Here is a 57,671-nt window from a genome sequence, read left to right on the forward strand (position 1 = left end):
GACGACGCGGCCGCTGTGAAATTGGCCCGCGAAGGGCTGAATATCAGTGTGGGGTATACCACCTTGTATAGAATTTTGGCTGCAGCCCATGCCCAGTTGGGACAGGATGACGCTGCAACCAAAGCAGTGGCCGACGCCTTGCGATTGCAACCCGATGATAGCATCGCCTCGATTCAGGCGCGAAATGTGTTTGCTGTGACCGGCGCGGCGAACCGTTATATCTCTGGGTTGCGCAAAGCCGGCATGCCCGAATAGGCGGGGTCTTCAGGATCCGAATCCGATGCCAAGCCGGTCCAGCGCTTTTAGAAGAAGCGACCGCTGCCCGGTTTGGTCTTCGCGGGCCAGATCGGCCTGGGCCCAGGATACAGCCAGTGAACGGAACGGTTCGGGGGGGAACGGGGGTGCCCAACTGCGCGCCATGCGCAATTGTGTGCGCTCCGTTTGTTTCCCTTGCAGCAGGTCCAGCATGGTCAATGCTGCAAATCGGGTTGCAGAAACGCCCTGACCGGTGAACCCCAAGGCATAGGCCAGCCGCCCCTTCATGGCGGTGCCTACAAAGAAGGTCAGCCGGGCCGACGTATCGATGATCCCGCCCCAGGCGTGTGAAAAGGCCACTTCGCCCAGTGCCGGAAAGGTCGCGCGGAAATTTGCCTCCAAACGGGCATAGCTTTCCGGTCGGTCGAGCAGAGCGGCGTCGCGACGGTTGCCCCTGTGATAGATTGCGTCATACCCACCCCACAAAATGCGGCTGTCAGCCGTTTTGCGCGAATAGTGAAACTGGTTGCCGCTGTCTGCGATACCATAGCGCCCGGTCCACCCGATCGCATGGAGCTGAGCATCGCTGAGCGGTTCAGTCATCAGAGTATAGTCGAAAACCGGAATGATCCGGGATTGCAGGCGCTTGAGCAGGGGAACAGACGCGTTGGTGGCAAGAATGACCTGACGGGCGATGACCCGGCCGGCGCGGGTGTTCAGCGTGATACCGTCGGAGTGCGAGGACAAGGCTGTTACGGCGCTGTGTTCGTGGATCTCTACACCCTGATCTGACGCAGACCGGGCCAGCCCGTGTACTGTTTTTGTCGGGTTCAAGAGGGCGTAATCTGTCTCGTAGAGGCCAGCAATGTATTTGGGGCTGTTCAGTCGCGCCCTCAGGGCCGCGCCTTCCAGGTATTCGGTTCCTATTCCGAACCGGGTCAGGGCAGTCTGCATGGTTTTCAACCCCTCGGCTTCCCATGGGGTGGCGGCCAGGTTCAATTTGCCGGGTCTCTCGAATTCGGCGTCGATATCGAACCGGCCCAGGTCAGCCTCCAGTTCGTTCATGTTCTGGCGGCCCATTCGGATCAATGTTTCCGCCTCATCGGGCCAGCGCGACAGGGCATTGGATACCCCGTGCGATATGCTGGGGGCACAAAACCCGCCGTTGCGACCGCTCGCTGCATTGCCCAAATGGTCTGCCTCCAGCAGGACGATCCGCGCATCAGGAAACCGGTCACGCGCCATGAGCGCGGACCAAAGACCCGAGAAACCTCCGCCCACGATTGCCAGGTCACAAGTGATATCGCCGTGCAGCGCCGGATGCGTCGGTGTCGTTGCAACGGTTTCGGCCCAATAGGGTGTCTTGTGGGCGTTCTGAAAGCTGGTGTCCTGTCTCATCGTGGGCTTTCGGGATACCAAAGGCAAACGGGCCAAAGGTCAGACATGCTTGCGCCCGCCCGACTCCAGAAACCAGTCGTCCGGATAGGGGTACCACCAGTCGGCTTCTTTGGCGACGGGGTCCAGGATGACCATCTTGGGTTGGCGGAATGCGTCCAACCCATGGCGCCCCAACGCCCGCCCCATGCCGGATTTCTTGACCCCGCCAAAGGGCAGGGCGTCGTTGTCCACCAGCGGGTTGTTGACCCAGACCATGCCCGCCTCGAGCCGGTTGATCGCGTCATGGGCCTCACCTAGATCATTGGTGAATATACAGGCCCCCAGCCCCAGGTCAGAGGCATTTGCCAACCTTATGGATTCGTCGAATGACGCGGTGCGCACGACCGACACAACAGGGCCAAAGATCTCTTCGTTCAGCAGATCCATGTCCGGCGTCACACCGGTAACGACAGTGGGTTCCAGAAACCAGCCGATGGGCTGCTCTGCCGGAACGCCACCGCCCAATGCGATGGTGGCCCCCTGGGCGCGGGCCCGGTCGATCCAGCCCAGCACCTTGTCACGCGCAGCCTGTGAGACCAGCGGGCCGATCTCGGCCACGCCCATCCCGTTGCCGACCCGCAGTTGCCGGGCCCGCTCGATCAAGAGCGCGACAAATTCATCATGCACTGCGTCATCCACGTAAATCCGCTCGGTTGAGGTGCAGACCTGTCCAGATTGCAGATAGGCCCCGGTCACAGCCCCGGCGGCGGCCACTGCAATATTGGCATTTCGGGTGACGATCATCGGATCATTGCCGCCGCCTTCGATAACGCAAGGTTTCATGTGCCCGGCCGATTGCACCGCGACCTGCCGCCCGACATCTGCGGAGCCGGTAAAGGCGATGGCATGGGTGTTGGGGCTGGCGATCAGCTGTTGCGCAACCTCTGCGCCGCCGGTGACACAAGCCACCAGATCCGCGGGCAGCCCGTCAAAAAACCGCATGAAGGACAGCGTGCACAGCGATCCTGCGGGAGCGGCCTTGAGCACGATTCCATTTCCCGCCGCCAAAGACGCGGCAATGGTCCAGCATCCCAGGATGAGAGGGAAGTTGTAGGGCACAATATGCACCGACACACCGTAGGGCGCATAGGTTTGGAACTGAAAAGAACCCGGTTGCATGGTACCTGCGATCTTGCCCGCATCGTCGCGGGCCAACTCGGCGAAATAGCGAAACACAGGCGCGATATTGGCGATCTCTCCAATCGCTTCAGGATAGGGCTTGCCGATCTCTCGGGTCATCATGATCGCGATGTCGGTCATGTCGGCCCGCTCCATGGCGTCGGCGATCCCATGCAGTAAACCAGCGCGCGACTTGCAATCCATTGCGGCCCATTTCTTTTGCGCGGCATTCACCCGATCCAGAATGTGATCCAGCTGGCTTTGGGACGGGGTGCCGACAGGTTCGATGTCCTTCAGGGTTGCCGGATCAACCGCCATCTGGGTTGGCCCTTCGGTTGGGACATAGGTCGGCGACAGGTAATAGCAGGGGGCGAGCGCGTCACGCATGGGACACTCCTTGATTGGTTGCCAGGGTGTGCTCAAGATCGAGCGCCTTTGTGGTCCAGTCTGGCAATTCGGTGTCCAAAAAGGCTTCGATCTCGCCAAGCCCGGCGTTGCTCAGAGCTGTACGGAACTGGGCCAACACCCGAGGCAGAAACCGCAGATATCGCGGCTTGCCGTCCCGCAGGCACAGGCGAACAAAGACCCCCAGAATACGGGCGTGGCGCTGGGCACCCAACAGGGTATAGCGGTGGCGGATGTCGTCCGGCCCCCCCAAATGGTGTGGCGCATGAGCCAGATAGCGCACCAACATCGCCTCTTCGAGCCCATCGGACAGATCCCGTCGGGCGTCCTGAAGCAGCGACACCAGATCATATTCACAGGGCCCCAGAACACCATCCTGAAAATCCAGCACGCCGCAGCGCGCGATACCGGTGCGCCCGTCCAGGCGCATCAGATTGTCGACATGGAAATCCCGCATCACCAGCGTGTCCCACCGTGTCGCCACAGTGATCAGCACCTGATGCCAGAGCGACAGAAACCGGTCGGTAAACTGATCGACCTGAAGATGCGGCACCACTGCGGGAGCAAACCAGCGCGCAAAAATTCCCAATTCGTCCAGCAGCATGGGCATATCGAATTGCGATTGGGCCACCATCTTGCCGCGGGGCGCGTGGTGCAGGTGCAGCAGCGTATCAATCGCCAATGCATAGAGCTCTGTTTCGTCGTCTCCACGGGCCAGACAGGTCGTATAGGTTCCATCGCCGAAATCCTCGACCAACGCCAACCCATGCACCGGATCGGCTCCGAACACCTTAGGGGCCGACAGCCCCAAAAGGTTCAGGTGATGGGACAGGCGCAGATAGGCTGCAAAGCCTGTTGGATCCCGACGTTCCTCCATCAACAGCACGCCTTCGCCCACCACCCTGAAATAGCGCCGGGGCGACGCGTCGGCCTCGAACCGTTCGAGCACACGCCCGCCCATCCCCTGCCGGGTCAGAAAGACCCGCGCCGGGGTCGGCAGGTCGATAGAGGACAGCGGAGCATTGGAGGATGTCGGACGGTTCATCGGATCATATAGACCTTTTTGACCGTTTCATGGACGGTACAGACACCCTTCCAATCCTGGGGGAAAAAGGCAGCCGTGTCTGGCGTGACTTCGATCACGTCGCCGGAGTCGTGGACGTAGGTACAGCGCCCTTCGAGAAAGTGGCAGAATTCGTCTCTGGTGACGTGGCATTCCCATTTGCCGGGCGTGCAGATCCAAAGACCACATTCGCTTTCACCGTTGGGACCTTTGTAAAGAACCTGACCCGAGGTGTGGCTTTGCCCTTCGATCATCGTGGGAATAATGCCCCAGTCTACCGTGTCGGTGATCTCCAGAGGCTTGCGCATTAGGGGGGCTTTCATGGTCATTGAGTCCTCTTCAGACGAGCATGTAGATATTGCGAAGGGTTTCGGTGATTTCAGCTGTGCCTTCCCAACCGGCGGGGAACAGCACGCAGGTGCCCGGCCCGGCCTCGATCACCTCGTCCGACCCATCGCGGCGATAGATCACATGGCCGGCGACGAAATGGCAGAATTCGTCGCGCGGCACGGAAATCCGCCAGGTGCCCGGCGTGCAGACCCAGACACCGGTCTCTGGTGAATTGTCCGGCCCCTTGTGCAACAAACGCCCGGTTGAATGGGATTGTCCGGCGATCATGTCCGGCTGCGGTCCCCAATCGACCAGAGCGTCATAGGTGGTGGCTCCATGGATATGGGGTGCCGAAGAGGACAGATTGGTCACGCGCTTTTCTCCGCCAATTGGACCAGCAGTTTGGCGGCCTTTTCCTGCCCGTTCTGCGATTGCATGTGTTGCGATGTCGATGTGAGTTTGGCGGCCATGCGCGTGTCACTCAGGCAGGCTTCGATCTTTTCGATCATCTCGGCGTCGGTCCAGTCATAGCGATCTGACCGGAACCCGTGACCGGTTTCCTGCACCCGCATGGCATTGTCGTGCCCATCCCAGACATAGGCCATGATGATCGCGGGCTTGCCGAAGTACAGGCATTCGGTGAACGAATTGTTGCCTCCGTGGTGGATCACCAAATCGACCTGTGGGATGACCGAGGGCTGCGGGAACCAGCTGTCGATGATCACATTATCGGGGATGTCGGAATAGTCGTCCTTGTAGTCCCCAACATTCACCAACGCACGGTAGCGACTGTTACCGATCAATGTGATCAGCCGTTTCAGAAGATCGGTGTCACCGGCACCAAGCGATCCGAAGGAGACGTAAAGCAGAGGGCCATCATTGTTCTTTTTGAACGTCGGCACCTCATAGGGGTCGTCCTGACGCACACACCCTTCGAGGTACTGGAACTGCGCCGGATCCAGCGGTACCGGGCGGTTATAACGCGCCTGTTCCGGGTACAGCAGCAGGTTCAGATACGGCGAGGCCTCAAAGAATTGGCCGACCGGATAGGCGTCTTCGTTGTTTGCGGCGAGAAACGCGTTGAAGTCGTCATGGATCGGCTTGATGACTTCGTGGAATTTGGCGCGAAAGGCGGCATGTCCTTCGGTATCGTTCTCGGACATACCGGACAGATGCGGTGGGATGGCGTCATCTTCGATTTCGTTTTCCGAACAGGAGATAATGCGAACCCAGGGCACACCGTGTTGTTTGATGGCCGGGAACAGGATCACATTGTCCACGGAAATAACGTCAGGTTTGATTTCGGCCAATATGCCGGGCAAATCCTTTTGCGCCCATTTTGCGCTGTCTACGATCGCCTCCCAGCATTCCTTGACATAATTGTCGATCTGATCGATCGGGGCCTTGCGGAAATTGGGGATGTGACCGTTGATGAAGTCCTCCCAGAATTTGGCCATTTGTTCAGCGGGCATGGGTTCGGACAGGTTCACCGGGTGGGCCTCGAAGCCATATCCCTTGTAAACATCGACAAAACCGGGATCGGACAGGAACACGGCCTTGTGGCCTTTGCGTTCGACCGCCTGCGCGATTCCAACTGAATTCAGGGCTGGACCAAAGGCTGCCTCGGGGAAGAAGGCAAAGGTTTTCTGTTCCATGAATTTCTCCTCTGTTGTGTGCTCCGGCTGTTGCGGCCGGTTGGGTCGGGGCCGTGCTCAGACGGCAAAAACGCGGGTATCCTTGGCCGTCCAACTGACAGTGATCTGTTCGCCGATGGTCAGCGGCTGGCCTTCGGCGGCATCTGCGGTCAGGCGCACCATGACCGGATCCGGGGATAGGGCGGTGTTCAGATGTACCTGCAGATCCAGCCCGTGATAGGCCACGGCACTGACACGGCCGGTCAGGGTATTGTCGCCATCGCGCTGTCCCAGTCGCAGTCGTTCGGGGCGCACAGCGGCGACGGCCCGTTCCCCGTCGACGGTGTCATGATCCAGAGGTGCGGAAATTCGGGTGCCGTCCTGGGCCACCAACGCATCGCCCACCCGCTGGACCGGCAGGAAATTCATCACACCGATAAAGTCGGCGGCAAAGCGGCTTTTGGGGTGTTCATAGATTTCGTGCGGTGTGCCGCATTGCAGAAGTTTACCGTCCTTTAGAATGGCAATCCGATCTGCCATCACCAGGGCTTCTTCCTGATCGTGGGTGACGATGATGAATGTAATGCCGAATTCATGCTGAATGCGTTTCAGTTCAAGCTGCATGTCACCCCGCAGCTTCTTGTCCAATGCGCCCAGCGGTTCATCCAACAGCAGCAGCCGGGGCCGTTTGACCAACGCACGGGCCAGGGCGACCCGTTGACGTTGCCCCCCCGACAGTTGGTCGGGTTTGCGGTTGGCGAGCGGCGACAGCTGAATAACTCCCAGGATCTCATCGACCCGCTGTTTGATCTCGGGTTTGGGCAGCTTTTCCATCTCCAGCCCATAGGCGATGTTCTGGAACACCGTCATATGCGGAAACAGGGCATAGGACTGAAACATCAGGTTTACCGGGCGGTGGTTGGGGAGAATGTCGGAAATGTCCTGCCCATCCAGCAGAATGGACCCGGCGTTGGGTGTTTCAAATCCGGCCAGCATCCGCAGCAGGGTGGTCTTGCCGCTGCCCGAAGCCCCCAGCAGGGCAAAGAATTCGTTTTCGCGGATGTCCAGATCGATCCCGGCCACGGCCTTGATCGCGCCAAACCGCTTTTCTATGTTTCTGAGCGACAGCAAGGTCTGGGTCATTGTCCCGGAAGCCCTCCGCGGTTGAGACGTTGCGACAGGGCGAGCGCGATGACGGAAAATGTCATCACAAGAGTCGCCAATGCGTTGATTTCCGGTGTGACGCCAAAGCGGATCATGGCAAAGATCTGCATTGGCAAGGTGATTGAATCCCGACCGGCACCTGCGGTGAAAAAGGCGATGATGAATTCATCCACAGACAAGGTGAACGCCAGCAGCGCCCCAGCGATCACCGCGGGCAGCATCACCGGCAAAACCACCCGCCACAGGGTGATCGGGGTCGAAGCTCCCAGATCGACCGAGGCCTCGACAATCGACCAGTCGAACGTCTTGAGCCGTGCGCGGACGACGGAACAGACAAAGGCAAGGTTGAACACAACGTGGCTGACAATCACTGTGTGCAGACCCATGGTCAAATTCAGCAAGGAAAAGAAACTGAGCAGTGCAATCGCCAGCACGATGTCGGGAATGATCATCGGGGCAAAGATGATGGTTTCGATGAAACGCCCCTTGCGGCGGCGGATTTCAACGCCGATGGCCAACAGGGTGCCCAGGATAGTGGCCAGAACAGTTGATACGACGGCTACAAAGAGCGTGTTCAACGCTGCACCGATGATTTCGTCGTTGGCAAAGAGCGCGCCATACCATTTGGTCGAAAATCCGGTCCATGCCGTCGGCAGGCCACCGTCATTGAACGACAGGGCAAACAGCACCGAAATCGGGATATAGAGAAAGGCAAAAACGGCCGAAAGGATCATCAGCATCAGGCGGCGATTGGCTTGACCGTGCATCTCAGCTGCCCTCCCCACGTGCGCCCGAGGCGCGTTCCGTGGCAAACGTCTGAAGCGTCAGCAACCCCATCATGATCGCGATCAGAAACATCGACAGTGCCGCGCCAAACGGCCAGTCGTTGGCAGTCAGAAATTGGGCATAGACCAGGTTGCCGATCATCTGGAATTGACCACCTCCCAACAAGGCGGGGGTTACGAAATTTCCGATCGACAAAACAAAAACAAAGACAAATCCGGTGGCGATCCCTGGAACAGTCATGGGCAGGGTCACCCGGCGAAACGTTGTCCACCCCGACCCGCCCAGATCGCGCGAGGCTTCGGTGATTTCGGGATTCAGCCGGGACAGCGGCGCATAACAGGCCAGAATGACAAACGGCAAATAGTTGTACACGAGCCCGATCACCACCGCGCTTTCGGTATACAGCATCTTGGGCAGTTCGCCTTCATAGCCAAATGTCTGAACCAGCGAAGCAATCAGCCCCTCGCGGTTCAGCAGCACGATCCAGGCATAGGTTCGCACCAGATAGTTTGACCAGAACGGCAGAACCGCAAAGAACAGCAGGATTGGTTGGCGCCTGGCGGGCGCAGCAGCTATCGCATAGGCCGCAGCATACCCGACAACAACCGCGATCCCGGCTGACAGCCCGGCGATCCAGGCGGATTTCAGGAATATCCCGGCATAGAGCGGATCAAAAACCAGCCAGATATTTTCCAGCGTAAACGTGTATTCGATGCCGCCATAAATGCCCCGCCGAAAGAACGCCAAGGCCAGAATCAGCAGGCAGGGGATCACCATCAGGCCGGTCAGCCATGCCAGGGCCGGGGACATCAGGTACAGGGACTTGCGGTCAGTCATCAGGGGCTCGTCACACGGACGCAGGCGATCAGATCACCCGGTCAACTTGATTGGAAAAGGCGGCCCGACGCCATTCAAGCACCGGGCCAAGTATCCCACTGGGATCGGGATCAGTTGGCGGCCTTGATTTCAGACACGGCGCGGGAATAGGCCCGGGTTGCCTCGCCCACATCGCGCAGCTGTTCGTACCCGACCAGCGTATCCGGGGTCAGACCCATATTCGGAAAGCTGGCAATGAAATCGGCGGACAGGGCTGACATGGCCGGCTCGTTTGGCACCTTGTACAGGATGTTTTCCGCTGCCCAACCGTGGTTCTTGGCATCCAGGATAAAGTCCACGAACGCATAGGCCGCATCCTTGTTTTCCGAATTCTTAAGGATCACCATGGTGTCGACCCACAGATCCGAACCCTCATTCGGGATCACATATTTGATGTCGGCGTTTTCCCCGATGCCATAGTTGCACCAGCCATCCCAAGCGTGGACCAATTCCGCCTCGCCCGACACCAGTTTGGCGTAAAAGGTGGTATCGTCATAGGCCAGCAACGTCTTCTTGGCTTGGATCAGCAGGTCGCGGACTTCGTTCAGCTTGTCGCCATCGGTTTCATTCACCGAATACCCTTTGGCCAACTGACCGGCAGCCAGCAGCCAGCGGTCGGTGGCGAGCATGGTTGTCTTGCCGTTCAGGTCGTCGCTGGGATCCAGCAAGTCCATCCAGCTGTCGGGGGTATCGGCCACCAGGTCGGACCGATAGCACAATCCGGTCGTCCCCCAGGCATAGGGAACCGAAAACATGTTGCCGGGATCATGCTCCAGTTTGGTCGCCTGATCATAAAGGTTCGCCATGTTGGGAATCTTGGCGTGGTCCAGGTCCTCGGCCAGTCCCAGATTATGGAGCACTTCGGCAAAAGGGGACGACACAAAGACGACGTCATATCCCTTGCCCTTGGAGGCAATCAGCTTGCCCATGATCTCTTCGTTGGTGCCATGCAGAACCAATTCGGCACTGTTGCCGCTAGCCGCGTTAAAGCTGTCGATGGCATCGGGGGCCATATAGCCATCCCAGTTGGACACCACCAACCCGTCGGCGGCCAAGGTGCTGGCGCTGAACGTCAGGCACAGACCCACTGCGGTGAGCGTTTTCGGGACCTTTCGAAACATTCCAATTCTCCTCGTTTCCTGTTGGATGCCGCATGTCCACGGGACCTGCGGTTTTTGGTTTTGTTCCAAGCGGCTGTTGTTCGCCGCACTGCAATCTAGTATTAATGAAAGAAAAAGTACGTCAAACTGTATTCATTGTTCTTTTTTGACTTGGTCACTTTGCGGGCCTTGTTGTGCCTGAAGGGAGTCGGGAGATGTCAGAGATTAGGCGCAATGCTCGGCAAAGCCATATCGCTCTCGCCAAGCAGGTTTTGAGTATCGCGCTGGAGCGGGGCATGAGGCGGGGGGATCACCTACCGGAACAGGCGTTTTCCGAGGCCTGTGGTGTGTCGCGAACGCCAATTCGATCTGCATTTAAGATGCTGGAAAGAAATAGTGTTTTGGAATGGCGTCAGGAGGAGGGGTTTTTCCTGGCGGTGGATTCGGCGGATCAGGCCTCCAAGGCCTTGGAGGCCTTTGAGGAAGCGGAGGATTCGTTGGCGCGACGGATCCTTTCGGATCGGGCGGATCGGCGCATTGAGGATGTGCAATCTGTGAGCGCCTTGGTGCGGCGGTATGGAGTGTCGCGCAATTCGGTACTACTTGCGCTAAAAATACTATCTCAGGACGGAATTGTCACGCAATTGCCGGGGCGGGCCTGGGCCTTTCAGCCCATGATCGATTCGCCTAAATCTGTCGATGAAAGCTTTGACTTCCGTCTGTCCATGGAGCCACAGGCCATCATGGCACCGGGATTTTCGCTGGATATCAAACGGGCCGGGTTGCTGAGAACACAGATTGACGATTTCCTGCGTGCTGGCGAAGAGCGTCTGACTACGGGCGGATTTCGCCGTATCGACACTGAATTTCACAGCCTCATTGCGCAAAGTTCAGGGAATCGGTTTGTGCGCGGCGCTCTGTTGGCGCATCACCGATTGCGCAAGGCATCCCGACGCAGTACGTCGATGCCGAGTTTTCGCATGAGACAGGCCATGATCGAACACCTGGAAATTCTGGACAGCCTGGAACGCAACCAATTCGACCTGGCTGCTGACCAAATGGTGGTGCATCTGCGCCGCTCGCGCATTCGACGGCCCGAGGCAGCGAACCGGGGTATCCCGCCTTTGACAAGAGGGCCACGCGCGTGACTGTTTCGCCCACCATTGCCCTTTTCCCCGAAGCCGGTTTCGGTGCGGGGCTGAACTGTGTTGGCATTGCCCAGGAGCTGCGGCACCAGGGGGCCAATCCCGTGTTCATCTGCCACCCGGGGTTTACCGGTGTCTTTGCCGAATACGGGTTCAAGGAATACCACCTGCCGCAAAGGCTCAAGAATAGCGCCGAGGCGGTAGAAGACTATTGGCAAGGCTTTATCACGACGCATCTGCCGCATTTCAACCTGACACCGTTGGAACAATTGCCGACCTATGTTGCCCCCACATGGGAGGCTATCGTCGATACGGCGATTGCGGTCGAAGACGATCTGGGCGCGCTTCTGGACCGGATCAAACCCGATGCCGTCCTGCTGGACAATGTCATCATGTTCCCAGCCATCGCCAAGGCGGGGTGCCCCTGGGTGCGGATCGTCTCCTGTGCGGAAACCGAGATCCCCGATCCAGCTGTGCCACCCTATTTATCTGGGCTGGATGGTGACGACGCCACAGGTCGCGTGGCGTTCAAGAAAGCCTATGATCGGCACACCCGCACGTCGCATGCACGCTATAACGAATTTCGCAAGAAACGTGGCGCGGCGGCGCTGCCCCCTGGTCTGTTTCTGGAGCCGTCACCGTCGCTGAACCTGTTGCTGGCACCCACCGTGGTGCGCCATGACAGGGAAAACCAGTTGTCCGCAGAGCAATTCGTTTTCCTGGAAGGATGTGTCCGGCAAGAGGCCCCCTTCGAAATTCCCGACTTTCCGGTCAATGATGGTCCGATGATTTACATCAGCTTCGGGTCCCTTGGTGCCATTGATACCGATTTGATCCGTCGTATGATTGATGTCTTTGCCACAATTCCAGCGCGCTTTCTGGTCAATGTTGGCGGGTTCGAAGATTCGTATGAGCATATCCCCGACAACGTCCATCTGGGTAATTGGTTTCCGCAACCATCTGTCGTCGCCCAATCCGCGCTTTTTATCCACCATGGCGGCAACAACAGCTTTTGCGAGGCGTTGTTTCATGGGGTGCCCTCGCTGGTCATGCCGTATTGTTGGGATGGCCATGACAACGCGCGCCGCGCCGAAGTCAAAGGGGTTGGTCGCCGGGTTGATCGAGCCAATTGGACGGCGCGGTCCCTGCGGTCCGAAATTTTGTCTCTTTTGAATGATGACGACATGCGTGTGCGCCTCAAAGCCGTCTCACATCAGATGCAGCGCCATTCTGGGACGCAACGGGCCGCGCAATCGGTGTTGGATCTGGTCGCCAAAAACCGATAGCCACCCAGTTTCAGGTGTCGAATGCGCGGCGGAGCCCGGCCGCAATCAGGGCTGGAATTTCGGGCAATAGGCCAACAACAGGCAGCAGATCTCCGGCAAACCCCGCGTCCTGCAAAGCCTTGGTGATATCATTGCGAACGTGGTCGCCCTGTTGAGCAAAAAAGGGGAGACACATGGTTTGGGTTCCGCATTTTCCTGCAGCATCTGTCACAAAGGGGCGTTGTTCGACAAATCCGACGGTTATTCGTGTGGTGTCGGCGACAGCGGACAGGGCCTCGGCAAAGCCATAGGCGGCTTCGGCGGCCGAATTTCCGCGCGCCGATCCATGTGCAGCCAGCAACAGGTCTGTGTCCGGCAGAGCCCAGCCCCGCTTTTCGACCTCAGCTTGGAGAAAGCGGGCCACCATCGCCGGCAGGTCCGGATCCGACCCCAGCGGGTCGGTTGTTCTGGTGGACCGTCCGGCCAGTCTTTTGGGCAGAACCTGATTTGTGAACCAACCTCGCGCCATAAAACAAGGATATACAAGCGCATCAGCGCCCGCCTGTTCACAGACCTGTTCCAGCCTCCCCGGCATCGCCAGTGTGGCAGACAGAACCCTTGTGTGCGGCAATTCCGCCTGAACCTGTTGGGTCAATTGGCTCAGCGCTGCTTCGGCGGGGGCCGGGGCCGAGGGCTGACCATGTGCGACCAGGATCGCTGCGGGGCGTGTATCTGTAGGCGGGGGCAATTGGGTCTCCACGGGTTCGGATGCCTGGTGCAAATCGCAACCTAGGGCGCAGGGTGGGGGTTGGCAATCTTGTGCCAGAAAAGAATGCTCAGGGTGACGGGCAAAAATAAAAGACCCCCGTACCCAATCGGGCTACAGGGGTCTTTGGGGTCGCGTGAGGGGGTTGGACGGCTGGCTTCAGGTCCAGTTCTCTGGTCCCTTGTGAGAAAACTCCTGAACCAGAAAGTCGATAAACGCCCGTACCTTGGGCTGCAAAAAGCGTCCGGGCGGGTACACAGCATAAATCCCCTGCTTGGTTGGGGGCAGATCCGGCAACACCTTGACGACCTGTCCGCTCTTTAACGCATCCGAGTAAAGATAGCTGGGTAGATAAGCCAAGCCCAGGCCAGAGATGGCAGCATTCAACAAGGATTGCCCGTCGTTGATGCTAAGCGAGCCGGCGGTCCGGACCTGTCGGAACTCTCCCGAGGGAGAATTCAGCTTCCAGACACTGCCGCTAGATCCCTGTGAATAATGCAGCAATCGGTGGTTGTTTAGGTCTTCGATCCGCTGTGGTTGACCGTGTTGCTCCAGATACCTGGGGCTGGCCACAATCCGCCGGTTGGTTTCGGCCAGCTTGCGGGCTTGCATGGTGCTGTCTTCCAGCGCACCGATGCGAATGGCCAGATCGAAATTCTCTGAAATCAATTCGACAAAGCGGTTATTCAGGACCATGTCGACTTTGATGTCTGGGTAATTCTGCATGAAGTCACCAAGCGTTGGTGACAGATGTGAGACGCCGAAGTCCGTTGCGACACTGACCCGCAGCAACCCCGTCGGGCTGCGCTGCATGGCTGTGACCAAAGCATCTGCCTCGCCAGCGTCATTCAGCACACGTCGCGCCCGATCATAATAGGCCAATCCGATGTCGGTGGGGTTGACCCTGCGAGTGGTGCGGTTCAACAGCCGCGCGCCCAACCGATCTTCGAGGTTGGACACATGTTTGGACACCGCCGATTTCGACAGGCCCATCTTCTTGGCTGCATAGGTGAAACACCCCTGGTCAACCACATTGGCAAAAGCTTCCATTTCAGTCAGTCGGTCCATGTCATCCCCCCGAAATAAACCACAGAGCCGCTGTGCCGCTGGCATCGGTCTGTATCGGTCGTTACTCATGAACGTGAGATGGTCGGTTGAGGACCAAATGACATGTGATTTCCTGCCAAACACTTGGTATTTGCAGCCAAGCGCAGATCACCTGTGTCTTCACGAGGGGGGGGGCAAAGCCGCCAACGGGGCTTTTGGGTTCAGATCATGCAAAGCTGCTGGGGCTGGCTCCGGTCCAACGTTTGAAGGCCGTGGAGAAGGCAGCCTGATCCGAATAGTCCAGGAAAAAGGCCACCTCGGCAATGCTGAAGCCTCCTTTGAGATAGGTTTTGGCCAGGTCGCAGCGCAAGTCATCGACAATCCTGCGGAAGCTGAGCCCATTGTCCTTGAGCCGTCGGGCAAAGGTGCGTCGGCTCATCCCGACACTTGCGGCAACTTCGTCGGCGGGCGCGATCCTCCCTGGAAGGCTGGCAGCCAGAACGCCTTCGATCGAGGCGCGCAGCGACGGAGGTGCAGAAGCGTGTTCCGCCAACAGCCGGTCCCCATATTGTAACAGATGCTCCCGAAGGCTGGGTTCATAGGTGGGAATAGGCAACGCCAATGTCGAAAGCGGAAGAATGATTTCGGGGGTTTCAGCTCCAAAAACGACAGGGAAGCCCGCCAGCTTCCTGATCTGATCGGCTTCGGCCTTTACGACGTGGTCAAACCGAATTTCGATCGGATAGAACGTGACCTGCGTGGTTGCCCGCATCCGGCAAAGGGCGGCGAACATCAGGTATTCCATGTATCTATGATAGCGGTAAAACGAAGGGTTGGCCCGCTGAACCTTGAAGGACGCTGAATTTCCACCAATGTCCAAAGTAAAGGAATGACCGGAATCGATGATATGGTGATAGCGTTGTGAATTCTCGATCGCGTTGCCCAGCGTTTGTGAATACTTGTTGATATAGCTGGTCAGCGTGCCGGTTTCCCCCAGGTTCAATCCTGCCCGCACCCCAAAAACCGGATCGCCCAGAATATCACAGGCGTTGCGAATAAAGAGGGCTTCGCCTTCGGGGTTTATCTTGTTGTCGTTGCCTCGGTATTTTTCTGGCAACCCGGCGCGGCGCAGGACTTCTTCAAGCGCGTTGCGATCGCTTGTTTGTTCTTGGAAAAACGCGATCAACTGCCCAAACCGTCCGGTACCTTGTGTCATGCTTTATCTCTCCCCCAACCCGCGCGCGTGGTATAACCCGCATAAACGATGCAATTTGAATGTTAGCGCGGTAGCGGGATGATTTCCAAGAATGCATTGAATATCGCGGGGAGAGCAGCAGAGAGGTTTGGCTGGTGCCTTGATGACAGGCCGGTTCACGAACACAGGATCGTCAGCATTCAGATTGGCCTGATCGTGTCACCAACACAGACACACAGAGCATCCAGCGCAATCTAAGGCATTCAATTTTAAAGGGAAAATTTTTGGAGCGGGCGGCGGGAATCGAACCCGCGTCATTAGCTTGGAAGGCTAAGGTCTTACCACTACACAACGCCCGCTCATCTTTGCTCTTCCTATTCCAGCGTTTTTTTGAGGTCAAGGTCTCTCCTCAAATTGTTTTGCAGAAAGGTAGGGTCGGGGTCGGGTGTACCCAAAACGCGCGGATATTGGGGCATTTGGAGGATATCCAACCTGCATCCCAAGCCCGAAACCATGCGTCCCGTTACTGTTCGTCTTTCCTTCATCGGTTTCGGATGCCAAAACAGGGAATGTCGAAAAAGACCTTGAACCCATCCAACCTCGAAGCCCTCGGCGCAGAACGGCTGGCTGCACTGCTGATGGAAGTCAGCGCAGGCAGCGCCGACATCAAACGCCGCTTGCGGTTGGAGTTGAGCCATAATCTGGGTGCGACAGAGTTGGCCAGAGATGTGGCCAAACGGCTTGTGTCCATTCGGAAATCGACCAGCAGGATCAGTTGGCGAAAACGCAAGGCGTTGATCAAGGACCTGGAGACCCAAGTGGCGATGATCGTTGAAAAGATCGGGCCAGAGGATCCATCTGCCGCATTTGATCTATTGTGGCAGTTCCTGGAAATCGCGCCATCTGTCCATGAGCGTGTGGATGACAGCCGGGGCGAAGTCGGCGATGTGTTTCGGGCAGCCATTCAGCAATTCGCGGATCTGGCACCGCGCGCGCTTCTTGAACCCGATGCCTTGGCGGATCGTGTATGGACGGTGGTTCAAGACAACGGTTATGGCGAATGGGATGGCATCATTCCCCTTATGGCTCCGGTGCTCGGGTCCTCTGGTTTGGCCCGGCTGAAGGCGCATGTCGAAGCATATGCGTCAAGCGCCGAGGATGACGGGGCCGAAGATCACGCTGCCATACAGTTCTTGCGTCAATTGCGCGGTGGGACCAGCTATGTGGCTGACCGCAAAGCCCGTTTCGTCAAATGGTGCCTGCAAGAGATCGCAACCGTCGCTGGGGATACGGATGCCTATATTGCCCAGTTTTCGGAGGCGGAGCTGGAACGCAAGGGCGTCGCAGCCGAGGTTGCCGTCTTATTGGTTGCACAGGGCAAAGCGAGCGACGCTTTGCAAGTATTGTTGAATGCGGATCAAGAGGGGCGGACGCAGGAACATGACGCCTGGGATGAGGCCTATATCGAATGCCTGATGGCGTTGGGGCGGGATGAGGACGCGCAGGAACATCGCTGGTCTTGCTTTGGTGCGTCTCTGAACCAGAAACATCTGCGCGCCTATCTCAGACGTCTGCCGGATTTTGATGATGTCGAAGCCGAAGAACAGGCCAAACAGATTGTTCTGGCGTTTCACAGCTTCTCCACTGCGCTCGACTTTTTCCTCAAATGGCCGGACTTGCTGAGCGCGGCACAATTGGTTGATCAGCGTGCCGATGAAATCAACGGGGACCACTATGCGCTAATGGCACCTGCGGCCGAGTCCCTGCGGGCCAGACATCCGCTTGCAGCTGTCCTGCTTTGGCGGGCCATGATCACCAATGCGCTCGAACTGGGTCGTGCATCCAGATACGGTCATGCAGTGGATCATTTGCAGGATTGCGCCGCTCTTGACGGCGAGATCGAGGACTATGGCCGGTTCCCGACCCACGCGGACTTTCTGCAAGGGTTGCGAGACAGGCATGCACATAAATCATCCTTCTGGTCAAAGATGTATTGACGTTCTTGGGGCGTGTCATTTGTCGTCAAACCTGAATGTTGCCCCCAGCAGGTAGCTGTTCATCACACGCCTTGCGGGAGGCGATGCCTGTCGGTCGTGCAGCTGCCCACATTGGCCATGACAGGATTGAAAGAGCCGTCCAGAGAATCGCGAAGATTGCCAAATTCAAGTTGCCCTGTCAGTGTGTCGTGACATTTCACAGATCATTCACACATGCCAAGAGACAAAGGATACAATTATGGCTTTTCCCGATTTCGTCACAGCATTGCCCAGTATTGATGTGCCATTTCCTGAGGATGTCGTGCAAACAGCGGTTGTACAGTCGGACGCCGGTCTTGTGGCCTTCTTTACCTTCCTGAAGGATATGGAGCTGCCTATGCATTCTCATGGCGCGCAATGGGGCACCGTGGTCGAGGGAGAAATCGAGTTAACCATTGGCGGCGAGACAAAGATCTATAGACCCGGTGATAGTTACTCGATTCCATCAGGAGTCGAACACGGCGCAAAGATCAAGGCGGGGGCCCGCGTTATCGACGTTTTTGAAGAAGCAGACCGATATCCGATCAAAGGGTGAGGACGACGGCAAACTCATGGCGTGCCAGGGGTTTGTGTTGACCTTGGGCAGTTCTGGATTGTTCAGTGTATCAAACGGTTGGATGAACGATGTCGTGGGTTGCTGTCCGCGATGACCCAGCATGAGCACGCCGTTCTCTGACCGCCTGCAAGGCGAGGCTCTGATCGATCTGGGCAATGTTCCCGAATTCGTATCAGGGAGACTGCCCCGCAGGTTCTACACCTGTTTATGCAACGCCATGTGCCTATACGTGGCTTGCACCCAGTTGAACGGGTGACAAAGCGTTGTGAGTTGACCCGGTGTTGACGCACCCGGGGCGTTACATGCATTTGGACGATAGTCCGCGGCATGTATTTTCAGACCGATTTTGTCACTGCCAATCGCCGCTCAGGGATGAGAGGCGCGTCTGACCTTGGTCCTCGTACAGCCACAGATCCTGTCGGCGCATTTTCTGCTGCTGATCGGTGTTGGAGCGGCGATGGGAAATACCTGGAAAAAGTCGCTCCACGCCCGGTCTTTACGCATCTATCACTCTTTTCGAAGTCCTTGCAGTCGATCTATGATTTGCCGTCGGGATGCGCTGTCTTGAGCTTCATTCCAAAGCGCCGAAATCAAAACACAGGCTTGCCAAGGGGAAACAAATGACAACGAACGGGCAGGCTTCTTTTGGTCAAATTGCGATTTGGGGCGATGTTCAGGTTCTCACGGATGCGCCGGTTCATAATCTTGTTTGGGAAGTTGAAATTCAGGCGCACATCAGCGCTGCGGCGATGGCCGAGAAATTGTCCAAGGCCTTGTCGCGGGTTGTGCGTCGCCAACAGGGTTTGCAGTCGGTCTTTGCAGCCATACCAGGTGGTGTGTCCAGCATCCGCAGCGGGACCGAAACTGTGAGGATCGAGGTTGTGGACGCGACCGCGCAATCCCGGGAATGCGACCGTAAACGGGATCTGGAATTTGGGATGGCCGCTTTTGATCTTGGGGCCGGACCGCTCTATCGGTTTCGTCTCGAACACAGGCGCGATGCTACGTTCAGGCTGGTGTGCGCCTTCCACCACATGATTATTGATGGGCTGACCTGGACCGTTTTTCTGGAGGACCTTCGGGACGCTTTGACCCAAACTCCCTCCGAGCCTTTGAGCGTGTCGTATCAGGATTTTTGCGAGGCACAGCAAAAGGATGCACAAAGCGAAGCCTTTGCCCCATCAATCGCCTACTGGCAGGAGAAAACCGCGTCACCAGGAGCAACATGGGATTTGCCTGGGGACAGGTCCGCGAACAGTGCACACAGCGCAGCAGGAGGCGTTTTGCAGGCCGCTGTGCCGCGCCGTGTCTGTCAATTGTTGGTCAAAAGATCTGCGGAACTGGGCCTAAGCCCATTTCGGCTTGCCTTTGCAGCGTTCTCCGAATGGGCATCCCGGATATCACGACAACAGGACGTCATGATTGCCACAACGCTGGGGCCTTTGCCAACGAGCGGTTTCAAGGGTGTCATTGGGTTGTTTGGTACTGTGCATCATATCGAATCTGTTCGGACATCTGAGACCACCTTTTGTGATCTGGCCTATGGCGTCAGTCGCCAGATCAAGCTCTCTCAACGGCATCAGGCGGTTGCGCTGAGAACCGCATTCGAAGCCGCCAACGGGTCCATGAACCGCCGGTCTGCCTATGTGGCGCCACCGGCCGCTTTCACCCGGCTCCCTTCGCGTCGAACTTTTGAAACACAGGATATGATTTTTGGCGAAAAACGGGTTTTTCTGCCGGTCGCGAACCGGGATCTGGGAGTCTATTTTCAGGACGTGGGGGAAAGCTTTGAACTGACGTGGGTCTATCGGGAGGCCCGCTTTGATCGGTTCTGGATTGAAAGAGCCGCGCGTCAGTTTGAACATATTCTGGAACAAGGTTTGAGTGACCCGGACCAGAAACTGTCTGCCCTGGCGACCACGCCCCCCGCAGAGCGCGCCGAGATATTGCGCCATGCCATTGGCGAACCGGCCGATGCGCCGACGGACACGCCGTTACATCGGCTGATCGAACGCCAGGCACAGAAAACCCCCAAGGCAACAGCGGTCGTCTGTGAGGCTGAACGGCTCACTTATTCCGAAGTTGACACCAAGGCGAATTACATCGCGCATCGTCTGACGGCATCCGGTGTCAAACGCGGAGATCTGGTGCCGATGGTGATGGCATCGTCGCCCGAGATGCTATTGACCGAACTTGCCGTTCTCAAGATTGGCGGGGTGTTCGTTCCCTTGGATTCGGGGTGGCCCAAATCCAGGGTGCTGGCAGTTGTGAACCAGATCCAGGCCAACGTCATTGTGACACGGATCCAGGATCGCGCCGCGTTGGCGTATCTGGATGTCCCGACCGTCGAATTGCCTGCGCCGTCCGAAATCTTGCAGCTTGACCAGTGTTCCGACGGTGTGGACATCGGGGCGGACGACCCGGTGTATTGCCTGTTCACCTCTGGATCGACCGGTCGGCCCAAGGGAGCAATCAATACCAACCAGGGTGTTGTGAACCGGATTCAATTCATGCTCGACCGGTTTTGCTCGGGCTTTGACCCCAAGGTTCTGGCAACCTCCGGGACAACAGCCGATACCTTGGTCTGGCAGTATTTCTTTCCTCTGTGCTGTGGCGGTACATGCGTCATCGCACAACCCGAAGTGTTGATTTCACCAGACCAAACAGCCGAAATTTGCCGGAAAGAGCAGGTGACGTTGCTGGATTATGTGCCGTCTGTGTTCAACGAGATTGCAAATCGGGCCGACAATGACCCCGGTTTTGGCGACGCTCTGGCATCGGTCCGCACGATCCTGATTGGCGGCGAGGCCATGCAACCGGAACCCGTAAACCGATTTCGCGCGCGGTTCCCAGGAGTTTCTGTTTACAATTCTTACGGTCCAACCGAGGCGGCCATCAGCGCCGTCGTACATCGCATAGATGAGAACATCACCGCGCCTGTGCCGATCGGCCGCCCGATTCCCAACGTGACAGCAGTTGTTTTGGATGACTTTGGCGATATCGCGCCCTTTGATCACATCGGAGAATTGTACCTGGGAGGCGTATGTGCCGGTTTGGGGTATCTGGGAGACCCTTGGAAAACGGCTCACAGCTTTGTACAGCTTCCAAAGGTTGGCCCGGGTCGTTTCTATCGGACCGGGGATACGGCCTGGATGCGTGGGGATGGTCTCCTGATGACGACGGGTCGGTTCGATAATCAGATCGCGCTCAACGGAACACGCATAGAGCCGGGCGAGATTGAAGCCGCCCTGATGACCCATCCTGATATCGTTGAGGCGGTTGCCGTGCTGCAAAACAATCCCGAAAGGCCGCACCCGTATCTGGCGGTTCTGGTGGTGGCGGAGCCGGACGTGACAGTGACGGCGACGCAATTGCGGGATTTTCTGGCGGATCGCGTTCCTCGCAACATGCTCCCGGGTGCCTATTATTCGGTTGGTGCCCTGCCGCGTGGTGCATCCGGGAAAATCGACCGATCAGCGGCGACCAATTGTCCAGACGCCGTGCAGCTGCACATACGATGCACGAACCAGAGGCCGCTGAATGAACTGGAAACCACGATCGTCGATATCTGGAAAACGGTTCTGGCGTTTGACAGTATTGGGGGGGAGGACAATTTCTTTCTCGATCTTGCCGGCGATTCACTGACTGCATTGAAATGCCATATGCTGTTGGAAGAGGCGCTGAACAGGAAGCTGAGCCTGCAGGATTTTTTCCGACATGCGACTCCGATTTCGTTGGCGCAGGCAGTGTCGAACCTGCAAACGCCCGCTGAAACACCCCCCGAGCTGCCCCGATTCCAAGCCATTCAATCCAAATTGCAGCCATTTCTGAAAACGTGGCAGGGTGAACAAAGCCGCGCGGACTCGCTTTTGTACACCTTGAACGCTGCCGGGCGCGGAAAACATCTGTTCTGGTGCTTCCAGGGGTTCAACGAACTAAAGCAGCTGGCCGATCATCTGGGTCCGGAGCATCCGGTCACTGGTATGCGATCAGGGCATCTTGTGTTTGATTACGCTCAACCTGATGTTCAGGCGCTGTCTGCGCATTATGCCTATGAAATCGATGCTCTCAAACCTGAGGGCTGTCTGACGATCGGGGGCAATTGCCAGGCAACAGTCATCGTCCGCGAGGTGGTGCGCCAACTCAGGGCAAAAGGTCGTGTGGTTGATTTGACCATTTTTATGGAGGACACGGATTTTTCCCGCCATCTCGGTTCAGCCGCGTTATTATATGGACGTGACAGTCATCTTAACCCCTTTTCTCATGGGGCGGACCCGTCTGCCTGGTTCAACAACCTTTATCCAGATGGCTTTACGTCTCATACAATTCCAGGCGGGCATGCACAGTTCTTTACAGATCAGAACATTGTCGGTTTGTCGTCAGTGATCAGGGGGTTGCTGAAAAGAGAGGTTTCGGCGGCAGACCCGTGAGACAGGGGCGGGATTGCTGAATAGCAGTCACAACAACGGTGCCGCTGCAAACCTCCAGGACCGGTCAAACAAGAATGCGGTCGGCAGCGCAATTGCTCTGTTGTGGGTGTTCGGGCCAGATTGGCGCTCGAGCGATAACTGGCTGTGTGACCTGTTTCTATCGAACGCAAGCGGCCCGCCCGCGGGTTGGTGATTGCCATGTGGCAGGTCGCGAGCGCCGTGTTGTATTTTGAATTCAAAAGGAAATTTATCTACTAATTTTATAGTTTGACAGGGTGCCATTTCTGGGACTACCGTCTAGGTGGCCGACAATTGTCGGTACAAATAATAATCTTTGGGAGGAGACATGATGCGTAAGTATCTGCTCTCCGCGACTGCGGCCGTTGCCGTCATCGCGGGGTCGGGGACTGCTTTTGCCGATACGGCAGCAGCCCAGAAATGGATTGACCAAGAATTTCAACCATCCACGCTCAACAAAGACGAACAGATGTCTGAGATGGAATGGTTCATCCAGGCGGCCGCACCGTTTGCAGGCATGGAGATCAACGTCCTGTCGGAAGGCATCCCGACCCATGGGTATGAGTCGGAAGTCCTGACCAAGGCGTTCGAGGAAATCACCGGGATCAAGGTGAACCATCAGATCCTTGGCGAAGGCGAAGTGGTGCAGGCTGTGCAAACACAGATGCAGACCCAGCGCAATCTCTATGACGGCTACGTCAATGACAGCGATCTGATCGGCACCCATTCGCGGTTGCAACTGGCCTATAACCTGACCGAACAGATGGCGGGCGAATGGTCTGGCACCACATCTCCGACACTGGATCTGGATGACTTTATGGGTATCCAGTTCACCACGGGCCCGGATGGCAATCTGTACCAGCTGCCTGACCAGCAGTTTGCGAACCTCTACTGGTTCCGCAAGGACTGGTTCGACAATGAGGACAACAAAGCTGCGTTCAAGGCCAAATATGGCTATGAGCTGGGTGTTCCGGTCAACTGGTCGGCCTACGAAGACATTGCTGATTTCTTCAGCAACGACGTGAAAGAAGTTGATGGCGTCGCGATTTATGGCCACATGGATTACGGCAAACGCGCCCCGGATCTGGGCTGGCGGATGACCGATGCCTGGCTGTCGATGGCGGGCACCGGGTCCAAAGGGGAACCAAACGGTGTTCCGATCGACGAATGGGGCATCCGAATGGAAGCTGGGTCGTGCAACCCGGCTGGTGCGTCCGTGTCACGCGGTGGTGCTGCAAATGGCCCGGCTGCGGTTTATGCGATCCGCAAATGGGATGAATGGCTGCGCGCCTATGCACCTCCCGGGGCTGCGTCCTATGACTTTTACCAGTCGTTGCCCGCATTGGCGCAGGGCAATGTGGCCCAGCAGATCTTCTGGTACACGGCCTTTACTGCAGACATGGTCAAGCCACAGTCCGAAGGCAACAACACGGTCGACGGTGACGGCAACCCGCTGTGGCGGATGGCACCCAGCCCGCATGGACCTTATTGGGAAGAAGGTCAGAAGGTTGGTTATCAGGACGTTGGATCCTGGACATTCCTCAAATCCACCCCGACCGATCGCGCTCAGGCGGCTTGGCTTTACGCGCAATTCGTAACGTCCAAGACAGTCGATGTGAAGAAAAGCCACGTTGGCCTGACCTTCATGCGTGACAGCACCGTCAACCACGCCAGCTTTACCGAGCGCGCTCCAAAGCTGGGTGGCCTGGTTGAATTCTATCGCTCGCCGGACCGTGTGGCATGGTCGCCAACCGGCATCAACGTGCCCGACTATCCCAAGCTGGCACAGATCTGGTGGCAACAGATTGGCGATGTGAACTCTGGTGCCTTTACCCCCCAAGAAGCGATGGATCGTCTCGCCGGTGAAATGGACATCACCATGGCCCGTATGCAGGCCGCCGATGAGGCCGCCAATGTTTATGGTGGCTGCGGACCCCGTCTGAACGAGGAAAAAGACCCCTCGGAATGGTTGGGCAAAGGTGGTGCCAAGGCAAAGCTGGAAAACGAAAAACCGCAGGGCGAGACCGTCAACTATGATGATCTGGTCGCGCGCTGGAACCAGTAACAAGACCGTTGCACTGGCCCTTTTGCTGGGGGGCCAGTGTTTGGCCGAAACCGTCTTCCTGGGTTTCGGCCAGCCTTACCGGGGCAAGGGAATACGATGACAATTGAGTTAAGAAACGCCACCAAGGTGGTGCGTGGGATCACCCATATCAAGCCAACATCGCTGGTTTTGGAGACGGGGCATTTCAATGTCCTGCTTGGTCAGACCGGCGCGGGCAAGACATCCTTGATCAAACTGATGGCCGGGCTGGATCCGCTGGCCTCGGGGCAGATCCTGATGGCAGGACAGGATGTTTCAAAGCTGTCGACACAAAAGCGCAATATCAGCCTCGTGCACCAGTTCTTTGTCAACTACCCGCATATGACCGTGTTTGAAAACATCGCCTCCCCTTTGCGGGTTGCAGGTATGGCAAAATCCGAAATTTCCGACCGTGTGCAGGAAGCTGCGGATATCCTGCAACTGGGACCGATGCTCAAACGGCGCCCCCAGGAGTTGTCTGGCGGACAGCAACAGCGGTGCGCGTTGGCGCGTGCCATTGCCAAGGAAAGCCAGGCGGTTTTCCTGGACGAACCGCTTGCCAATCTGGACTACAAGCTGCGCGAAGAGCTGCGCGAACAATTGCCCGAGCTGTTTGCAGGGCGCGGGGCAGTGGTGGTCTATGCCACGTCCGAGCCGGAAGAAGCGTTGCTTTTGGGCGGCCGGACCGCGTTGATGCACGACGGAGCCGTGACCCAGTTTGGCGCTACAACGGACATTTATCGCAACCCCGAAAACCTCACTGCGGCGCGCGTCTTTTCCGATCCACCCATCAATGCCGCCGAAATTACCAAGACCGGAACACAGGCGCGCCTGAGGACGGGGGTGACCTGGACGTTGACCGGGGCTGCCGCGGCGCTGACAGATGGCCAATACACCGTTGCCATCCGTCCGCACCACGTCACACCGGTCGCGGCGTCCGCCAGTGACGTGGCCTTGAACGGCATTGTGCAGGTGACAGAATTGTCGGGGTCGGACTCCAGCGCTCATTTTCAGATGGGCAGCGACGGTTGGGTATCCTTGGCCCACGGCGTCCACCCGTATCAGGTCGGTGAAGACCACCGGTTTTACATGGACGCCAGCAAGGCCTTTTTCTTTGCCCCGGATGGGAGCCTGGCAGCATGAGCCGTTTGACCAATAGAGCCCGGATATCGCGGGTCGAAGATCGCGAACAGCGACGTTTAGATTTGAGGCTGCTGTGATGGCGAAGATAACTCTTTCGAACCTGCGCCATTCCTACATGCCCAACCCAATGGGTCCCGAAGATTATGCGCTGAAAGAAATAGATCTCGATTGGACCGACGGTGGTGCCTACGCGTTGCTTGGTCCATCGGGATGCGGGAAATCGACCTTGTTGAACATCATCTCCGGGCTGCTGACGCCGTCCGAGGGGCGAATTCTGTTTGACGATCGTGATGTCACCGACCTGCCGCCGGACAAACGTAACATTGCGCAGGTGTTTCAGTTCCCCGTGATCTACGACACGATGACCGTCCGGGAGAATCTGGCCTTTCCGCTGCGCAATCGCGGGCTGGACGAGGCCAAAATCACCGAGCGCGTGGCCGAAATCGCCTCCATGTTGGAAGTCGAGGAGATGCTCGATACCCGAGCGGCGCATTTGTCATCGGACAACAAGCAAAAGATTTCGATGGGGCGCGGTTTGGTGCGTGACGAGGTGAATGTGGTGATGTTTGACGAACCGCTCACCGTGATTGACCCGCACCTGAAATGGAAGCTGCGCTCAAAGCTGAAAGAACTGCACCAGCGTGTGCGCGCTACGATGATCTACGTCACCCATGATCAGACCGAGGCACTGACATTTGCCGATCAGGTCGTCGTGATGCAGGATGGAGAGGTGGTACAAATCGGATCGCCCGTGGATCTGTTTGAACGTCCCCAGCATACTTTCGTCGGCCATTTTATCGGCTCTCCGGGGATGAATGTACTGCCGGTTTCCGAAAACGCAGGCGTGGTAACATTGGAGGGTCACCCAGTGACATTGGAGGGCGCAATTTCCGGCCAGGGTGGCAAGATCGAATTGGGTATTCGCCCTGAATTCGTGTCGCTGGGCGACAGCGGCATTGCGGCCCGTATTCGCAAGGTGTCGGACGTCGGGCGCCATTCGGTTGTCGAGGCAATGGTTGGCGACATACCCGTAAAGGCCGTGGTCGAAGGTGCGGTGCCGGAACAGGGCGAAGCCGTACATCTGGTCCTCCGCCCAGATCAGACACGCCTGTACCGGGATGGATGGATTGCGACGGAGGCACGCACATGAAAACCGAAAATCAAAAGGCGTGGTTCTTTGTCCTACCGGTATTGCTGTTGGTCGCCTTCAATGCGCTAGTGCCGATCATGACAGTGGTCAATTACTCCGTCCAGGAGACATTCGGGAACAATGTCTTCTTCTGGCAAGGGCTAGATTGGTTCGAACAGATCTTGCGGTCGGACCGGTTTCACGCGGCTCTTGGGCGACAGTTCCTGTTCACCTTTCTCATCCTGATCATCGAGGTGCCCCTGGGGATCATCATTGCGCTGTCGATGCCGAAACAGGGGTTCTGGGTGCCCGTGTGTCTGGTCACCATGGCGCTGCCGATGCTGATCCCGTGGAATGTGGTCGGGTCGATGTGGAACATCTTTACCCTGCCGGGCATTGGTCTGTTGGGCTACTTCATGAACGATGTTCTGGGCGTGAACTATGACATGACCCAGCAACCGATTTCGGCTTGGGTAACAATCATCGTCATGGACGTGTGGCATTGGACGTCGCTGGTGGTATTGCTCAGTTATGCGGGTTTGGTTTCGATCCCGGACGCCTATTACCAGGCTGCCAAGATTGATGGCGCGTCGAATTGGAAGGTGTTTCGCTATATCCAACTGCCCAAGATGAAGACCGTGTTGACCATCGCGATCCTGTTGCGGTTCATGGACAGTTTCAACATCTATACCGAACCCTTCGTTCTGACCGGAGGCGGGCCGGGTAATTCGACAACCTTGTTGTCGATTGATCTGGTGAAAATCGCCCTGGGTCAGTTTGACCTTGGCCCCGCAGCAGCAATGTCGTTGATCTATTTCGCGATCACCTTGCTGGTCAGCTGGTTGTTCTACACGCTTATGACAAAGGATGACGAGCAATGAGAAAACGCTCCCTCATTCCGATCCTCTACATCCTGTTCCTGCTGCTGCCGATCTATTGGCTGGTCGCGATGAGTTTCAAGACTACCGGAGAGATCCTGTCGGGTTTCAGCCTGTTCCCGCAGACGTTCACGTTGGAGAATTATCGGGTCATTTTTACCGATCCGACCTGGTATTGGGGGTATATCAATTCGATCCTCTATGTGTCGCTGAATACGGTGATTTCTGTCGCCGTAGCGCTGCCTGCGGCCTATGCATTCTCGCGCTATCGGTTTCTGGGTGACAAACAATTGTTCTTTTGGTTGCTCACCAATCGCATGGCCCCGGCTGCGGTTTTTGCCCTGCCGTTCTTCCAACTCTATTCCTCGGTCGGGTTGTTTGACACCCATCTTGCCGTGGCCCTGGCCCATTGTCTGTTCAATATCCCGCTGGCCGTGTGGATATTGGAAGGCTTTATGGGGGGTGTTCCCAAAGAGTTGGACGAAACAGCCTATGTTGACGGGTATTCATTTCCCCGGTTCTTTGTGACCATATTCTTGCCAACGATCAAAGCCGGGGTAGGGGTGGCGGCATTCTTCTGTTTCATGTTCTCGTGGGTCGAATTGCTGCTTGCCAAGACCCTGACAGCGGTGGCGGCAAAACCAATCGCCGCGACGATGACCAAAACGGCGTCATCAGCGGGGTACGAGCTTGGTCTGCTGGCGGCTGCGGGGACGCTTACAATCATTCCCGGAGCCATCGTGATCTATTTCGTGCGAAACTATATAGCCAAGGGTTTTGCCCTGGGGAGAGTGTGATGAGATCCCTGTTTCTGACGGTTTTCCTGATCGCAGCCAACCCGGCTTTTGCGCAGACATGGGGCAATGTCGCCAAAAAGGAAGAGGAGACCGGGTTCGCCTGGACTGCCCCCTTGTGGCCGTCATTCTGGATGGCCTGGACCCCGGCCACTTTCCTGTTGTTTTGCGGAATCTTTGGCGCGATTGCCGTGATTGGCGTGTTGGAAGGCGTCCGGTACAAGGACGGATTGGAACGCAAGGGCATCCTGGGGTTGACGACGACCCTTGGGGATCGCCTGTTCATTTCACTCTTGGGGACTGCCTATATTTTCCTTGCCTGGCTTGGGTTTGTGGGGCAACCGCTGTGGTGGCCATTGGGGTTTGCCATCGGTTGGGTGGTGTTCTGTTTTAGAAAAGTGTGAGAATCCTCTTTGGAAAACGAAACTCTTAGTATCTACTCGCGTCACTAAAATGCGAGCGATGCCCCAGGATGGGACGGCAATGAGAGAGAAAAAGAAAAGCGAACTTCTGACGCAAGTCGAGTTGGAGTTCATGAACGAGCTTTGGGCCCTGGGTGAGGGAACGGTGCGCGATGTGCTGGACAACCTGCCCGAAGACAGGAACCTTGCCTATACTTCTGCCGCGACCATTCTGCGCATTCTGGAACAAAAAGAATTCGTCACCAGCCGCAAAGAGGGGAAACGACATGTGTATGTCCCCACGCTGGCCAAAGACACGTATCAATCCCGTTCGCTCAAAGATCTGTCAGTGAAACTGTTTGACGACACACCGGCGTCGCTAGTGGCACGGCTGGTGAATGATGACGAATTGACAGAGGAAGCATTGGGGCAAATCCGGGCACTTGTGGATCGGAGGTTGAAAAATGATACCGGGTGATGCGCTACTGGACGCTTTCATTGACGCCAATATCCTTTTCTGTGTGGCTTACACGATCTGGGTTGCGGTCCGGGAGGTCCTGTCACGGTTGGGTTTGAAACATGCTTATGGAACCCAGCTTAAGCTTCTGAACACTGTTTTCCTTGCCATAGTTGTTGCCCCTTTTGTCGCGCTCGCCTTTACCACTCTTCAACGTTCGGGGGTGGCGACCGAGGTGAACCTCAATCTTTCGGACAATGTCGTTGCGTATTATCTCAATGGCGGCTTTGAAATGAAAGCGTCCAAGTTCGAAGCCCTTGTCCAGATGCGCGATACGTTCACGCTCAATGTCATGAATGGTGCCGGCTGGATGGCTCTGGGTGCAATTCTGGTGTTTGTGGCCGGGTTTGCGGTCGGTGCCGTGCGGTTGATCTATTCGATGATCTGCCTGCGGCGGATCGTGGCGGACAGCTATGCCTGGCGCAGCTTTGGTCGTCTGAAGCTGCGGCTTTCAGATCGCACGCTTGTGCCGTTCTCGACGCGCGGATTGCGAAATTACTATGTCGTGATTCCATCGCATATGTTGGGTGACGAAAATGAAATGCGGGTCTCTATTGCCCACGAATGTCAGCATATCCGTCAGGGTGATCTGGAATGGGAAATCCTGCTGGAAGCGTTGAAACCGTTGTTTTTCTTGAACCCTGCCTATCATGCCTGGAAGCGCCAGGTCGAAAATTTGCGCGAACTGAACTGTGACAGCGAGGTACTGTCCCGTGGTCGGATCGATGTCCGCGCGTATTGTGATACGTTGTTGTCGGTCTGCCAAAAAACGCTGCGCCGCGACCGGGCGTTTGTGATTGCTGTCCCCAAGGTGACGCTGGTGACCGCTGACAGATCCGCGTTGCGGGATGGCAAGATGAGCTTTCTCGAACGCCGCATCAGTTCGCTTTTGAATGCACGTCGTCTGGCACATCCGAATTTGGTCTATCTTGCTGTGATCCTGCCGTTGGTGGCATCGGTGGCGTTGACGGCCGTGGCCATTCAGCGCCCGGGCGATTGGAGCCAGGACCGTCTGATGCTTTCGACCGTTGTGAACCTGGAACGTTTGGATGAAATCAATCGTCTTTCCACTTTTGGCCGGGTACGAAACTGAAGCCGGAGCGCCTGTGATCCCAGCACAATGGTCCCACGGCTCGGTCGGGACGGATGGTGATTGGGTCTAGGGGCTTGTGTGACGATACGATCGGGGTGTTACGCCGGTCCAACGTCGGAACGCCCGGTGAAAATTGGCAGCCGATGAAAACCCGACATCCTGAGAGATCTCTTCAATGCTCTTGCGTCCGGATTGCAGGTCACGAATGGCGATGTCCCTGCGCAACCCGTCCTTGATCTCCTGAAAGGATGTTCCTTCGGCTCCCAGCCGTCGTATCAGCGTTCTGGGGGTAACCTTGAGCATTTCTGCGGCTTCATTCAGGTGGCAGTTTTCCCAGTTGGATTGATACAGGAACTCACGGACCCGCAATGACTGACTGTGTTCCCGAAAACTTGTAAAGATCCAATCCCGGGGTGCGCGGTTGAGAAAATCATTCAGCTCCGAGGCGCTGCGCGTGCCGGGTAGCCCCAGTTTTTCAGGGGCAAAGGAAATGGCCGAAACCGGGGCGGAGAAACTGGCAGTCACCGGGAAAATGACCGAATAATCGGCGGCGAATGCGGGGCGTTCAAAGGCAAACTGAACAGCCACAACAGGCACCTCGTAACCGGCAAGCCAGGACATCAACCCATGCGCCAGTTTCAGGATGAGCAAATGTCCAAATCGTTGAACCGGTTGATCGGTGCAGGGCAGAAGGCGCAGAGAAATACGACCGCCTTCATCGACCAGTTCGAATTGGAAGTCATCCAGAAGCAAATTCCAGAAGGAAGAGAACCTGTAAAGCGCCGACGGCAAAGACGTTGCTTCGCGCACCGTTGTCAGCAGGTGTTGCAATGCTCTTGCGCGGATCGGGCGGCTCCACAGCCCCATCATTTCGTCTTCGGTTTCTATGGCGGCGATCTGATAGAGGCGAACGATGTGGTCCAAAGTGACCCGATGGACGAGACGCCCCTGATTTGTATGCATGCCAGAACGTTTGAGCATCGAAACCAGTTGGACTGGAGAGGTGCAGCTTTGCAAGGCTGTCAGCCAATCATCCACGAAATGCGACGAAACGGTCGCGATATTTGAAGGGTCAGAGTCTCTCATCACTGGCAGACTGTGATGTCTTTTGTCACTTTTGGAAAGGATTTTGTCCCTTATGGAAGTGGAACGGGAGTATTCCAACGCCTATTTGGCGGAATAGAACAATTTGCGGGATCAAAAACATGACTTACCAGGCGCCAATTCGCGATATTATGTTCAACATCGAGCATCTGTCCGGTTGGCCGCAGGTTACGTCTCTGGGCGTCTATAGCGACATTGATCAGACAGACGCCCAGGCCGCGCTCGAAGGGTTTGGTCGCTTTTGCGAAGATGTCATCGCCCCGTTGTCTACGATTGGTGATGAAACTGGTGCGCAGTTCAACGGCACACAGGTGGTGATGCCGCAGCCCTATGAACAGGCCTATGGTCAATTTGTCGAAATGGGTTGGCAAAGCCTGTCCCACCCAACCGAATTTGGCGGAATGGGGCTGCCCCGTGTTGTTGGTGCGGCGGCGACTGAGATGCTCAACGCTGCTGACATGAGTTTTGGATTGTGCCCGTTGTTGACGGATGGTGCGTCTCATGCCTTGTTGATCACCGGATCCGAAGATCAAAAGAAACGCTATCTGGAACCCCTGATTACCGGGCAATGGTCGGGGACGATGAACCTGACAGAGCCACAGGCCGGGAGCGACTTGGGACGGGTGCGCACTAAGGCCGAGCCGCAGAGCGACGGATCTTTTGCGGTATCCGGAACCAAGATTTTTATTACCTTTGGCGAACATGACCTGTCTGAAAACATCGTCCACCTGGTTCTTGCCCGGACGCCGGGGGCTCCTGCCGGCCCCAAAGGGTTGAGCCTGTTCATCGTTCCCAAATATCTGGTGCAGGATGACGGGTCGCTGGGGGATCGCAATGCGGTCACATGTGTCAGCATCGAACACAAACTGGGAGTGCGGGCGAGCCCGACGGCGGTGCTCGACTATGACAAGGCCACGGGCTTTTTGATTGGCGAAGAAAATCGCGGGCTCGAGTATATGTTTGTCATGATGACGTCGGCCCGGTTTTCGGTTGGTGTCCAGGGCATCGCCGTGTCTGATCGTGCGTATCAGCACGCTGTGACCTATGCGCAGGAGCGTCAGCAGAGCCGTCCGGTAGATGGCAGCAGCAAGGACGCCGTGCCAATTGTCCAGCACCCTGATGTGCGCCGAATGTTGCTCCGTATGCGCGCCTTGACCGAAGGTGGTCGGGCCTTGGCCGCCACCACGGCCGGATGGCTGGACATTGCCCATAACGGGGCCGAAGACTACAGGCGTGACGCAGATGCCATGGCCGAGTTCCTGGTGCCTCTGGTCAAAGGATATTGCACTGAACGCTCTGTCGAGGTCACGTCGCTGGGGGTCCAGGTGCACGGCGGTATGGGCTTTATCGAAGAAACCGGGGTTGCCCAGTTCTACAGGGACTCTCGCATTCTGCCGATCTACGAAGGCACGACTGCCATTCAGGCCAATGACCTTTTGGGACGCAAGGTGATGCGCGACAACGGGGACACTGCACGCCGGTTCTCGGGGATGGTTCAGGAGACCGTCGAAGAGTTGCGCAAGGGTAGCGCAAAGGCCAAAGGTATTGCCGATCGGCTGAGCGAGGCGCGGGATCTGTTCGAAACCAGCCTGGCGTGGTTGTTGGACACGGCACGGCGCGACCCCAACGCTGCATTTGCAGGTGGCGTTCCCTTTTTGATGCTTTCGGGAAATCTCGCCACGGCATGGCAATTGGGTCGATCCGCGGTGATCGCCGAAGCAAAACTGGCACAGGGCGAAGACGTGGAATTCATGTCTCAGAAAGTCGCGACCGCGCAATTCTATGCGCATCACATCCTTGTGGAATGCCATGCGGAATGCGCGCGGATCCTTCAGGGCAGCCCGAGCCTTTTTGACGATGGCATTCAGCTTTGAACATTGGAAATATCGTGACACAGCGCTGCGCTGAATAACCTGAAAGGTCGTAAACATGTCCGACACAATAAACCCTCAATCCTATGAGAAACTCGCCATCCAAGAGCGTGACAATGGTGTTTTTGTTGTAACGTTGAACCGGCCCAGCAAACGAAATGCGCTGGATGCCGCGACCATCGAAGAACTGGTCAGCTTTTTCAGCAATGCCCATCGGAACGGTGTCAAGGCGGTGGTTCTGGCCGGGAAGGGCGATCATTTCTGCGCAGGGCTCGATCTGGTTGAGCACTGGAAGGAAGACCGTAGCCCGGACGAATTCATGCATGTCTGCCTGCGCTGGCACGAAGCGTTCAACAAGATGGAATACGGTGGGGTCCCGATCATTGCGGCTCTGAAGGGGGCCGTTGTCGGGGGCGGCCTGGAACTGGCCAGCGCTGCGCATATCCGTGTGATCGACCAGACTGCCTATTTCGCGCTTCCCGAAGGGCAGCGGGGAATCTTTACGGGCGGCGGTGCCACCATTCGTGTCTCGGATATGATCGGCAAGACCCGGATGATCGACATGATCCTGATGGGCCGTGTCTATCAGGGACAAGAGGCGGTGAATTTGGGGTTGGCCCAATACATCACCGAAGGATCCAGCTTTGACAAAGCGTTGGAACTGGCTGACAAAGCCGCGCAAAACCTGCCGTTGACGAATTACGCCATTTGTTCTGCGATCAGCCATCTGAACAATATGTCCGGGATGGATGCCGCCTATGCCGAAGCCGTTGTGGCCGGGGTTGTGAACACGCAGCCTGCCGCCCGCGCGCGGCTGGAGGCGTTTGCCAATAAAACAGCAGCACGTGTGCGCCCCAACAGCTAATACCCTATTGGGGTTTGCACGGTCTAAATATGCACGGTCTGCATATGCACAGCGACTGTTTTGATGTGGCCGTGGCGGACCGGCCCCCCACTACGGCGAGGGGCGTTGAACGGCTATGACTGACCGGATGGGTATGAACCGCCCGTCCGGTCGACAAAGAGCCAGCCGCAGCATCTTGATCGCGGTTCGAGTTCAAGTCGAGCTATCCAAACCACCTAGGCCAGCAGATCGAACACATCGCCGCCGATCTGGATGTTGATCGAACTCTGACCACCGCCATCGACCAGCGCCCAGATGATCTGTTCGGTGGGTTTGTAGATTACGAACGCCTCCTGCACCGCATCATCGCCCGACCGTTCGCCGGCAGCATTGGCGGTGTGGGCCAGGTTGACCTGGAAGTCACTGGCTGTGGCCGCAGCCCCGCCCCACAGCAGCACATCGCCGTCGGCTGCCACATAATCCTGTACCCAGTCAGACCCGTGATCGGCGATCCCGATGTGAAAGAATTTATCCGCCCCGGATCCACCGTTGATCCGGTCGTGGCCAAAGCCACCGTTGACAAAATCATTCCCCGCGCCGCCAAACACCAGATCGGAAAACGCCGAGCCGGTGATCACGTCATCCCCCTCCTGGCCCTGCAGCTCGTCCACACCTGCACCCCCGGCAATGGTGTCATTGCCACCCTGGCCAAACACCAGGTCATTGCCCGCACCTGCGTCGATATTGTCATTGCCACCCCCGGCATAGATCACATCGCGCAGATCACCTGCGGCTGGCCCACCGATGATCCGGTCATCGCCGTCGCCACCGTTGAGCGTATCCGCCCCGGGTCCGCCATCCAGCGTATCATTGCCGCCTTCGCCCACCAGACGGTCATTGCCGCTGTTGCCCGAGAGGGCGTCTGCAGCCGCCGTCCCGACCCGGTCCACGGGCGGATCGGTTGGTTCCGGGATCAAATCGCCAGCTGCGACCCTTTGATCGGAGAATTGAAAAAACTCCACGCCCCGGATGTCATCGGTTTCGGACCCAAAGCTGATTTGAAACCCGCTGGAAGTCGCTGTCGCGGTTACATCGGCAAAGGCCACGGAAAAGACCGCCGTATCCGTGCCGCTGCCGCCGATCAGAAGATCATTGCCGCTGCCCCCGTCAAGCCGGTCATCACCAATGCCGCCATCCAACGTGTCGTTGCCCCCCAACCCGTTGATCGTGTCATTTCCGCCCAATCCGGGCAGTTCGTCCGACCCGGTCGTTGAACCGGTAATCTGGTCCGCATCGGCCAGCATGAGGCTGGCCGCCTCGAACAGATTGTCGTTGATCTCCACCGCGCGATAAACGGCATTGGCGTCCACTGACATGCCGGTGATGCTGTAAAACAAAACGCCGCCCCTGAATTCGGAATAGGATCTCAGCGTGCCGAATACGTCACCGGTCGGAGAATAGGTGAAGCTGCCGCCATATGTTTCGGACCTGAAGCCATCTGAAAACCGGATCTGCGTCGCAGTTGCCGCCAGCAGATCTCCATCCCAATTCTCAAGACTTGAAAGGCGAAGTTCAGAATTTACCGTGATCGTTGCCATATCGAATGTCCCCCAGTAGTCGTGTACCTTATGAAGTTGGCGTGTCCCGGCATGATACCTCGAAACCAGCCAAAAGTCACATTGGGGGCCTATGGCAGCGCTCACAGTTGCGGCAGATTATGGTTCAGGCCAACAGGTCGAACACATCACCGTCGATCTGGAGGTTGATCGAACTCTGACCGCCGCCATCAACCAGCGCCCAGATAATCTGTTCGGTGGGTTTGTAAATCACGAAGGCCTCTTGGACTGCGTCATCGCCTGACCGTTCCCCGGCGGCATTGGCGGTATGGGCCAGGTTGACCTGGAAATCGCTGGCCGTTGCCGGACCGCTACCCCACAGCAGTACATCGCCGTCCGCGGCCACATAGTCCTGCACCCAGTCCGATCCGTGCCCCAGAACGCCCGCGTGAAAGAATTTATCCGCCCCGGAGCCACCGTTGATGCGGTCATGACCAAAGCCGCCGTTGACAAAATCGTTGCCCGCGCCGCCAAACACCAGATCGGAAAACGCCGAGCCAGTGATCACGTCATTACCGTTCTGACCCTGCAATTCGTCCACCCCAGCGCCCCCGGCAATGGTGTCATCGCCATCCTGACCGAAGACCAAATCATTGCCCGCGCCCGCATCCACACTGTCATTGCCATCGCCTGCATAGATGATGTCGCGCAGATCTTCGGGCGATAACCCGCCAAGCAACGTGTCGTGCCCCTCGCCACCGTTCAAGGTGTCCGCCCCTGCCTGGCCATTGATAAAGTCATCACCCTCAAGACCAACCAGCCGGTCATTGCCAGCAAAGCCACTGATAGCATCATCAAATTCCGAACCCGTCACCACGTCATCTGCCGGAGTGCCCGGAAGATCATAAAACGCGTTAAACCGATGAAAAACATGATCGTTAAACACGACTGAGTCGTGCGAGGCACTGTCAATTTCGCGCGTTTCATACACTCCCCAAGATACGATCACACCGCCATCAGCAAGTGGGGCCACCATCAGGCCTCCCAGGTTGCGGGTGGCGAAGTCCGCATGATCCGGTTCGGGAACTAGGATCTCGCCGCCAGTTGGGGCCCCAGTAGCGTCAAAGTTCTGTAGGTACAGCTTTTCGGCGTCTGCGCCTGTGGCGGATGCATCCACGCTGCGCCAGGTAATCGCATGCCCATCCACGCCCAGCCCGGTCACAGCCGGAAAAATCTGGTTGCCGTCCCGGGTGGTGTTGATGACCGTTGGCCCCTCGCCGACAATTTCGCCCGACGACGTTATGCGCAAGGACATGATGTCACCGTTGAACGCGTCGTTGTATATGGTCCCGACGCCCTGGGCCCAGCTCAGCTGAAGATCGCCACCATCTAAACCAGTCGCAACAACCTCATTCAGATAGTGTGGCGTTGTCAGGATTGTCACAGGCAGCAGATCGACCGCCGTACCGCTGGCATCGAACCTTTGGCTCAGGATACGTGTACTTCCGCCGTCGTCCGTAAATTGCGCCATGACCAGAACAAATCCGCCGTCGGCACTTTCGACCAACGTCGCAGATGCAAGTGAACTGGACGTCAATTCACGCGGCTCAACCAACGCATCCGGGTTGGTGGTATCCTGAATCACCAGGTTCAATGATATCGAGTCGGGATTAGATGCGCTGTACAAAAGCCCGATCTTTCCGTCACTCAAGCGGACACTATCGATGAGGCTCAGGCCGGTGAGCCCGGACAAACCAGACGGGATTGGCAGATCAACGGACGCAACCAGATCGCCCATGTCATTATACGTATTGTGCTGGACACCTCGGACGGGCGGGTTCGGAAAGGTGCCGGTGCTTTCCAGACGCTCGAAAACGACCGTAAACCCGCCATCTGCCAGCGGGATCGTATGATGCTGCCCGGGCCAAGTACCTGCTGTGGTCTCTAACGAGAACGCAGAACCAACGGCAGTGCCATAGGCGTCATATCGTTGAGCAAAGAGATCGTTGATCTCAGCGTTGGTCGTGGTTCCAATTGCTGCATTGGTATTGACATCACTTTCCTGCCAGATCGCAACAAAACCACCATCGGACAGCCCCGTGACCTTGAGATTGATTGGCTGCGAGCGCGCAATTGTATTTGCAATTAACTGCGGCTCGCCAACCTCGCCTAGAATACGCTGTGTGGATTCTGTGATGGGCATAAGGACGCTCCTTGGTTTTGGCAGATCCAGATCAGAGCGCCAATCTCGTAGCCTCGCACACTTGTTAAGTTTCGATCAACAGACATACCCGTTTCGGATATGTTCGCCCCGCGCGACACCCGCATTTCGGGAGTCGTCACAGAGCGACTTTCGATCAGGACGCAGCCTCCCGCGTTGTCAAACGAGCAGATCGAATGTATCGCCGCCGATCTGGATGTTGATCGAACTCTGACCGCCGCCATCAACCAGCGCCCAGATGATCTGTTCGGTTGGTTTATAGATGACAAAGGCCTCCCGCACTGCGTCATCGCCTGACCGTTCGCCCGCGGCATTGGCGGTGTGGGCCAGGTTGACCTGAAAATCGCTGGCCGTGGCTGGTCCGCCCCCCCACAGCAGCACATCGCCGTCTGCGGCCACATAATCCTGTACCCAGTCCGATCCGTGATCGGCGATCCCGACGTGAAAGAACCTGTCCGCGCCGGTGCCGCCGTTGATGCGGTCATGGCCAAAGCCGCCGTTGACAAAATCATTGCCCGCGCCGCCAAACACCAGATCGGAAAACGCCGACCCGGTGATCACGTCATCCCCGTCCTGACCTTGCAGGTCATCAACACCCGCGCCACCGGCGATGGTGTCGTTGCCCGCCTGGCCAAACACCTGGTCGTTGCCCGCGCCCGCGTCCACGCTGTCATCGCCCGCTCCGGCATAGATCACGTCACGCAGATCGTCCCTTGCCACACCGCCCAGGATCACGTCGTCGCCATCTCCGCCATTGAGCGTATCGGCTCCGGGCCCACCATCGAGGCTGTCATTGCCTCCCGCACCCACCAGCCGATCATTGCCGTTGCCGCCGCGAATGTCGTCCCCGGCTTCGGTTCCAGACACAGAGTCGTTTCCATCAAATGCCCGGTGTGGGCCTGCGTCAGTCAGTACGACCTCGTCATCGCCATCCGAAAACTGAAAAGACACGAGATCGTCCGAAAAGATCGTGACATCGACTTCGGCGAGACGGCTCGTGTCTGATGCCGAACTGCCCAATGCGATCTGAAAGGTTTCATCCGGTTCCAGACCACGATCGCCGAATATGTCGAATGATATCGTCTTTTGGGTCTCTCCGGCACCAAAGGACACAGGCTCGGGAGAGATGAAGCCAAAATCTTGAAACCGCGTCGCAGTCCCGTCGACTGTTCGATAATAGACAGTTTCGGCTTGCAGATTGCCGCTGCGTTCAATGGTCAGCTCTACCGTTTTTGTGCCGGAGTTGCCTTCAAGGATATCCGGAACCGGTCCAAACGTATAAACGGCGGGTTCGGAATCATTGTCGACAATCGTGAAATCAAATCTCGTAATGTAGCTTGCGAGACGTGGCGGGTAGTAGCTGTCTTCACTCAACTGCAGCGCAAAAAGCTCATCTCCCTCAAACCTTGTGTCGTCAGTTGTTGAAATGGTTACGAACTTGCTCGTCTCTCCGGTGTTGAACATCAACCATTGATTGGAGATGATCGAGTGGTCGCCGTCATTTTCAGAGTATGAACCACCCGAAATTGTGTTGAGGGTCAGGATTTCGAAATTGGTATTCGTACGGGTGACCGCAAAAATAATGTCTCGACCTTCCGCGACTGAAGCGGAGCTGGGGCCAATAATTTGATATGTCATTTTACCTCCAATAGTCGTTCACAATACCGGCTCTTTCAAGTGAGGCTTAGGCCAGCAGATCGAATGTATCGCCGCCGATCTGGATGTTGATCGCGCTTTGGCCGCCGCCATCGACCAGCGCCCAGATGATCTGTTCGCTGGGCTTGTAGATCACAAACGCCTCCTGCACGCCGTCATCGCCTGACCGTTCGCCCGCGTCATTGGCAGTATGGGCCAGGTTGACCTGGAAATCGCCGGCGGTGGCGGCACCGCCCCCCCAGAGCAGCACATCGCCGTCCGCGGCCACATAATCCTGCACCCAGTCCGACCCGTGTCCTTCGACGCCGACGTGAAAGAACTTGTCCGCGCCCGACCCGCCGTTGATCCTGTCATGACCAAAGCCGCCGTTGACAAAATCATTGCCCGCGCCGCCAAACACCAGATCGGAAAACGCCGAGCCGGTGATCACGTCATCCCCGTCCTGACCCTGTAGGTCATCAACACCCGCGCCACCGGCGATGGTATCGTTGCCCGCCTGGCCAAACACCTGATCATTGCCGGCACCTGCGTCGATGCTGTCATCGCCCGCTCCGGCATAGATCACATCGCGTAGATCATCCGCCGCTGGCCCGCCGATGATAACATCGTTGCCTTCGCCCCCATTCAGTGTATCCGCGCCGGGCCCACCATCAAGGCTGTCATTGCCCGCGTCGCCCAACAGACGGTCATTGTCGCCCAACCCCAGGATGGTGTCATCACCCGCCGTTCCGGTCAGAACATCCGGATTGGGCGAGCCGGTGATCGGAGCGCTTCCGCCATCGCCACTGTGCAAAGGTGTGTCGTCCCCAGGCAGAACCAGCTCGGTGACAAGACCGCCAACGATGATGGCCGTGTTGTTGTCCGTGCGCACAAAGTCATCCGCTGACCAGTTATAGGCGCTCGTCAACAGGCTCAGCTCGGTCCCGTCATTGGCAAACTCTTTTAGTCGTCCTTCGTTCAGGGCCGGTGCCGAAAACGTCAGAACCGAATACCCGATCACGAAACCGTTTTCCGTGGCGGTGACGATAGGCATGTCCTGTCTGTCGCGGGTTTCTTCGGTGTTGACCAACGTCGTTTCCCGGATTTCTGCCCCGGATGCGGAAAGGATTTTGAACCAGACCGACGTTTGGCTGTCATCGCCTGAGCCAGCATTGTTTTCGACCCAGACGACCAACAGGTTCCCATCGCTCAGGCGTTCGAGCTGAACCGCAGGTGTATTGCCGAGACCGGTGTTGTCCGGGTTGCCAATATCAATGACATCCCCGACCGCCGTGCCATCGTAACTGTAGAACCGCAAGGCGGCAGGCGCGCCGCTGCCCACGGTCCGGGCCGCGCCCACGGCAAAGACACCGTCCAGACCCACAGTGCTCCAGCTCAATTGTTCTCCGAAAACACCGCCCACAAACCGATCAAAACCGGGGTTTCCAACCGAGGTCACCAGTGCCCCATCATTGTCCATCAGCGACAGACCCATCCAGTTGTGGATCAAAATATTGCCATCAGGCAGGGAATAGGCATGGTGCAACATGGTTTGGTCGGTGGCCGACAAAGGGCCTTCTGTCAGCTCCTCGGCGGGCGCGACAGCAGCGCCAGTGGCAGCGTCCAGTGTGATCTTCCAGTTCGAGATGGTCACAGGCAGCGGATCGGCATCCCGGATCTGATAGAACAGGGTCATGCTGCCGTCTGTGTTATCATGCAGATGATATGTGGTGAGATTGCCCAGGCCAAGTCCGCTGGCGTCGGCAAATTCAACCGTGTCAAACACCAGCCCGTCATCATTCACAGACGAGATCCGGTTGCCGTTGACTGTGACCGCTGCGTCGCCGACCCGATAGGTTCGCCCACTCCCCAGTCCCATCACAGAAGGCGTGCCATCAATCGAAATTGTCATACTAATAACTCCCTGAAAATCCGTACAGGATGTCCCCACGCAGAAAAATACGGCTGCTCATATGAGCAAAAGGAACGCAGGACACACCGGTATTTTGAACACCCTTTGACTCCATGTGACGGATTTGCGCTTTCTGCGTCAAGGTTTTCGCGGTTTCTGCCGCGCCGGGGGGCAGACAGTCGGTTGCCTGTCCCCGCAGGTTCTGGGCCAAAATGGACGCCCGGAAAGGTAGGCGGAAATTGCCGTCCCACATGGTTTTCGATCGGAGTCCAAAAGCTGCCTTGCAGAACCGTGTTGAGACCGGCGGAGTGGTGTCGCAGAACGCCCCGCAGGCGGTGAAACGGATCTGTGTTGGAAAATCAGGGTTTTCAGTGGTGTCAGAACCTTGCTCGACACTGTTCAGACAGGTCTTTTTCGTAAAGAGACGCTGACTTTTTCCTCGTTCGGTGGTGGCTGGGTTCGGTGGCGGCTGGTTTCGTTGGGCGGACACCGGTTTTGCAGACGACCCAGAGCGCGCATTTGATGGTGATCCTGGCCTTGGTTGCGGCGAATTGAGGCGGTGGCAGGAAAGACCTTGCCTCGCTGCTGCAATTTTATCTATAAAACGCAAAACCCCCGAGGGGCCCCTGAAAAGTTATCTATATTTTGGAGCGGATGCCACATGTTGGATCAAAGCACCTTGCGCACGGACTGGACACGCGAAGAAGCGGAGAAGATCTATAACCAGCCGTTCATGGATCTGCTCTTTCAGGCCCATACGGTTCATCGGCAGCATTTTGACCCCAATCAGGTCCAGAAATCCAAGCTGCTGAGCATCAAGACCGGCGGCTGCGCCGAAGATTGTGCCTATTGCTCTCAGTCGGCGCGCAATGGCGCGCAGCTGTCCGCATCGAAACTGATCGAGGTCGAGCGGGTGATCGCCGAGGCGAAGAAGGCCAGGGATGGCGGAGCAACCCGGTATTGCATGGGGGCTGCCTGGCGGTCGCCCAAAGATCGGGACATGGCCGCGCTCGAGGCGATGATCGAAGGGGTCAAAGGCCTGGGAATGGAAACCTGCATGACGTTGGGCATGTTGGACGACAACCAGGTGTTTCGTCTGCGCGATGCGGGGCTGGATTACTACAACCACAATATCGACACCTCGGAGCGCTATTATTCCGAGATCATCACCACGCGTACGTTTGCCGACAGGATCGACACGTTGAACCGGGTGCGCGAGGCGGGAATGAAGGTCTGTGCCGGTGGTATCGTCGGAATGGGTGAACAGCAGATGGACCGGGTCGATATGCTCTTGGCTCTGGCAACGTTGGAGGAGCATCCCGATTCCGTTCCGGTCAACATGCTGATCCCGATTGCGGATACGCCGCTGGCCGATGTAAAGCCGCTGGATCCGATCGAATTTGTGCGCACTATTGCTCTTGCGCGGATCCTGATGCCGAAATCGCATGTGCGCCTGTCTGCAGGCCGGACTGACATGACAGACGAACTGCAGGCCATGTGCGTATTCGCCGGAGCGAATTCCATCTTTGTGGGCGACACGTTGCTGACCGCAGACAACCCCGAAGAAGACAAGGACAGTCAGCTGTTTGCCCGTCTGGGCCTGGAGGCGATGAACGTGGGGTGCGACGGGTCGCGATGACCGGCTTTGCCCGCCATGAACGCGCTCTGGATGCGCTGAAGACACGCGGACGCTATCGGCAGTTGGCACCGCGGGCCGGGCATGATTTTGCGTCAAACGATTATCTGGGACTGGCCGGTTCGGACCTGATGTGTCAGGCGGCAGGCGATGCATTGGCCCGTGGGGTTCCGGTTGGGGCCGGTGGGTCGCGCCTGTTGCGGGGCAATGCCAGCGAACATGTGCTGCTCGAAACCGAAGCAGCGGTGTTCTTTGGGACTGAGGCCGCGTTGTTCATGAGCGGTGGGTTCAATGCCAATCTGGCAATCTTTTCGACCCTGCCACAACAGGGCGATCTGGTCCTGCATGACGCGCTGATCCATGCCAGCACCCACGACGGAATGCGGCTTGGGCGTGCCGAGCGACGCAGCTTTGCCCACAATGACGTAGACGCCTGTCGACAGGAAATCGAAACCTGGCGCGCCGCGGGCGGCCGGGGGCAGATCTGGATCGCTGTCGAGGCGCTCTATTCCATGGAGGGCGATATTGCGCCGCTGTCCGACCTATTGGAGCTGGCCCAACTCGAAGACGCAGTTCTGGTCGTCGACGAGGCGCATTCGACGGGCGTTTTCGGGGATATGGGCCGGGGGTTGGCCCATGAAATCGCCCCTCTGCCAAATGTTCTGTCCTTGCATACCTGTGGCAAGGCTTTGGGCGTGTCCGGCGCGCTGATCTGTGGGCAATCCGTGTTGATCGAAACTCTGGTGAACAAGGCGCGGGCCTTTATCTTTGCCACTGCGCCGTCGCCTCTGAATGCGGCGTTGGTTCGGGCGGCATTGCGGGACCTTCAGGACAACCCGGAGCGTCGTGCACAGGTTTGGGTCGGGATCCACCATGCCTGGGCCGAAGCCGAAAGATTGTGTGGTCTGACCGGATTTCAAAGCCAGATCATGCCAGTGATCATTGGCGATGACAAAGCCACGATGCAGGTCGCGGCTGCGTTGCAGGAACAGGGGCACGACATTCGCGGCATTCGTCCGCCGACAGTGCCGCGTGGCACGTCACGGTTGCGGGTTTCGATCACGCCGAACACGTCTTCAAATGTCATCACTCGGGCGTTTGGCGATCTGGTGCCGCTGATACAAGGGGTTTTTGCATGAACGCGCTTATCGTGACCGGCACCGATACCGGCATTGGCAAAACCATTTTTTCCGCCGGATTGGTGGACGCGCTGCAAGCCGTTTACTGGAAGCCGGTGCAATCCGGGTTGGAAGAAGAAACCGACAGCCAGATTGTGGCCCGCCTGTCCGGTCGCCCTGTTCTGCCCGAAGGTTGCCTGCTGACGCTGCCCGCCTCGCCGCATTTGTCGGCCGAAGCCGAAGGGGTGGAAATTGACCCCAATACCTTGGATTTGCCACAAACCGACGCGGTTCTGGTGGCCGAAGGGGCCGGGGGGGTCATGGTGCCTTTGAACCGGGATGTTCTGTATCTGGACCTGTTTGCCAACTGGGGGGCACCGGTGATCCTGTGCGCCCGCACACAGCTCGGCACGATCAACCACACATTACTGTCGCTTCAGGCGCTAAAGATTGCGGGATGTGACGTTGTTGGCGTTGTCTTTATCGGTGATCCCGAACCGGACGTTGAACAGACCATTGTCGATTTTGGCGGTGTGCCGCGACTGGGACGGCTGCCCATGCTGTCCGATCTGACACCGCAAACTCTGAGAGCCGCCTTCTCTGGTGCCATCGATATGACCGTCATACGGGAGGCCCTGAAATGAGTGTGTCCGATCTGACCCCGCTGGAATTTGACCAGAAACACCTGTGGCACCCCTATACCAATGTGGTCAAACCCGGTCCGACCTTTGTGGTCAAGGAAAGCGAAGGGATGTACATCACGCTGGATGATGGCACCCGGTTGATCGACGCGATGTCCTCGTGGTGGTGCATGATGCATGGCCACCGCAACCCGGCGATTACCCATGCGATCCATCGCCAACTCGACACGCTGCCGCATGTGATGTTCGGGGGGTTGACCCATGATCCGGCGATAGATCTGGGCCGCAAATTGCTGGAGGTCTCGCCCGACAGCCTGACCCGCATTTTTTATTGCGACAGCGGGTCCGTTTCCGTTGAGGTGGCGATGAAAATGGCGGTGCAGTACCAGCACGCCATGGGGTTTGTGGGCCGCAGTCAGTTTGCCACCATCCGATCAGGCTATCACGGGGACACCTGGAAGGCGATGAGCGTCTGTGATCCCGATACCGGCATGCACCACCTGTTCCAAGGAGCGTTGAGCGTTCAGCATTTTGTGTCACGCCCGCCGATCCGTATCAACGAAGAGTGGACCGACGACCCGGCCCTGAATGGCCTGGGTGAGCTGCGTCAGGTGCTGGAGGCCAGCGCCGACAAGATCGCCGGTTTCATTCTGGAACCTGTGGTGCAGGGCACCGGTGGCATGTATTTTTACCACCCCGAATACTTGAACCAGGCCCGTGCCCTGTGTGACGAGTTGGGAATTCTGCTGATCTTTGACGAAATCGCCACGGGCTTTGGCCGCACGGGCGAGCTGTTTGCGACCGGGTTCTGCACCGTGGAACCGGATATCATTTGTCTGGGCAAGGGGTTGACCGGCGGGCATATCTCATTCGCGACCACCATGACCAATGATCGCGTTGCCGAAGGGGTCGGGGGCGGCAACCCTGGCATCTTTATGCATGGGCCGACCTATATGGCCAACCCGCTGGCCTGTGCTGCTGCCAAGGCCTCGCTGGATCTGCTGACTGGGCAGGACTGGAAGGGGACGGTAGGTGCCATTGCCGAACAGATGGAGGCCGAATTGGCACCGGCGCGCAGCTATGAAAATGTCGCTGACGTCAGGGTGTTGGGTGCCATCGGTGTTATCGAGATGAAACATCGGGTGTCCGCGGATGAGGCCCACGCCCGCGCCCGTGAGATGGGCGTGTTCCTGCGCCCCTTTGGCACCAATATCTACACTATGCCGCCCTTTATCACGACGCCGGATCAGCTGAGCGAAATAACCGCCGGAATGCTGCGTCTGGCGCGGGAGCTGTAATCATGCGGGAAGAGTGGATCAGCAGAACCGGTGCAAAACGTGTTTTGGTGGTCTTTGGCGGCTGGGCCATCGGTCCTGACCCCTTTGTCCATCTGGCGCAGGATTGCGATCTGTTGTTTGTCAGCGACTATCGTGAACTCGACTGGACCCCCAAGGGGTTGGACGCCTATGAGGAGCGTATCCTGCTGGCCTGGTCCTTTGGGGTGGCGGGCTATGCGCATTGGCAGGACGGGCGTGCAGACCCGTTTACCCGCAAGATTGCGGTCAATGGCACGCTGACCCCGGCAGATCGGCGCATGGGCATTCCGCCGATGATTTATTCCAAGACCCAAACCGGGTTGTCCGCAGAGTCATTTCAAAGCTTCGTTGCGCGGGTTTTTGACGCGCCTCAACCGCCCTTGCAGATTGATATTGCGGCGCGTCAGGCCGAATTGGCTGCGGTTCAATCCCGCGCGACGCCGGGCAAAGTGATGTTTCACCGGGTCTGGATCAGCACCGGCGACCGCATCTTTCCGCCGGCCAATCTGGATCGGGCCTGGGCCGGGCAAAGCAGCGTCATTCGGTATATGACCGATGCCCCTCATGCCCCGTTTGATCGTTTTGACAGGGTAGAGGCGCTGTGGACATGAGAGATTTTTCGCCCCCCTCGTCGCCTCCGGCATCTCGCGTCCGCCAAAGCTTTTGCCGGGGTCTGAGTTCTTATCACCAATCGGCATCGGTTCAGGCAGATATCGCACGAAACTTGGCAGATATGGTTGTCACGCACCGCGGAGCGCAGGCTGTTGGTCGGTGTCTCGAATTTGGATGCGGGACCGGGCATTTGACCCGGGCGCTGGTTGATCGACTGTCGATTGCGGATCTGGCGCTGAACGATCTGGTGGGTGACTGTGAGCCCCATGTCATGGCAAGGCTGCCTGCCGGGCAAAGGGCCCGGTTTCAAGCTGGCCCAGTCGAGCGGCTGGATCCGGAGGGGACGTTCGATCTGATCGCCTCGGCGTCGGTTGTACAGTGGATCCCGGACCATCGGTGCCTTTTGCGGGATCTGTCGAACCGACTGGAATCGGGCGGGTGGATTGCGCTCAGCGGGTTTGGGCAGGACCAGTTTGGCGAACTTCAGGCGTTGGGATCTTCGGCCAGTGCGCCGGGGTATCGCAATGCAGGCGACTGGGCCGCGATGATACCACAGGGGATGGCGCTGATGGCGACCCGTCAGATACAGACCCGCATGTATTTTCCGACGGTTCGCGCTGTGTTGCGTCATCTTCGCGAGACGGGGGTGAATGGAAATGCCCAGGGCGGTTGGAGCCGGGCCCGGTTGCAAAAGTTCGAGCGGGATTATGACGCACAGTTTGGCACGGCGCAGGGGTTGCCGCTGACGTATGATGCGGTCTGGATGCTGGCATGCAAGATCTAACAGGCCAACCAGGTCTGAACATGGGTCTTGGCGGATCGACAGGCGGTGCTCAACGAGTGACCGCGGCCCAACCCACAGGCAATTGCCGTCGCAAGTGTACATCCGGTGCCCCGCTTTTGGACAGCCAGCCGCGGGGCGCGCAACAGGGTGTTTCCGTCGTGTTCAAACAATTGGTCAATGCTTTCGGGCCCTGTATCATGCCCGCCCTTGACCAGAACACCCGGACACCCCTGTTGGTGCAGGGCGCGAACCTGTGTTGCGATCCCGGCGGCAGGCAGACCTGACAACTGGGTTAACTCATCAAGGTTTGGCGTGACCACACGCACCAGTGACATCAGGTCCCGCAACAGGACCCGCATGCCGGCCTGGGTCAAGAGTGATCCGCCCGATGTGGCCCGTAACACAGGGTCCAGAACGATAGGCAACCCGGTAGGAGCGAGCGAGTCTGCCACGGCTTTGACACTCTCGCCATTGCCGAGCATTCCAATCTTGATGGCCGTTATGCCCACGCTGTCCAGCGCGGCAACAATCTGTGCCCGGATCAGGTCCGGTGGCATCGGCTGGATCCTGTGCAATGCGCCATGGGTCTGGGCTGTGACGGCGGTAACAACCGGGCAGACCGAAACGCCAAACGCCTGAGCGGTGGCGATGTCACGGCTTAATCCCGCGCCACCGCTGCTGTCGGTGCCCGCGATAACCAACAAATGCGTCACACAACATCTCCATCTGCCATCAGGGCAATGTCCGTAAAGCCACGCTGTTGCAACTGGCGACCGGCACGCCAGGCCCGCAGCCCGCTGCGGCAGCACAGGATGATGCGGTGCCGGGTCGAGAAGGTGGCATCGGCCATGGCATCGGGCGCGATCCGTCGTGCTGAATGGATTGCCATCTCTGGAACCTCGCAGGTGGGGCGCAATTCGACCAGCTGATCCTCGGGTTTGACATCCTGTAGGGCCACAAAGGGCATCTGCCGGTCCGGCTCGGGTGCCCCAAGAAACGAGAATTGCCCCAATTGCATGGTAGCGAGATCCAGCGTTGCCATTGTGCCCAATGGCGAAGGGTCGCACGCCAGCAGCACCCGCAGCGCCATTTGGGCTTGCAAGGATCCAATCACCCCGACCACCGGTCCCAAAACCCCGGCAGTGGCACAAGAAGCGGCGTGTTCGGGGAGATCCGGGAACACGGCTCTCAGGCTGGGTGCCTGACAGCAGAACCCGCCGACATAGCCGGATTGCCCCAGGGCCGACGCCGAGATCAGCGGTTTCCCCTGGGACAGACAGGTATCTGACAGGATATAGGACACTGCAAAACTGTCAGCTGCGTCAATCACCAGATCAGAGAGCGCAACCGCTGTGTGGGCATTTGCAGGCGTCAAAGCACAGATCCGGGGATGCAGGCGCAGATCGGGTTGTGCGGCCAACAGATGCGCCTGTGCCGCCTGTGCCTTGGGGTGCCCGATGTCGGTCATTCGATACAGGGGCTGACGGTGCAGATTGCCTTCTTCAACCCGGTCGGGATCGAACAGGGTGATTTCGCCAACCCCGGCACCGACCAGATATTGCAAAACTGGACAGCCCAGCCCCCCGGCACCGACCACCAGCACATGCGCGTCCGCCAATCGGGCCTGACCGATTTGGCCGATGTCGGGCAAGAGCATCTGACGGGCATAGCGGTTCATGCCGGTGCCACCTGCGGAGCACAGGCAGCGATCCAGTCCCGCGTCCTTGCCTCGGGGTTTTGTGCCATCTGGATATCCGTGACCACTGCGGCGCTGTCGGCTCCGGCGGCAAAGACACCGGGCAAACGGCCCGGCGTCAAACCACCGATGGCCACCAGGGGCGTACGCCCGGCCATCTGTTTCCACCGGCCCACCCGTTCCAGTCCCTGCGGGTCCCATTTCATCTTTTTCAGCAAAGTGGGATAGACCGGTCCCAGCGCCACATAGGCCGGATCATGGGTCAGTGCCCGATCCAGTTCAGTCTCGTCATGTGTCGACAGACCGATACGCACTCCGGCCCGCCGCAACGCGCCCAAATCGGCATCGTCCATGTCTTCCTGTCCCAGATGCACGAAGGAACAGCGCAGGTCCAGCGCGAGGTCCCAATAGTCGTTCACCACCAGTTGCGCGCCATGAACGGCACAAAAATCGCGGGCACGGGTGATCTGGCGGCGGACCTCGGCCTTGGGCTGGTCCTTGATCCGCAGTTGCACCAGTTTCACACCATGGGGTACCAGCAGCTCCAACCGACCCACATGGCCGACAATCAAATAAAACCGTTCCATCATGCCAACTCTGCCAGTCCCAGGATTGGGGTTGAGGGCACGGCCATGTCGCGCCGTTCCATTGGGCTGGCGCTGAACCCGGCACGGCCTGCGTCGATGGCGGCTGCCATGGCTTGGGCCATTTGCACAGGATTGCCCGCTTTGGCCACGGCTGTATTCAGCAGAACCGCGTCCATGCCCAGTTCCATTGCCTCCACTGCATCCGAAGGGCGCCCGATCCCGGCATCCACGATCAACGGAATATCAGGGAAATGGGCCCGCATTGCGCGCAGAGCGTCCGGGTTGCGTAGCCCCTGACCGGACCCGATGGGTGCCCCCCAGGGCATCAGCACCTCACACCCCGCCTGAACCAGCTTTTCCCCCACCACCAGGTCGTCGGTGGTATAGGGAAACACCTGAAAGCCATCGTCGCACAGGATCCGCGCGGATTCGACCAGGGCAAAAACATCCGGTTGCAGGCTGTCGGAATGTCCGATCACTTCCAGCTTGATCCAATTGGTGCCAAAAACTTCGCGCGCCATTTGGGCTGTGGTCACGGCCTCCTGCACCGAATGACACCCTGCGGTGTTGGGCAGGATGCGTGTGCCGGTGTCGCGCAGCATGCCCCAGAACCCCGCGCCTGAGCCATCAGCCGCTTCACGGCGCAAGCTGACGGTAACGATCTGGGTACCACTGGCACGGATTGCGTCGACCAGTATTGCGGGAGAGGGGTATTGCGCCGTTCCCAGAAGTAAGCGTGACTGAATTTGGTGTCCGTAAAGTAGCATTTTTCATCCCCCTTGCATGGGTGCCAGCACTTCGAGCCGGTCACCGTTGGACAGGGGGGTGCCTGCGCGGGCTTCACGCGGAATGAACTGACCGTTCAGGGCGGTGGCGATGGCGGGGCTGGTATATCCGAGCTGGTGCAGTGCCTGTGCCAGGGTCGCGCCTGCTATCTCATGCGGTTGTGCGTTCACGATAATCTGCATCACTTGGTTCCTGAAAGAATTGCGTTGCCAGCTGGCCCGCCAGGGCGGGGGCCAGAAGAAATCCGTGCCGGTACAGCCCGTTCACATGGGTGGTGTCGCCGCATTGGGACAGACGCGGGATATTGTCGCCAAATGCCGGACGCAGACCGACACCGGTTTCGATCACACTGGCTTCACCCAGACCTGGGTGCAGGGTGAATGCAGCCCCCAGCAGTTCCAACATAGAGCGCACGGTGATGGGCCGCCATGAACTGCTTTCGATCATGGTCGCGCCGATCATGTAAATCCCGTCCCCGCGCGGCACGAGATAAAGCGGAATGCGCGGGTGCAGCAGCCGCAGGGTGCGGGTGATCTGCACGTCCTTGGTTTCAATGATCGCCATTTCGCCGCGGATCGGACGCAGCCCGGTGACGCCCGAAGCCATGCCGCGACAATCCACATCCACCTGTGCTGGGGCAGGGGTCTCGTATCGGATGTCGACACCCACCGCCAATACGGCATCGGTCAGGTCGATCAACGCCCGGCGCGGATCCAGGTGGGCTTCGTCCTCAAAAAACAAACCGTCTGAAAATCGCCCCGCCAACGCCGGTTCCAGCGTGGCGATGTCGTCGCCTGTAACCCCGCGATGCTGTTGGGTGCGCAGGGCAAAGCGGGTCAGTTCAGCCCGGTCGCGGGGTGGGGTGACCACCAGCGTGCCTGCCCGAGTGACAGGAGTGAACTGCGCCCACCAGTCGATGGCCCCGGCACCCAGCCGAACCACTTGCGCGTCGGCCGTTTCACCTTCGCACCAGGGGGCCAGCATCCCGCCGGCAAACCAGGAACAGGGGTTGTCAGCAGGCGCGGTGCCGGTTTCAAAAACCGTCACCTGTGCCCCCCGGCGCGCCAGTTCCCAGGCGCTGGCGAGGCCGGCAACGCCGGCCCCTGCGATGGTGATCATTCGCCCGGCTCCAAGGCAGGGTCGTTCACCGGCATATAGAGTTCGCCACCGGTCCGGAACTTCTCGGCCATGGCCTCCATACCTTCCTTTTGCGCTTCGGCGCGGATGTCGTGGCTGATCCGCATCGAACAGAATTTCGGCCCGCACATGGAGCAGAAATGCGCCACCTTGTGAGCCTGTTTGGGCAGGGTCTGGTCGTGGAATTCCCGCGCGGTTTCGGGGTCCAATGCCAGGTTGAACTGGTCCTCCCAGCGGAATTCGAACCGGGCGCGGCTGATCGCGTCATCGCGACGCTGGGCGCCGGGCAGACCCTTGGCCAAATCGGCGGCATGGGCCGCGATTTTATAGGTGATCACCCCGGTTTTTACGTCGTCCCGGTCGGGCAGGCCCAGATGTTCCTTGGGCGTCACGTAACACAGCATGGCACAGCCGAACCAACCGATCATCGCGGCCCCGATGCCAGAGGTGATGTGGTCATACCCCGGCGCGATGTCGGTGGTCAGTGGTCCAAGCGTGTAAAACGGTGCTTCGTCACAACAGGCCAGCTGCTTGTCCATGTTCTCCTTGATCTTGTGCATGGCGACATGGCCCGGGCCTTCGATCATCACCTGACAGTCCTTGGCCCAGGCGATCTTGGTCAGCTCGCCCAGGGTTTCCAGCTCCGCAAACTGTGCCTCGTCATTGGCGTCTGCAATGGAGCCTGGGCGCAACCCATCACCAAGCGAGAAGGCCACGTCATACTGGCGACAGATGTCACAGATTTCGTCGAAGTGTTCGTAGAGGAATGACTCCTTGTGGTGATGCAGGCACCATTTCGCCATGATCGAGCCGCCCCGCGACACGATGCCGGTCACGCGGTTGACGGTCATCGGCACCATGTGCAGCCGCACGCCCGCGTGGATGGTGAAATAGTCCACGCCCTGTTCCGCCTGTTCGATCAACGTGTCGCGAAATACCTCCCAGGTCAGGTCTTCGGCGATGCCGTTTACCTTTTCCAGCGCCTGATACATCGGCACGGTGCCGATGGGCACAGGCGCGTTGCGAATGATCCATTCACGGGTGTTGTGGATGTTGCGCCCCGTCGACAGATCCATGACGGTGTCAGCGCCCCAGCGGATCGACCAAACCATCTTGTCCACCTCTTCCTCCATGGAGGAGGTGACAGCCGAGGTGCCCATATTGGCGTTGATCTTGACCAGGAAATTACGACCGATGATCATCGGCTCGGATTCCGGGTGGTTGATGTTTGACGGGATGATGGCGCGCCCGGCGGCGACTTCGTCGCGGACAAATTCGGGCGTGACATAGTCGGGGATATTGGCCCCCCAGTCGTGACCATCACGATCTGTCGCACCATGACAGGGTGACAGGTCGCGCAGCTGGTTTTCGCGGATCGCGATATACTCCATTTCGGGTGTGACGATCCCGGCGCGGGCATAAGCCAACTGGGTCACGGCCTTGCCGTCCTTGCCGCGCAGGGGGCGTGGTTTGACCGGAAATTCAGGCGTCAGGCGGTCGCCTTCGACAAAGCCGTTGTCTGCGGCGGTGATGTCACGCCCGTCGTATTCCTCGACATCACCACGGGCTTCGATCCATTTGCGGCGCAGGGGCTCCAGACCCTGTTTGATGTCGGTCAGCACGTTGGGATCGGTATAGGGGCCCGAGCTGTCATAGACTGGCAGCGGCGCTTCGCCCGCGGTGGGGTGTACAGAGATTTCGCGCATCGGCACGCGCACATCCGGGTGCATCTGGCCCGGGACATAGATCTTGCGCGACGCAGGCAATTCGCCCGTGGTGATTTTGGGATTGGGGACGTTCATTTCGGTGCTCCTCAAGCTCTCAACTCAAAAAGACACCAGATGAGGTTAGGCCGAGGGAAACAGAGGGTGTACAGGCCCTCTTGTTCGGGACTTGCACGATGCGGGAGAGTACGGCCCCCACAGCGATGCAAACCTAGCTTCCTACGCCAGTATCAACTGGGTCAGGTTCAAAGGGTCGCATCACCGGGCATATGCCCTGTCAGCCTCTCAGTCCCCTAGGCGGGACCCCCCTGCGTGGGCCAATTGGTAGGGGGTGGGGGCGGTTCGCGTCAACCGGGAAATTTCAGCCCAACACGATTAGCCAGCCCCAGACGGTAAAGAGGCTGAGTCCTGTTGCGATCAGCACCGAGGAGGCCGCAACCCGTTTGGCACGGTTGTACATATTGGCAAAAATATAGCCGTTGAATCCGGGGGCCATGGCCGCCGTCAAAACGCCAGACCTGTATAGATCCTGTTGAAGAGACACGGTTTTTCCAAACATCCAGACCAGGGTGGGGTGGAGCAGAAGAGATATGGTGCAGACATAGAAGATCGCCTTCAAATCACCTTCGGGCCGGTATTGGACCAGCACCCCTCCCAGCGCAAAAAGCGCTCCGGGCAGGGCCGCCCGTATGACCAGAGACAGGGCACTATCTACGGCTTCTGGTATTATGAAACCAGTCAGATTCACGATGAACCCCAGCGCGATTCCCAGAATCAGCACGTTCCTGAACATCGCATTCAACACCGAGGTGACAGTTTTCAGGCTCCCGCTGCCCCGGTTGCGCACGATCTCCATCGCGGTAATGCCGACGCCGTAACAGAACGGCGAATGAAAGGCGACGATGGCATAATTCCCGGTCAGGTTTTCCGCCCCATAGGCGCGTTCGGTGATCGGCAGGCCCAGCAGCACCGAGTTGGAAAACAGGCAGCAGAACCCTATGGCTATGGCGTCCTCCCAGTCACGTTTGAAAATCAGCCGCGCCCCACAGACCCCAGCCAGGAAACACAGGAAGGCCGCAGAATAGAAGCTGACCAGCAATGCCGGGTCAAAGCTGGCCGAGAGATCCAGATCGGCGATGGCGCGAAACAGCAGACAGGGAATGGCAAACCCCTGGGTGAACCGCATGATCCCGTCGATGTGCTGCGCCTTGAAATACCCCGCTTGGGTGGTGGCATAGCCTGCGCCAATCACCAGAAAAACGGGCAGGATGACGTCGATCAAGCTCTGGAACATGGCCGCGTGTCCAGTGGAGGCGCCCCAATCCCAGCCGAGGAGAACGCGGCGCATTCAGGATGCCTCCGGCGGGAGTTTTCTGGCGAGATGAAAGCGGAGCGGGGAGACAAATCCCCAAACCGGTTATGTGGGCGGGCGCGGATTGCAGCGCTCAGAGCGGGTAACGGATCACCATGCCATCATAGGCAGGGGTGATGTGATCCGGGGTTTCAGCCTCGACCGTGGCATAGTCCAGGTCGATATGCATGTTGGTCAACACGGCCCGGCGCGGCTGAACCTGTTTGATCCACTCCAGGGCCTTGTCCAAATGCACATGTGTCGGATGTGGGCTGCGACGCAGCGCATCCAGAATCCAGCAATCCAGGTTTTCGAGTTGGGCCCAGGAGGCGTCATGCATTTCGGCAACATCCGGCAGATAGGCGAGGTCCATGATCCGAAACCCCAGACTGTCGATGGCTCCGTGATTGACGGTAAAGGGCTGAAAGGGGATCGGCCCACCAGGCCCGTCGATTTCAAAGGGACCAGAGATCGACTTTAGTTCCAGAATGGGCGGATAGGGCGAGCCTTCGGGTTGAACAAAGGCATAGCCAAATCGGTTCAGGAGGGCATTTGTCGTATCACCGTCGGCCCAGACTGGCACACGGGCGCGCATGTTGAAAACGATCATGCGCAGGTCATCGATGCCGTGGACATGGTCTGCGTGGGCATGGGTATAGATCACGCCGTCCAGGCGTCCGGTACCCGAATCCAGAAGTTGCGACCGCATGTCCGGGGTCGTGTCGATCAGAACAGACGTCGTGCCCCCAGGTCCGTCGCGTTCGACCAGCATCGAACAGCGACGACGCACATTGCGCGGATTGTCGGGGTCGCAATCGCCCCAATGGCCACCCAGACGTGGAACCCCGCCAGAGGATCCACAACCGAGGATGGTAAAGCGCAGCTCTGGCGTCATGCGGCGGCCTTGTGTCGGGCAGCCTTGGTGAACAGGCGATCAAAATTGGCCTGTGTCCGGGCTGCAAATTCGGGATAATTCATGCCGAATACTTCGGCTCCCTTGCGGGCGGTATGGGCCGTATAGGCCGGCTCGTTGCGCTTGCCCCGGAATGGGGGAGGAGCGAGATATGGAGCATCGGTTTCTACCAGAATGCGATCCACCGGGGCGGCGGCAAAAATGTCGCGCACCTGCTGGCTCTTGGGGAAGGCGGCGATACCGGACATAGAGAGGTAGAACCCGAGATCCAGCGCCACGCGGGCCAGTTCGGGCGTAGAGGAAAAGCAATGCATGACGCAGGAATAAGGACCTTTGGCCATCTCGTCAGACAGAATGCGGGCCATATCGTCGTCGGCATCGCGTGAATGAATGATCAGCGGCAGGCCGGTCTGGCGGGCGGCCTCGATATGAATGCGCAGGCTTTCCTTCTGAATATCCTTGGTTTCGGCGGTATAGTGATAATCCAACCCGGTTTCGCCAATACCGACGAATTTCGGGTGTTGGGCCAAGGCGACCAGTTGATCGACCGTGGCCATCGGCTCTTCGGCGGCGCTCATCGGGTGGGTGCCAGCGGCATAGAAAACCGGACCATGGGATTCGGCGATGGCTCGCACGGTTGGTTCGTTTTTCAATCGCGTGCAGATTGTCACCATGCGGGTCACACCTGCGGTTGCTGCGCGGGTGACGATCTCGGGCAACAGCCCTTCGAAGTCAGGGAAATCGAGGTGGCAATGGCTGTCCGTGATTTCTGGTGTCATCTCTGGTGCTGTTGGTTCGGTCATCTCACGCCCGGCTCGCGGTTTCCTGCATCTTGAAAACCGTATCTAGGACAAGAGCGGCGGGGTCAAGGTTCACGGACTGACCGTGACGCATCCGTGCCGTCACCTGTGCCGAAAGCTCGGCCCAGGCGCGGGCCTGATGGGCATTCGGAGCCAGCCGCATCAGAGTGTCTGCCTCTCCGGGTGCCGCCTGCGGCATCGGTGGGTGACCGGCGGCCCCGGTGCGGGCCAGCCGGGCCAGGGCAATGTCGATCAGGGTCAACAGCAGTTCGAACTTTTCACCGGCATTGCGCTGGGCGGCGGCCTCGGCCAAGGACATGGCACGACGGCGGTCGAGCTGGGGCAGGCTGCCAAGAATGGCAATCAGTTCGGCGTAGATCTGTAGCCCGCCCAGATTGAGCACGCGCAGCGCCGCCCCCACTGAGCCGGCGGCAAGGGCCGCGAGCGCATCGGGATTGTCGGGCAATACGGCTCCGGCCTGGGTCAGGGCTGTCTGCATGTCCGGCGGTGAAAGAGGTGCCAGACGCAATGTGCGACAGCGTGATCGTATGGTCGGCAACAAACGCGAAGGTTGGTGCGATATCAACAGGATTGTGGTGCGGGCGGGTGGCTCTTCGAGCATCTTGAGCAGCGCATTGGCGGCGCTGGTATTCATGTCGTCGGCGGCGTCCACAATCACGACCCTGTGCCCACCGTCGGTGGCCGAGAGACCAAAGAAGCGATTCAGTTTGCGCACGTCGTCGACAACGATCTGGTCACGCA

The 57,671-nt window shown here is 58.0% G+C and carries 52 protein-coding genes, 1 tRNA gene and 1 riboswitch (2 of these 54 running past the window's edge); of the genes, 22 read left to right on the forward strand and 31 right to left on the reverse strand.

What is annotated here, in order from left to right; translation table 11 throughout:
* Window positions 1-255, forward strand: partial view of an adenylate/guanylate cyclase domain-containing protein gene (locus K3727_06330; protein UWQ92408.1) — the 3' portion only. Its footprint begins 1,425 nt before the window's first position; only the last 255 of its 1,680 coding nucleotides appear in the window; its start codon lies beyond the left edge, outside the window; it ends in the stop codon at window positions 253-255.
* A 9-nt stretch (window positions 256-264) separates the two neighbouring features.
* Here K3727_06330 and K3727_06335 read toward each other — a convergent pair whose 3' ends face one another.
* From K3727_06335 to K3727_06380, 10 genes are all read right to left on the reverse strand, one after another.
* Window positions 265-1,653 (reverse strand): FAD-binding oxidoreductase, encoded by a 1,389-nt coding sequence (locus K3727_06335; GenBank protein ID UWQ92409.1) that lies wholly within the window; start codon window positions 1,651-1,653, stop codon window positions 265-267.
* 39 nt (window positions 1,654-1,692) lie between these two features.
* Window positions 1,693-3,198, reverse strand: coding sequence for an aldehyde dehydrogenase family protein (locus tag K3727_06340; GenBank protein UWQ92410.1), 1,506 nt, complete (start codon window positions 3,196-3,198; stop codon window positions 1,693-1,695).
* Window positions 3,191-4,261 carry a phosphotransferase gene (locus K3727_06345; GenBank protein ID UWQ92411.1) on the reverse strand — a complete coding sequence of 357 codons (1,071 nt, stop codon included), beginning with the start codon at window positions 4,259-4,261 and terminating at the stop codon, window positions 3,191-3,193. The genes K3727_06340 and K3727_06345 overlap by 8 nt, the downstream gene beginning before the upstream one ends.
* The gene (locus K3727_06350; GenBank protein UWQ92412.1) at window positions 4,258-4,602 is read right to left on the reverse strand and encodes a cupin domain-containing protein; all 345 of its coding nucleotides are present in this window, start codon (window positions 4,600-4,602) and stop codon (window positions 4,258-4,260) included. The genes K3727_06345 and K3727_06350 overlap by 4 nt, the downstream gene beginning before the upstream one ends.
* Before the next feature lie 16 nt (window positions 4,603-4,618).
* Complete coding sequence (locus tag K3727_06355; GenBank protein ID UWQ93289.1) at window positions 4,619-4,897, reverse strand: cupin domain-containing protein; 279 nt, start codon at window positions 4,895-4,897, stop codon at window positions 4,619-4,621.
* Between the two features lie 80 nt (window positions 4,898-4,977).
* Window positions 4,978-6,264 carry a glycosyltransferase gene (locus K3727_06360; GenBank protein UWQ92413.1) on the reverse strand — a complete coding sequence of 429 codons (1,287 nt, stop codon included), beginning with the start codon at window positions 6,262-6,264 and terminating at the stop codon, window positions 4,978-4,980.
* Between the two features lie 57 nt (window positions 6,265-6,321).
* Window positions 6,322-7,386 carry an ABC transporter ATP-binding protein gene (locus tag K3727_06365; protein UWQ92414.1) on the reverse strand — a complete coding sequence of 355 codons (1,065 nt, stop codon included), beginning with the start codon at window positions 7,384-7,386 and terminating at the stop codon, window positions 6,322-6,324.
* Window positions 7,383-8,174 (reverse strand): ABC transporter permease, encoded by a 792-nt coding sequence (locus K3727_06370; protein ID UWQ92415.1) that lies wholly within the window; start codon window positions 8,172-8,174, stop codon window positions 7,383-7,385. The genes K3727_06365 and K3727_06370 overlap by 4 nt, the downstream gene beginning before the upstream one ends.
* A 1-nt stretch (window position 8,175) precedes the next feature.
* Complete coding sequence (locus K3727_06375) at window positions 8,176-9,033, reverse strand: ABC transporter permease (GenBank protein UWQ93290.1); 858 nt, start codon at window positions 9,031-9,033, stop codon at window positions 8,176-8,178.
* Between the two features lie 107 nt (window positions 9,034-9,140).
* On the reverse strand, window positions 9,141-10,190 hold the full coding sequence (locus K3727_06380; protein ID UWQ92416.1) for a spermidine/putrescine ABC transporter substrate-binding protein: 1,050 nt from the start codon (window positions 10,188-10,190) through the stop codon (window positions 9,141-9,143).
* A gap of 194 nt (window positions 10,191-10,384) precedes the next feature.
* Between K3727_06380 and K3727_06385 the strand changes: the two genes are divergently transcribed.
* The gene (locus K3727_06385) at window positions 10,385-11,317 is read left to right on the forward strand and encodes a GntR family transcriptional regulator (GenBank protein UWQ92417.1); all 933 of its coding nucleotides are present in this window, start codon (window positions 10,385-10,387) and stop codon (window positions 11,315-11,317) included.
* Window positions 11,314-12,600 (forward strand): glycosyltransferase, encoded by a 1,287-nt coding sequence (locus K3727_06390; protein UWQ92418.1) that lies wholly within the window; start codon window positions 11,314-11,316, stop codon window positions 12,598-12,600. Before K3727_06385 ends, K3727_06390 begins: the two co-directional genes overlap by 4 nt.
* A 10-nt stretch (window positions 12,601-12,610) precedes the next feature.
* On the opposite strand, the gene K3727_06395 is transcribed toward K3727_06390, so the two are convergent.
* The 4 genes from K3727_06395 to K3727_06410 all read right to left on the reverse strand — a co-directional run bounded on the left by K3727_06395 (window position 12,611) and on the right by K3727_06410 (window position 15,946).
* On the reverse strand, window positions 12,611-13,339 hold the full coding sequence (locus K3727_06395) for a cobalamin biosynthesis protein CbiX (protein UWQ92419.1): 729 nt from the start codon (window positions 13,337-13,339) through the stop codon (window positions 12,611-12,613).
* Window positions 13,340-13,504: 165 nt separating this feature from the next.
* Window positions 13,505-14,413, reverse strand: coding sequence for a LysR family transcriptional regulator (locus K3727_06400; GenBank protein ID UWQ92420.1), 909 nt, complete (start codon window positions 14,411-14,413; stop codon window positions 13,505-13,507).
* Window positions 14,414-14,618: 205 nt separating this feature from the next.
* Window positions 14,619-15,608: an AraC family transcriptional regulator gene (locus tag K3727_06405; protein ID UWQ92421.1), complete on the reverse strand. Its 990-nt coding sequence runs from the start codon at window positions 15,606-15,608 to the stop codon at window positions 14,619-14,621.
* A 264-nt stretch (window positions 15,609-15,872) separates the two neighbouring features.
* A tRNA-Gly gene (locus tag K3727_06410) sits at window positions 15,873-15,946 on the reverse strand.
* A gap of 210 nt (window positions 15,947-16,156) precedes the next feature.
* On the opposite strand from K3727_06410, the gene K3727_06415 reads away from it, so the two are divergent.
* The 11 genes from K3727_06415 to K3727_06465 all read left to right on the forward strand — a co-directional run bounded on the left by K3727_06415 (window position 16,157) and on the right by K3727_06465 (window position 30,665).
* Window positions 16,157-17,584, forward strand: a complete 1,428-nt coding sequence (locus K3727_06415) for a hypothetical protein (protein ID UWQ92422.1) — start codon at window positions 16,157-16,159, stop codon at window positions 17,582-17,584.
* Window positions 17,585-17,822: 238 nt separating this feature from the next.
* Window positions 17,823-18,158: a cupin domain-containing protein gene (locus tag K3727_06420; protein ID UWQ92423.1), complete on the forward strand. Its 336-nt coding sequence runs from the start codon at window positions 17,823-17,825 to the stop codon at window positions 18,156-18,158.
* A gap of 641 nt (window positions 18,159-18,799) precedes the next feature.
* Window positions 18,800-22,609: an amino acid adenylation domain-containing protein gene (locus tag K3727_06425; GenBank protein ID UWQ92424.1), complete on the forward strand. Its 3,810-nt coding sequence runs from the start codon at window positions 18,800-18,802 to the stop codon at window positions 22,607-22,609.
* 349 nt (window positions 22,610-22,958) lie between these two features.
* The gene (locus tag K3727_06430; GenBank protein UWQ93291.1) at window positions 22,959-24,692 is read left to right on the forward strand and encodes an ABC transporter substrate-binding protein; all 1,734 of its coding nucleotides are present in this window, start codon (window positions 22,959-22,961) and stop codon (window positions 24,690-24,692) included.
* Window positions 24,693-24,788: 96 nt separating this feature from the next.
* Entirely contained in the window at window positions 24,789-25,853 is a 1,065-nt protein-coding gene (locus K3727_06435; GenBank protein ID UWQ92425.1) for an ABC transporter ATP-binding protein, read from the forward strand.
* A gap of 76 nt (window positions 25,854-25,929) precedes the next feature.
* Complete coding sequence (locus K3727_06440; protein UWQ92426.1) at window positions 25,930-27,003, forward strand: ABC transporter ATP-binding protein; 1,074 nt, start codon at window positions 25,930-25,932, stop codon at window positions 27,001-27,003.
* Window positions 27,000-27,863, forward strand: coding sequence for a sugar ABC transporter permease (locus K3727_06445; GenBank protein ID UWQ92427.1), 864 nt, complete (start codon window positions 27,000-27,002; stop codon window positions 27,861-27,863). Before K3727_06440 ends, K3727_06445 begins: the two co-directional genes overlap by 4 nt.
* Entirely contained in the window at window positions 27,860-28,657 is a 798-nt protein-coding gene (locus K3727_06450; GenBank protein UWQ92428.1) for a carbohydrate ABC transporter permease, read from the forward strand. The genes K3727_06445 and K3727_06450 overlap by 4 nt, the downstream gene beginning before the upstream one ends.
* Window positions 28,657-29,058, forward strand: coding sequence for a DUF2160 domain-containing protein (locus K3727_06455; GenBank protein ID UWQ92429.1), 402 nt, complete (start codon window positions 28,657-28,659; stop codon window positions 29,056-29,058). The genes K3727_06450 and K3727_06455 overlap by 1 nt, the downstream gene beginning before the upstream one ends.
* Window positions 29,059-29,137: 79 nt before the next feature.
* Window positions 29,138-29,533 (forward strand): BlaI/MecI/CopY family transcriptional regulator, encoded by a 396-nt coding sequence (locus K3727_06460; GenBank protein UWQ92430.1) that lies wholly within the window; start codon window positions 29,138-29,140, stop codon window positions 29,531-29,533.
* On the forward strand, window positions 29,520-30,665 hold the full coding sequence (locus tag K3727_06465; GenBank protein UWQ92431.1) for a M56 family metallopeptidase: 1,146 nt from the start codon (window positions 29,520-29,522) through the stop codon (window positions 30,663-30,665). Before K3727_06460 ends, K3727_06465 begins: the two co-directional genes overlap by 14 nt.
* A 66-nt stretch (window positions 30,666-30,731) precedes the next feature.
* On the opposite strand, the gene K3727_06470 is transcribed toward K3727_06465, so the two are convergent.
* Window positions 30,732-31,751, reverse strand: coding sequence for an AraC family transcriptional regulator (locus K3727_06470; GenBank protein ID UWQ92432.1), 1,020 nt, complete (start codon window positions 31,749-31,751; stop codon window positions 30,732-30,734).
* A gap of 119 nt (window positions 31,752-31,870) precedes the next feature.
* Between K3727_06470 and K3727_06475 the strand changes: the two genes are divergently transcribed.
* Together K3727_06475 and dmdD are read left to right on the forward strand one after the other, a co-directional pair.
* Window positions 31,871-33,643, forward strand: a complete 1,773-nt coding sequence (locus tag K3727_06475) for an acyl-CoA dehydrogenase (protein UWQ92433.1) — start codon at window positions 31,871-31,873, stop codon at window positions 33,641-33,643.
* 55 nt (window positions 33,644-33,698) lie between these two features.
* Window positions 33,699-34,505, forward strand: a complete 807-nt coding sequence (gene dmdD, locus K3727_06480; protein UWQ92434.1) for a methylthioacryloyl-CoA hydratase — start codon at window positions 33,699-33,701, stop codon at window positions 34,503-34,505.
* A gap of 215 nt (window positions 34,506-34,720) precedes the next feature.
* Here the strand turns inward: dmdD and K3727_06485 are convergent, their stop codons facing one another.
* The 5 genes from K3727_06485 to K3727_06505 all read right to left on the reverse strand — a co-directional run bounded on the left by K3727_06485 (window position 34,721) and on the right by K3727_06505 (window position 42,298).
* Entirely contained in the window at window positions 34,721-36,082 is a 1,362-nt protein-coding gene (locus K3727_06485; GenBank protein UWQ92435.1) for a hypothetical protein, read from the reverse strand.
* Between the two features lie 124 nt (window positions 36,083-36,206).
* On the reverse strand, window positions 36,207-38,243 hold the full coding sequence (locus K3727_06490; protein ID UWQ92436.1) for a hypothetical protein: 2,037 nt from the start codon (window positions 38,241-38,243) through the stop codon (window positions 36,207-36,209).
* Window positions 38,244-38,420: 177 nt separating this feature from the next.
* Window positions 38,421-39,899, reverse strand: a complete 1,479-nt coding sequence (locus tag K3727_06495) for a hypothetical protein (GenBank protein ID UWQ92437.1) — start codon at window positions 39,897-39,899, stop codon at window positions 38,421-38,423.
* Window positions 39,900-39,945: 46 nt separating this feature from the next.
* Window positions 39,946-41,808, reverse strand: a complete 1,863-nt coding sequence (locus K3727_06500) for a hypothetical protein (protein UWQ92438.1) — start codon at window positions 41,806-41,808, stop codon at window positions 39,946-39,948.
* Window position 41,809: 1 nt separating this feature from the next.
* Window positions 41,810-42,298 carry a hypothetical protein gene (locus K3727_06505; protein ID UWQ92439.1) on the reverse strand — a complete coding sequence of 163 codons (489 nt, stop codon included), beginning with the start codon at window positions 42,296-42,298 and terminating at the stop codon, window positions 41,810-41,812.
* Window positions 42,299-42,469: 171 nt separating this feature from the next.
* Between K3727_06505 and bioB the strand changes: the two genes are divergently transcribed.
* The 6 genes from bioB to K3727_06535 are packed head-to-tail and all read left to right on the forward strand — an operon-like array spanning window position 42,470 to window position 47,915.
* The gene (gene bioB / locus K3727_06510) at window positions 42,470-43,447 is read left to right on the forward strand and encodes a biotin synthase BioB (GenBank protein UWQ92440.1); all 978 of its coding nucleotides are present in this window, start codon (window positions 42,470-42,472) and stop codon (window positions 43,445-43,447) included.
* Window positions 43,444-44,583 carry an 8-amino-7-oxononanoate synthase gene (locus tag K3727_06515; GenBank protein UWQ93292.1) on the forward strand — a complete coding sequence of 380 codons (1,140 nt, stop codon included), beginning with the start codon at window positions 43,444-43,446 and terminating at the stop codon, window positions 44,581-44,583. The genes bioB and K3727_06515 overlap by 4 nt, the downstream gene beginning before the upstream one ends.
* Complete coding sequence (gene bioD, locus K3727_06520) at window positions 44,580-45,206, forward strand: dethiobiotin synthase (GenBank protein ID UWQ92441.1); 627 nt, start codon at window positions 44,580-44,582, stop codon at window positions 45,204-45,206. Before K3727_06515 ends, bioD begins: the two co-directional genes overlap by 4 nt.
* Complete coding sequence (bioA, locus tag K3727_06525) at window positions 45,203-46,501, forward strand: adenosylmethionine--8-amino-7-oxononanoate transaminase (protein UWQ92442.1); 1,299 nt, start codon at window positions 45,203-45,205, stop codon at window positions 46,499-46,501. The genes bioD and bioA overlap by 4 nt, the downstream gene beginning before the upstream one ends.
* A 2-nt stretch (window positions 46,502-46,503) precedes the next feature.
* Window positions 46,504-47,130, forward strand: coding sequence for a DUF452 family protein (locus K3727_06530; GenBank protein ID UWQ92443.1), 627 nt, complete (start codon window positions 46,504-46,506; stop codon window positions 47,128-47,130).
* The gene (locus K3727_06535; protein UWQ92444.1) at window positions 47,127-47,915 is read left to right on the forward strand and encodes a methyltransferase domain-containing protein; all 789 of its coding nucleotides are present in this window, start codon (window positions 47,127-47,129) and stop codon (window positions 47,913-47,915) included. Before K3727_06530 ends, K3727_06535 begins: the two co-directional genes overlap by 4 nt.
* Here K3727_06535 and K3727_06540 read toward each other — a convergent pair.
* The 11 genes from K3727_06540 to K3727_06590 form a co-directional block, all read right to left on the reverse strand.
* Window positions 47,912-48,628 (reverse strand): hydroxymethylpyrimidine/phosphomethylpyrimidine kinase, encoded by a 717-nt coding sequence (locus tag K3727_06540; GenBank protein ID UWQ92445.1) that lies wholly within the window; start codon window positions 48,626-48,628, stop codon window positions 47,912-47,914. The two genes, K3727_06535 and K3727_06540, sit on opposite strands and share 4 nt — an antisense overlap.
* Window positions 48,625-49,593: a HesA/MoeB/ThiF family protein gene (locus tag K3727_06545; GenBank protein UWQ92446.1), complete on the reverse strand. Its 969-nt coding sequence runs from the start codon at window positions 49,591-49,593 to the stop codon at window positions 48,625-48,627. Before K3727_06545 ends, K3727_06540 begins: the two co-directional genes overlap by 4 nt.
* Window positions 49,590-50,198 carry a thiamine phosphate synthase gene (locus K3727_06550; protein UWQ93293.1) on the reverse strand — a complete coding sequence of 203 codons (609 nt, stop codon included), beginning with the start codon at window positions 50,196-50,198 and terminating at the stop codon, window positions 49,590-49,592. The genes K3727_06545 and K3727_06550 overlap by 4 nt, the downstream gene beginning before the upstream one ends.
* Window positions 50,198-50,965: a thiazole synthase gene (locus K3727_06555; protein ID UWQ92447.1), complete on the reverse strand. Its 768-nt coding sequence runs from the start codon at window positions 50,963-50,965 to the stop codon at window positions 50,198-50,200. Before K3727_06555 ends, K3727_06550 begins: the two co-directional genes overlap by 1 nt.
* A 3-nt stretch (window positions 50,966-50,968) precedes the next feature.
* Window positions 50,969-51,166, reverse strand: coding sequence for a sulfur carrier protein ThiS (gene thiS, locus K3727_06560; GenBank protein UWQ92448.1), 198 nt, complete (start codon window positions 51,164-51,166; stop codon window positions 50,969-50,971).
* Window positions 51,135-52,103, reverse strand: coding sequence for an FAD-dependent oxidoreductase (locus K3727_06565; protein UWQ92449.1), 969 nt, complete (start codon window positions 52,101-52,103; stop codon window positions 51,135-51,137). The genes thiS and K3727_06565 overlap by 32 nt, the downstream gene beginning before the upstream one ends.
* Window positions 52,100-53,923, reverse strand: a complete 1,824-nt coding sequence (thiC, locus tag K3727_06570; GenBank protein UWQ92450.1) for a phosphomethylpyrimidine synthase ThiC — start codon at window positions 53,921-53,923, stop codon at window positions 52,100-52,102. The genes K3727_06565 and thiC overlap by 4 nt, the downstream gene beginning before the upstream one ends.
* A gap of 121 nt (window positions 53,924-54,044) precedes the next feature.
* Window positions 54,045-54,165: riboswitch (TPP riboswitch) on the reverse strand.
* 41 nt (window positions 54,166-54,206) lie between these two features.
* Window positions 54,207-55,139, reverse strand: a complete 933-nt coding sequence (locus K3727_06575; GenBank protein ID UWQ93294.1) for an AEC family transporter — start codon at window positions 55,137-55,139, stop codon at window positions 54,207-54,209.
* Between the two features lie 151 nt (window positions 55,140-55,290).
* Window positions 55,291-56,091 carry an MBL fold metallo-hydrolase gene (locus K3727_06580; protein UWQ92451.1) on the reverse strand — a complete coding sequence of 267 codons (801 nt, stop codon included), beginning with the start codon at window positions 56,089-56,091 and terminating at the stop codon, window positions 55,291-55,293.
* Complete coding sequence (locus K3727_06585) at window positions 56,088-56,912, reverse strand: TatD family hydrolase (protein ID UWQ92452.1); 825 nt, start codon at window positions 56,910-56,912, stop codon at window positions 56,088-56,090. Before K3727_06585 ends, K3727_06580 begins: the two co-directional genes overlap by 4 nt.
* 1 nt (window position 56,913) lies before the next feature.
* Window positions 56,914-57,671: the 3' portion of a DNA polymerase III subunit delta' gene (locus tag K3727_06590; protein UWQ92453.1), read on the reverse strand. 361 nt of this gene lie beyond the right edge of the window; 758 of the gene's 1,119 nt are visible here — the last part of the coding sequence; its start codon lies off the right edge, out of view; its stop codon occupies window positions 56,914-56,916.

The sequence above is a fragment of the Rhodobacteraceae bacterium M382 genome (assembly GCA_025141015.1).
Taxonomy (GTDB): domain Bacteria; phylum Pseudomonadota; class Alphaproteobacteria; order Rhodobacterales; family Rhodobacteraceae; genus Aliisedimentitalea; species Aliisedimentitalea scapharcae.

Bases quoted from the DNA above. Each gene is read 5' to 3' on its own strand.
- K3727_06350 (UWQ92412.1), bottom strand. From the start codon at position 4,602: ATGAAAGCCCCCCTAATGCGCAAGCCTCTGGAGATCACCGACACGGTA.
- K3727_06400 (UWQ92420.1), bottom strand. From the start codon at position 14,413: ATGGACCGACTGACTGAAATGGAAGCTTTTGCCAATGTGGTTGACCAG.
- K3727_06580 (UWQ92451.1), bottom strand. From the start codon at position 56,091: ATGACGCCAGAGCTGCGCTTTACCATCCTCGGTTGTGGATCCTCTGGC.
- K3727_06500 (UWQ92438.1), bottom strand. From the start codon at position 41,808: ATGACAATTTCGATTGATGGCACGCCTTCTGTGATGGGACTGGGGAGT.
- K3727_06545 (UWQ92446.1), bottom strand. From the start codon at position 49,593: ATGAACCGCTATGCCCGTCAGATGCTCTTGCCCGACATCGGCCAAATC.
- dmdD (UWQ92434.1), top strand. From the start codon at position 33,699: ATGTCCGACACAATAAACCCTCAATCCTATGAGAAACTCGCCATCCAA.
- K3727_06345 (UWQ92411.1), bottom strand. From the start codon at position 4,261: ATGAACCGTCCGACATCCTCCAATGCTCCGCTGTCCTCTATCGACCTG.
- K3727_06535 (UWQ92444.1), top strand. From the start codon at position 47,127: ATGAGAGATTTTTCGCCCCCCTCGTCGCCTCCGGCATCTCGCGTCCGC.
- K3727_06530 (UWQ92443.1), top strand. From the start codon at position 46,504: ATGCGGGAAGAGTGGATCAGCAGAACCGGTGCAAAACGTGTTTTGGTG.
- K3727_06475 (UWQ92433.1), top strand. From the start codon at position 31,871: ATGACTTACCAGGCGCCAATTCGCGATATTATGTTCAACATCGAGCAT.
- K3727_06405 (UWQ92421.1), bottom strand. From the start codon at position 15,608: ATGACACAAGGTACCGGACGGTTTGGGCAGTTGATCGCGTTTTTCCAA.
- K3727_06515 (UWQ93292.1), top strand. From the start codon at position 43,444: ATGACCGGCTTTGCCCGCCATGAACGCGCTCTGGATGCGCTGAAGACA.
- K3727_06360 (UWQ92413.1), bottom strand. From the start codon at position 6,264: ATGGAACAGAAAACCTTTGCCTTCTTCCCCGAGGCAGCCTTTGGTCCA.
- K3727_06385 (UWQ92417.1), top strand. From the start codon at position 10,385: ATGTCAGAGATTAGGCGCAATGCTCGGCAAAGCCATATCGCTCTCGCC.
- K3727_06485 (UWQ92435.1), bottom strand. From the start codon at position 36,082: ATGGCAACGATCACGGTAAATTCTGAACTTCGCCTTTCAAGTCTTGAG.
- K3727_06445 (UWQ92427.1), top strand. From the start codon at position 27,000: ATGAAAACCGAAAATCAAAAGGCGTGGTTCTTTGTCCTACCGGTATTG.
- K3727_06420 (UWQ92423.1), top strand. From the start codon at position 17,823: ATGGCTTTTCCCGATTTCGTCACAGCATTGCCCAGTATTGATGTGCCA.
- K3727_06440 (UWQ92426.1), top strand. From the start codon at position 25,930: ATGGCGAAGATAACTCTTTCGAACCTGCGCCATTCCTACATGCCCAAC.
- K3727_06415 (UWQ92422.1), top strand. From the start codon at position 16,157: ATGTCGAAAAAGACCTTGAACCCATCCAACCTCGAAGCCCTCGGCGCA.
- K3727_06465 (UWQ92431.1), top strand. From the start codon at position 29,520: ATGATACCGGGTGATGCGCTACTGGACGCTTTCATTGACGCCAATATC.
- K3727_06455 (UWQ92429.1), top strand. From the start codon at position 28,657: ATGAGATCCCTGTTTCTGACGGTTTTCCTGATCGCAGCCAACCCGGCT.
- bioD (UWQ92441.1), top strand. From the start codon at position 44,580: ATGAACGCGCTTATCGTGACCGGCACCGATACCGGCATTGGCAAAACC.
- K3727_06335 (UWQ92409.1), bottom strand. From the start codon at position 1,653: ATGAGACAGGACACCAGCTTTCAGAACGCCCACAAGACACCCTATTGG.
- K3727_06575 (UWQ93294.1), bottom strand. From the start codon at position 55,139: ATGTTCCAGAGCTTGATCGACGTCATCCTGCCCGTTTTTCTGGTGATT.
- K3727_06585 (UWQ92452.1), bottom strand. From the start codon at position 56,912: ATGACCGAACCAACAGCACCAGAGATGACACCAGAAATCACGGACAGC.
- thiS (UWQ92448.1), bottom strand. From the start codon at position 51,166: ATGCAGATTATCGTGAACGCACAACCGCATGAGATAGCAGGCGCGACC.
- bioA (UWQ92442.1), top strand. From the start codon at position 45,203: ATGAGTGTGTCCGATCTGACCCCGCTGGAATTTGACCAGAAACACCTG.
- thiC (UWQ92450.1), bottom strand. From the start codon at position 53,923: ATGAACGTCCCCAATCCCAAAATCACCACGGGCGAATTGCCTGCGTCG.
- K3727_06430 (UWQ93291.1), top strand. From the start codon at position 22,959: ATGCGTAAGTATCTGCTCTCCGCGACTGCGGCCGTTGCCGTCATCGCG.
- K3727_06340 (UWQ92410.1), bottom strand. From the start codon at position 3,198: ATGCGTGACGCGCTCGCCCCCTGCTATTACCTGTCGCCGACCTATGTC.
- K3727_06450 (UWQ92428.1), top strand. From the start codon at position 27,860: ATGAGAAAACGCTCCCTCATTCCGATCCTCTACATCCTGTTCCTGCTG.
- K3727_06495 (UWQ92437.1), bottom strand. From the start codon at position 39,899: ATGACATATCAAATTATTGGCCCCAGCTCCGCTTCAGTCGCGGAAGGT.
- K3727_06460 (UWQ92430.1), top strand. From the start codon at position 29,138: ATGAGAGAGAAAAAGAAAAGCGAACTTCTGACGCAAGTCGAGTTGGAG.
- K3727_06550 (UWQ93293.1), bottom strand. From the start codon at position 50,198: ATGGAACGGTTTTATTTGATTGTCGGCCATGTGGGTCGGTTGGAGCTG.
- K3727_06355 (UWQ93289.1), bottom strand. From the start codon at position 4,897: ATGATCGCCGGACAATCCCATTCAACCGGGCGTTTGTTGCACAAGGGG.
- K3727_06435 (UWQ92425.1), top strand. From the start codon at position 24,789: ATGACAATTGAGTTAAGAAACGCCACCAAGGTGGTGCGTGGGATCACC.
- K3727_06470 (UWQ92432.1), bottom strand. From the start codon at position 31,751: ATGAGAGACTCTGACCCTTCAAATATCGCGACCGTTTCGTCGCATTTC.
- K3727_06490 (UWQ92436.1), bottom strand. From the start codon at position 38,243: ATGCCCATCACAGAATCCACACAGCGTATTCTAGGCGAGGTTGGCGAG.
- K3727_06425 (UWQ92424.1), top strand. From the start codon at position 18,800: ATGACAACGAACGGGCAGGCTTCTTTTGGTCAAATTGCGATTTGGGGC.
- K3727_06365 (UWQ92414.1), bottom strand. From the start codon at position 7,386: ATGACCCAGACCTTGCTGTCGCTCAGAAACATAGAAAAGCGGTTTGGC.
- K3727_06565 (UWQ92449.1), bottom strand. From the start codon at position 52,103: ATGATCACCATCGCAGGGGCCGGCGTTGCCGGCCTCGCCAGCGCCTGG.
- K3727_06370 (UWQ92415.1), bottom strand. From the start codon at position 8,174: ATGCACGGTCAAGCCAATCGCCGCCTGATGCTGATGATCCTTTCGGCC.
- bioB (UWQ92440.1), top strand. From the start codon at position 42,470: ATGTTGGATCAAAGCACCTTGCGCACGGACTGGACACGCGAAGAAGCG.
- K3727_06555 (UWQ92447.1), bottom strand. From the start codon at position 50,965: ATGCTACTTTACGGACACCAAATTCAGTCACGCTTACTTCTGGGAACG.
- K3727_06380 (UWQ92416.1), bottom strand. From the start codon at position 10,190: ATGTTTCGAAAGGTCCCGAAAACGCTCACCGCAGTGGGTCTGTGCCTG.